Source organism: Rhizobium sp. Root149, from assembly GCF_001427345.1.
GTDB classification, from domain to species: domain Bacteria; phylum Pseudomonadota; class Alphaproteobacteria; order Rhizobiales; family Rhizobiaceae; genus Neorhizobium; species Neorhizobium rhizoryzae.
This window is the reverse complement of sequence record NZ_LMGD01000001.1, coordinates 1-57,671: the sequence shown is the minus strand read 5'-3', so window position 1 is coordinate 57,671 and position 57,671 is coordinate 1. Positions and strand designations below refer to the sequence as shown.

Below are 57,671 nucleotides of genomic sequence, written 5' to 3'. Positions count from 1 at the left end.
TAACACGAAGATTGAACTGCTGGAGCCTCTTGGCGACGATTCACCAATTCGGTCTTTCCTGGAAAAAAATCCATCCGGTGGCATGCACCACATATGCTACGAGGTGCAGGATATCCTCGCATCGCGGGATCAATTGAGCCAAGCGGGCGCTCGGGTGATTGGCTCCGGTGAACCGAAGATCGGCGCCCACGGCAAACCTGTACTGTTCCTGCATCCCAAGGATTTCCAGGGAACCTTGATCGAGCTCGAACAGGTCTAGGCGCAGACAGCCGACCACTAAGCGCGACAGGCTCATCTGCAGATGGACCGATTGACGCAGTGATCACTAAGCGGGGAAATGGTAAGTCTGCGGAGATGAGGCTATAAAGACTCCGCTTCATTACGATCAAGCTCACTGGTTTGCGCCTGTGCAATCAAACAAATATGGATATGGTTGCGCGGAGACTAGCCTGCCTGCCGCAATCCGGGTGGGCAATTGCTTTAGGGATCAGGAGAGGCCCCGTGACTCAGTTTATGTCTGCCTTTGCAGTCTATTTCATTATTTGGTGGACTGTGCTGTTCATGGTGTTGCCAATCGGGCTGAGAACGCAGGCTGATGAAAACGAAGTGGTGCTTGGAACTGTTGAAAGCGCCCCGGCTCGATTTCGTGGCGCGCGCGTTGTTCTGCTGACCAGTGTCATTTCAGCAGCGATTTATGGCGCATGGTATGTCGCGTCGACATATTTTGGCTTCAGTATGAATTCTCTACCGCGCATCGTTCCGGATTTCGGTCGTACCTGACGGGAACGTCCTGCAGGTAGAAGCCCGCATTCAGTCGAGCTCTGACAGGAGAGAGGTGCGGGGCGCATAGTGCTCCGCGCTATAGAAAGGGCTGTAATAGCGCCAGAAACGACGGCAAGATCCGGCGTAGAGCGTATATTACGCATCGAATAAGCAAAAAAAAACAAGGCGAAAACGCCTTGTTCAAAGTTTCGCGTGATCTTCAACCGTTACCGGGGCTGCGTACGAGCGCGCCTAAGATCTGATCCTCCCAAGACTTGACCGCGATTGGCAAAGATTTGAACTCCCTGCCTCTTTTATGAGCCGAACCTAGCTTAACGTTTGAGCTTTGTCACTAGCCTTTTTGACAGTTTTGACACACTCCCATAATTTTTTTCCAATAACGCATATGTCATACTTTTCGTCACAGAACTGGCGCAATTGTGGCGCGGGTAGCTGCAAATCACCACTTTTCCGCTGTGTGTGAACGCGCCTTTGACCAGCGTGGCGGGTTCCAATTGACACGCTAAACCGCTATGTAGCCCTCAACTCTCTAGCTTTTTTCAATTGCTGATTCCTGTCGTTCGGGATCAGCTTACAACGACGGAAAACGCAATGCGTCTCTCCCGCTACTTTTTGCCGATCCTCAAGGAAAATCCCAAGGAGGCTGAAATTGTCTCGCATCGTCTCATGCTTCGTGCGGGGATGATCCGCCAGCAGAGCCAGGGCATTTACTCCTGGTTACCGCTCGGCAAGCGTGTGCTCGACAAGGTCAATGCTATCGTGCGGCAGGAACAGGATCGTGCCGGCGCAGTCGAGTTGCTGATGCCGACATTGCAGTCTGCTGAGTTGTGGCAGGAAAGCGGGCGCTACGATGCCTATGGCAAGGAAATGCTGCGGATCAAGGATCGTCAGGATCGGCCCATGCTCTATGGTCCGACGAATGAGGAAATGATCACCGACATCTTCCGTTCCTATGTCAAATCCTACAAGAACCTGCCGCTGAACCTTTATCATATTCAGCTGAAGTTTCGTGATGAAATCCGGCCACGGTTCGGCACGATGCGCTCCCGCGAATTCCTGATGAAGGACGCATATTCCTTCGATCTGACACGCGAAGGTGCGCTTCACTCCTATAACAAGATGTTCGTAGCTTACCTCCGTACGTTTGCCCGCCTGGGTGTGCGCGCCATTCCTATGCGCGCGGATACGGGCCCCATCGGCGGCAATCACAGCCACGAATTTATCATTCTCGCGGATACCGGCGAATCGGAAGTCTATTCGCACAAGAGCTTTATCGAGTTCGATATCCCTGGTGAGAATACTGATTTCGACGATGTCGCTGGATTGCAGGCCATCTTCGAAAAGTGGACATCCGCCTACGCAGCCACTTCAGAAATGCATGATGAAGCTGCATTCAACGCCATTCCGGAAGGGGACCGCCTGTCTGCCCGTGGTATCGAGGTTGGCCACATTTTCTATTTCGGAACCAAGTATTCCGAACCCATGGGTGCGAAAGTACAGGGGCCGGATGGCAAGGAGCATCTTGTCCACATGGGATCCTATGGCATTGGGCCGACGCGCCTTGTTCCTGCCATCATAGAAGCCTCGCATGACGAGAACGGAATCATCTGGCCTGCTTCGGTTTCGCCGTTTGACGCGATGGTCATTACCATGAAAGCGGGTGACGAAGCCTGTGATCGGGTCTGTGGACAGCTGTACGACGGCCTGACCAATGCCGGTCTCGACGTCTTGTATGACGATACCGACGACCGCGCTGGAACCAAGTTCGCGACAGCGGATCTGATCGGCGTTCCAGTACAACTCATCGTTGGTCCGCGCTCCGCGGCCACGGGTGAGGTCGAGGTGAAGGACCGGAAAACGGGTGCTCGTGAAACGATGACAGTCGAAGCGGCACTGAATCGCCTGACCGCCTGAACCGCAACTTCAGGCAGACGGTCTCAGGGGCAGGAGAAATCATGGCGAAGGCCGAGGCGAACAAAGCAGTGCAACAGCAAGACGTTACTCCATCTGCTGGACCTTTTTCGGCCTTCGAGCGCATGGTTGCGTGGCGATACCTGCGTTCTCGGCGCAAGGAAACTGTCATATCGGTCATTGCGGGTTTTTCCTTTGTCGGCATCATGCTCGGCGTCGCGACGCTCATCATCGTCATGGCCGTGATGAACGGATTCCGCACCGAGCTGATTTCTCGCATCCTGGGCATTAACGGGCACATTATTGTTCAACCGGTAGACAAGCCTCTAACCGACTATGCGCAGCTGGCGCAGAAATTTGCGGGCGTATCCGGCATCACTATGGCCCTTCCACTTGTCGAGGGGCAGACCTTGGCCTCGGGCCGGCAGGGGGCAGGGTCGGGAGCGCTCGTGCGCGGTATTCGAACGGAAGATCTCGAAAAGCTGAAAGAGGTCTCGACCAATATCCGCTCTGGCGATCTGACGGGATTTGCGACAGGAGACGGAGTTCTCGTTGGCTCGAGACTGGCAGCGTCCTTGGGCATCTCTGCCGGTGAACGAATTACGCTCGTCTCCCCCGAGGGTGACGTAACGCCTATGGGGATGACGCCGCGCGTCAAATCCTACCGTGTCTCAGGCGTCTTCGAGATCGGCATGTCCGAGTACGATGCTTCCATCATCTACATGCCTTTGGCCGAAGCGCAGGCCTATTTCAATGCTGACGGTATCGTGCAGTCGATCGAGCTTTTCCTGCAGGACCCGGACAAGGTTGATGAGCTTCGACCAAAGATCGAAGAAGCCGCAGGGCGGCAAGTGTTTCTGACCGACTGGCGCCAACGCAACCAGACATTCTTTTCGGCGCTGCAGGTGGAACGAAATGTCATGTTCATGATCCTGACACTTATCGTGTTGGTCGCTGCGCTCAATATCATTTCGGGCCTGATCATGCTGGTGAAGGACAAGGGACGCGATATTGCCATCCTGCGGACGATGGGCGCGAGTTCAGGTGCCGTGATGCGCATCTTCTTTATGACGGGTGCCGCGATCGGCATCGTTGGCACGATCGCAGGCGTCATTCTGGGCGTCGTGGTTTGTCTGAATATCGAGTCGATTCGGCAGTTCTTTTCCTGGGTTTCGGGCACGGTCCTGTTCGATCCGCAGCTCTATTTCCTTAGCCAGTTGCCAGCAGAAATGAGCTTCAGTGAAACCCTGTCTGTCGTTATCATGGCACTCGTTCTGTCTTTCCTTGCCACCATATTCCCCGCCTGGCGCGCCTCACGGCTCGATCCGGTTCAGGCATTGCGTTACGAATAGGATCGGAACATGGCGCGAAAGACCGTTCTCAAGCTTGCCGCAGTGGACCGTCAATACGGTCAGGGCGAGCAAGTTCTCTCGATCCTCAAAAACGCAGATTTCGAACTGCGTGCTGGAGAGATCGTGGCGCTTGTCGCACCGTCCGGAACCGGTAAGTCGACATTGCTGCATCTGGCAGGCCTTCTCGAACATCCGGATGGTGGCGAGATATACATCAACGGGGAAGCGTGTGGCGGATTGCCGGACGACAGGCGCACGGCTATTCGCCGGGGCGACATAGGATTCGTCTACCAGTTTCATCATCTTCTTCCGGAATTCTCGGCGCTTGAAAACATCATGATGCCGCAGTTGATTTCTGGGCTTTCGCGCAAGGAAGCCAAGGAAAGGGCCGCGCAGCTGCTGGACTATATGCGAATCGGCCACCGCGCCGATCATCGCCCCGCCGAGTTGTCCGGAGGTGAGCAGCAGCGTGTGGCGATTGCGCGTGCCGTCGCCAATGCACCATTGATTCTGCTTGCAGATGAGCCGACCGGAAACCTTGATCCGGAAACGGCTTCCTACGTCTTCGATGCCTTGGAAGCGCTCGTGCGGCAGTCCGGTCTTGCTGCCTTGATCGCAACACATAATCACGAACTCGCAGGCAGGATGGATCGGCGCGTCACCATTGAAGGTGGCAAGATCCGCGAGTTCTAATCGGTTTCCCAGCCGCTCTTTCAAATTTTGCCGTTACGCAACCTGCCTGCAATGCTAGGCGGGTTGATCGGATGCTGTATCCGTATGTGGCTATCCCGATTGATGATCAGGCGGCTCTCCATCACGCTCTCATAATTTATTCACTAAAAGCGTTCTGCGAATGTTCTGCTTATTGACGAAGGAACAAAAAAAGAACAAATTAAAAACATAACGGAAAGGGAGAGCGTGATGACTGACTTGCTCCGGGATGTTGCTGCATTTGCTTCGATGATGACCTTTCTCGCCAGCCTCTGCGTCATTGTCTTGTCCATGTAAGGACAGAACGCCGTTTTCCGGTTGATTGATCACTCCATTGCTGGACTTTGGTGACCGTTCCGTCGACAATTGGGAGGAGACTCTTTGAGGCAGAACGGCAGGTAAATGGCAGATCAGGTTCACGACACGGCGACAGCAGAAACGGCGGTATCGCCAGGTTTTGTTCATCTGCGTGTGCACTCGGCTTACTCTCTGCTGGAGGGAGCTCTGCCGCTCAAGAAAATTCTGGCCAAAGCGACCGCGGACAATCAGCCTGCGATCGCGATCACCGACACGAACAACCTTTTCGTGGCGCTGGAATTTGCCGAAAAGGCTACCGGTGACGGCATCCAACCTATCATCGGCTGCCAGATGTCCATCGATATGGAAGATCAGGGGGACGAAAAGCGGGGTGGTAACGGAGGCTTCGTCAAGCTTCCATCAATCGTACTGCTGGCGGCCAATGCGGTTGGCTATGAGCGGTTGGTCGACCTCGTTAGCCGCGCCTATCTCGGTGGTGAAGGGGGACATGCCGTTCACATCCGGATGTCGTGGCTCGAAGAGGGTGGCGCGGACGGTATCATCGCTCTGACCGGTTTCAGTTCCGGACCCATAGACCCACTGCTGAAAGAAGGGCACGTTTCCCAGGCTGAGCAACGATTGCTCCGGTTGAAGTCAGTGTTCGGCGATAGGCTCTATGTCGAGTTGCAGCGACACACGGGATATAGCAGGCTGCATGAGCGAAAGCTGGTGGACCTTGCTTACGCCCATGATCTTCCGCTGGTCGCGACCAACGAGGCGTTCTTCCCGTCCAAGACCGAGTACGATGCACACGATGCACTAATGGCGGTCGCCCATAACGCTATTGTCTCCGATGACACGCGCTTCCGCCTGACGCCGGACCACTGCCTGAAGAGCCGTGCTGAAATGCAGGCCTTGTTTGCGGATCTCCCCGAAGCGCTTGAAAATACGATCGAGATTGCCCGCCGCTGTTCTTTCGTTCTGAAAACGAGAAAGCCCATTCTTCCTCGCTTTACCGGCGGTGCCAGTGATGCGGAGGAGGCGGAGCGCGCAGAGGCGGCAGAACTGCGTCGCCAGTCCGTGGAGGGACTGGAAGGACGCATTGCGGCGCTCGGAATGGCAGCCGGTTATACGGAGCAGGATTATCGCGAACGCCTCGATTTCGAACTGTCGGTCATCGAGAGGATGAAGTTTCCGGGTTACTTCCTGATCGTTTCTGACTTCATCAAATGGGCAAAGCAACATGACATCCCGGTCGGCCCGGGCCGAGGCTCGGGTGCAGGTTCGCTGGTGGCCTATGCGCTGACCATCACAGACGTGGACCCACTCCGGTTTTCGCTGCTTTTCGAACGCTTCCTCAATCCGGAACGCGTTTCAATGCCCGATTTCGATATCGATTTCTGTCAGGATCGGCGCGAAGAGGTCATTCGCTACGTCCAGCAGAAGTATGGCCGCGAGCAGGTGGCGCAGATCATCACCTTCGGTTCGCTTCAAGCGCGCGCCGCATTGCGCGATGTCGGGCGTGTTCTCGAGATGCCGTACGGTCAGGTCGACAAGATCTGCAAGCTGGTGCCCAACAATCCAGCCAATCCGACACCGCTTTCGAAGGCCATTGAGGAAGAGCCGCGCCTGAGGGAAGAGGCTGAGAAGGAGCCGGTCGTTGGTCGGCTGCTGGATATCGCGCAGAAGATCGAAGGCCTCTATCGTCATGCGTCGACGCATGCCGCGGGTATCGTGATCGGCGACAGACCGCTTTCAAAGCTCGTGCCGATGTATCGCGATCCGCGTTCCGACATGCCGGTCACCCAGTTCAACATGAAATGGGTGGAGCAGGCCGGACTCGTAAAGTTCGACTTCCTTGGCTTGAAGACGCTGACCGTCCTGAAGACTGCCGTGGATTTCGTCGCCAAACGCAACATCCATGTCGATCTGGCCACGATTCCGCTCGATGACAAGAAGACTTACGACATGCTGTCGCGCGGCGAAACCATCGGCGTGTTCCAGGTGGAAAGTGTCGGCATGCGCAAGGCACTGCTGGGCATGCGACCGGACTGTATCGAAGATATCATTGCTCTGGTGGCGCTTTACCGACCGGGACCGATGGAAAACATTCCGGTCTACAATGCGCGTAAACATGGCGAAGAAGAAATCGAATCCATCCACCCCAAGATCGACTTCCTGCTGAAGGAAACGCAAGGCGTTATCGTCTACCAGGAGCAGGTCATGCAGATCGCTCAGGTTCTGTCCGGTTACTCGCTTGGAGAGGCTGATCTGCTACGCCGCGCGATGGGCAAGAAGATCAAGGAGGAAATGGACAAGCAGCGCGAGCGCTTTGTTCAGGGCGCCATCAAGAACGAGGTTTCCAAACCGCAGGCAGATCTTATCTTCGATCTTCTGGCCAAGTTCGCGAACTACGGCTTCAACAAGTCGCACGCTGCCGCCTATGCTATCGTCTCCTATCAAACGGCATATATGAAGGCTCATTATCCGGTCGAGTTTCTCGCCGCATCCATGACCTATGATATGGCCAATACGGAGAAGCTGAATGATTTCCGACAGGATGCTCAGCGCCTCGGCATCAAGGTTGTTCCGCCGTCCATTCAGACCTCGTTCCGAATGTTCGAGACGGGTGACAATTGCATCTTTTACTCGCTGGCTGCGATCAAGGGTGTCGGCGAGGCCGCTGTCGAACACATCGTCGCGGTACGTGGTGAGAAGCCGTTCAGCAGCCTGGAAGATTTCTGCCTGCGCATCGATCCCAAGCAGGTCAATCGGCGCGTTCTCGAAAGCCTGATCTTTGCTGGAGCGTTTGATTGTTTCGGCAAGGATCGTGCAGAGCTTGTCGGCGGTTTGGACCGGATCATTGGTTATGCGCAGCGGGCGGCTGAAGGCAAAACCAGCGGACAGCATGATATGTTCGGCGCTTCCTCTGCCGCCGGACCGGAGAAGCTCATTCTACCCGCGTTCGACCCTTGGACAGCGTCTGAAAAGCTGCTGCGCGAATATCAGGTGCTTGGATTTTATCTATCTGCACATCCGCTGGATACCTACGCGCAGGTGCTGGCAAAAATGCGCGTTCAAAATTTCGCGGAGTTCTCCGCTGCTGTGAAAGCCGGGGCAGGGGCTGGCAGGCTTGCAGGCACGGTCACCGCGCGGCAGGAACGCAAGACACGTACTGGCAACAAGATGGGGATCGTCACCTTTTCCGATGCAACTGGTCAGTTCGAAGCCGTGCTGTTTTCCGAAGCCTTGAACCAGTATCGCGATCTGCTGGAGCCAGGAAAATCGCTGGTGATTACGGTGCAGGCGGATGAGCGACCGGAAGGGATCGGGCTGCGCATCCAGACGGTTCAGTCGCTGGAGGAGATGTCGATCCAGATGCAGAAGGCGCTTCGCGTCTACGTCAAGGACTCAAGTCCCCTGAGATCGATCGTGAAGCACCTGAATGCGAGAGGAGACGGGCTTGTTTCCTTTGTGGTCGTCAAGGACGATGGCAAGCGGGAAATCGAGGTCGAACTGACGGAGAAATATCGCATCTCCCCGGAAATTGCCGCGGCGCTGAAAACTGCACCGGGTGTCCTGGACGTCGAACTCGTCGTTTAAAGCATGTCGCGCAAAAGTGTGCAGCGGTTTTGCGATAACGAGATGCGATAATGCAAAGATCTAAAGCGTCAGGAGCGAATTTGAAAAATCGCGATACGCTTTAGCCCACGTCGAGAAACGCTGACACAGATCCTTCTGTGAAAGCGCCACTGGAGAAGCAGCTACATTATCCAGTGGCTCGGAGATCGCGTCAGCGCGTCAGTGTAATGAAGTCGGTTCCCTGGGGCGCGGTCTCGGGGCTAACACCGTTGTCTGTAATGGTGATTGATGTGCCCTCGGTGAGCATATCATTGATCTTGGTGCGGATCCGTGTTGGTATCTCGATGCGATCCAGAACGCTCTGGCCCGTTGCTTCAAGCACGGAGGCTTCCGGGGCAATGCCCAGCCTTTTGCGCGTGCCGTCGCTAAGCTCGTTTCGGAGTCCGATCGCCTGCCAGACGGCTTGACCGTTCTTCGGATCGATATCGGCTACGGTATAGAGGTATGTTCCAAGCTCGCGCTCCGGGTCCCGGATGGCAACCGGTGTCGAGAGCACTTCCTTGAAGCCTTGGCGGATGTAGAGCTGGCCTTGCGGAGCGGGTTCGCGACCAGCCGCTGCATATAGGGCTGCCAGCATCTCTTTCGATATCAGCGTGCCTTTGGAGGGCAGGTTCTTCCACCGTTTGAAGCCGGCTATGGCACTGCGCGTCATTTCGCCTGCAAAGCCATCCGGTACCCCTGCATCAAAGCCGAGTTCGGTCAGCATCGTCTGAACATCTGCAACGAGTTCGCGGTCGCCTCGACGCGTAATCAATATTCGAAGCGGCTGGGACTCCTCCGGAGTCCGGACCAAGGGTTCTGGTTTGGGTACCAGAAGCGAACGGTCGGGATTGTTCATTGCCAGTTCGACGGGACCAGTAGTCTTTTTTGACGGACGCAGCGGCACATCCGAAAGGATCTGCACATCGGTTGTCGGCTGGAATAAGAACGGGTGCCTTACCACGACTGGTGCCACATCTTCATCAGCGATGATGACATGAGCCCCACGCTCGGTCATGGAGAAGAGGGTTTTGGCGAAGCCGGAAGGCAGCCGCACGCAGCCATGCGATGCCGGGTAGTTCGGCACCTTGCCTTCATGGAGGGCGATACCTGACCATGTCAGGCGCTGCATCCAGGGCATAGGCGCATTGGAGTAGATATTGGACTCGTGGTATTTTCGTTTCTCCAGGATCGAGAAAATACCCGTTGGCGTATCGTGGCCGGGCTTACCTGTAGAAACCTTCGAGGTCGCGATTATCTTGCCATCATCATAGACGGTCAGGCTCTGCTTTGCCCTGGACACAATGATCTGAATCGTTCGTCCATCCTCTGCCGCGAAGCTGAAACCCGCAAGGCTCGGAAGAATGGCAAGCGCCAGCGCCGCGCGTCCAAACATGACATACCTCATACGCGATACCAAAACGATACATTACGCCACGGAGTTTAATGAAGGTTTGAGTATATGCGAGCAGATGCCAGATTCTGACGCCCTCATGTTTTCGAGCGGGCAGGATATCAGAGACCTGGCCTCAACGCTGAGTGAAGTGCGCCAGAAGGAAGCGCTCGACATCCGACCAGTTCTGCGCAGAAAGCACCATGGGGTCTGGCTTCGGCGCGTGGTTATGCATCTCTGATTGCGGCATGAGATGAACCAGCAAACATTCGGGCACCGCTGCGGCAACGGAATGATGATTGTGAGCCATATCATCGATGAACGCGACAGGTAGATCACGGGTGCCGTGTATCTGGCGAAGAACAGGGCCTTTTGGGCTCTCCGTTGCGAGCAGAGGGTAGGTGAGATCGAGGCTATCCAGCAGGCGCCTGCGCATATGCGTATAGCGCGGCGGCATGGCTGTGAGAAAGACGACGTCGGCTTCTGCAGCGAGCCGGCTCAATGCCTGTACCGCATCGCCAAAGGGCCGTTGCCAGGCTTCCTGCGCCGCAAAGAAATCCTGGATCAACTGCGTCACATTATCGTCTGCCAGAGGACGATCGTCCAGCGTGGAAAGAATATTGCCATGCAGCCGATAGGAGCGGGGCACCAAACGGTGGCCCAAGCTGCCAAGGAAGCCTTCGAAAGGAGACAAAAATTCGAGGACAACATCGTCGACATCGCAAACGACAAGCGGACGGTCGCCAAGACGCAGATGGTCGATGTCAACGATTTCGCTCATTCGTGTTGCCCCGAATCACGACCTGGTCCGGAGTAATGTCGCCAAGCGGCAACGACATCCTCTGGCTTCCATTCCGAAACCTTGCAGAATTCGAGGAGCGTGGGTTCATGCGACATGACGAAGTCGAGGAGGCCTGCCAGGAAGCCGGGATCGTTCAGCGCACTGCGCAATTGCATTGGCTGCACCCCGGAAAGCGCCAGAAAGCGACCCAGCATATCCGGCTCATTGGCCAGCCACTGCAAAACGGCGGCCGCTGTTTCATCTGGCTTCGGGCTGTTTACAAATTCTGAACGCATCAACGATCCAGTTACCTTTTCTTCAACCAAATCCGCTTACTGTTCCGAAAGCCGGAGCATGGAATCGAGCGTTTGGAGCCTTATATCTCGATATAGGCGCGATCGCCCGAAATGAAGGATAGAAAGTATGCCCAAGCGGGTGATGATTGTTGAAGACAATGAGCTGAACATGAAGCTCTTCCGCGATCTGATCGAGGCTTCGGGGTATACGACGATCCAGACCCGCAATGGGATGGAGGCGCTGGATCTCGCGAGAAAGCACCGCCCCGATCTGATCCTCATGGATATCCAGCTCCCGGAAGTCTCGGGCCTTGAAGTCACCAAATGGCTTAAGGAGGACGATGAGCTTCACGTCATTCCGGTCGTTGCGGTCACGGCCTTCGCGATGAAGGGAGATGAGGAGCGCATCCGCCAGGGTGGATGCGAAGCCTACGTTTCCAAGCCTATTTCGGTGCCGAAGTTTCTCGAAACGATCAAGACCTATCTTGGGGACGCCTGAGGCGGGGAGGCGGACATGACAGCGCGTATTCTCGTAGTGGATGACATTCCGGCGAATGTGAAGCTGCTGGAAGCACGGCTGCTTGCCGAATACTTCGATGTATTGACGGCCGAGAATGGCTTCAAGGCGCTGGAGATTGTCGCCAACACTCATGTGGACGTTATTCTGCTCGACATCATGATGCCGGGTATGGACGGTTTTGAAGTGTGCGAGCGGCTGAAGGCCAATCCGAAGACCATGCATATTCCGGTGGTCATGGTGACGGCGCTTGACCAGCCAGCAGATCGTGTGCGTGGCCTGAAGGCCGGTGCCGATGATTTTCTCACCAAACCCGTCAACGATCTGCAACTCGTTGCGCGCGTCAAGAGTCTCGTACGTCTCAAGACGCTCAGCGACGAACTTCGCATCCGCGCCGATACCGCACGAACGATTGGTTTCGAGGATCTGACCCGGTTCGATGGTTTCGATATCAGCGGGCAGGTTCTGCTGGTGGACGGCCGTGGAAGCTCCCAGGAGCGCATAATCAGGGCGTTGAAGCCGGTAGCTGAAGTCACAGCCATGTCGGATCCACAGGCCGCGATTTTCGAGGCAGCCGAGTCTCCAGTCGATCTCGTGATCATCAACGACAATATCGAGGATTACGATCCCCTCCGGCTATGCTCGCAACTTCGCCTCCTGGAACGAACGCGCTTCCTGCCACTCCTGCTCATCACCGAAGGCGGACGTGAGGATCTTATTGTCAGGGCTCTGGACCTTGGGGTGAACGACTATCTGACGCGTCCTCTCGATCCGAACGAATTAGTGGCGCGAACCCTGACACAGATCCGACGCAAGCGCTTCAATGACAAACTGCGATCCAGTGTTCGTCAAACGATCGAACTGGCGGTCACCGATGGCCTCACAGGCTTGCATAATCGCCGCTACCTCGACAATCATCTGAAGACGCTGTTCAGTCGTGCCGCCGCCAGATCGCGCCCTCTGTCTGTATGCATCACCGATATCGACCGATTCAAAAGCGTGAACGACACTTACGGACACGATGCAGGGGATGAGATCCTGCGCGAATTTGCCCGGCGCATTCGCTCCACGGTTCGCGGGGCAGATCTTGCCTGCCGTTACGGAGGCGAGGAGTTTGTCGTCGTGATGCCGGATACGGATGCGCATTCAGCTGCCTCCATCGCAGAGCGCCTTCGTGGAATCATCGAGGCCGCTCCGTTTGCCCTTCCTTCGGGCGGTTCGCTGCAGATCACTGCGTCCTTGGGGATCGCGAGCTTTACTGCAGGCGTGGAGACACCCGAACAACTCCTGAAAAATGCTGATCGGGCCTTATACGAGGCAAAGAACAGCGGACGAAATCGGGTTGTTGCGGCGGCGGCATAGTAACTCAAACCCCTAATCAGGCGGTTGCCATGGGCCGATCGTGCGAGAGCAACGATATGATTCGGGCAATGTGAGATTACGGTGAATTGGCTGCAGCAACAGAAGGCGAATTCCGGACAGATTTTGAATTGCACTTGAAAGTAGAAGTCGTTGCTTCCAGTGACCGACGACCAAAATACGAGCATGAGTTATATTGATACCTGCTGCGCTTGAGTACTCTTAGTAAAGTGATCAAATATCAGCATTCAACCTCTTTTAGTTAGGTCTAGCTTTATTAACTTTCTCAACTAAGCTTGGTCATGTCTTAACTTCCAAGGCCGATTCTCGGTTTCGATCTTGCTGTTTTAACCATGTCACGCATCAATTGGCGCGCTAGTTAAGAATGGGTTGATTTCGTCCCGGTTTTACGCGAATTTGTTGTCAGCGGAATAAGTTCCTGATGGAACACAGAGATACCCCATGATGCTCAGGTCCGCCGCATCTCCTGGGTCGTGGGGTCGGTCGATCGGCGTGCAGTTTTGCGGTTCCTCGTGCCGCTTTGCATGCCGATCGGCCCCCTAAGGTCTAAGAACCTTTGGCAGCGGCCCAGGCTGCGTCTGCGCTTCCGCCATTCCCGCATCAAGCATCAACTGAAATCTGGCAAGCAAGCCGCTTGCGTGGCTTTACACGCCTATCGCCGTCTAAAGGAGCGTCAACCACACACCGTGATATTGGGGGACCGGTTGCAGGCGGTTGTCGACACGTGCACACAACAAAAAAGCGCGACACCGAGGTGCCGCGCTTTTTAAACGGAATTCAGATCAAATTACTTGATCTTGGTTTCCTTGAACTCGACATGCTTGCGAGCGATCGGGTCGTACTTCGTCTTCGTCATCTTGTCCGTGAACGTACGGCTGTTCTTCGTCGTCACGTAGAAGAAACCTGTATCGGCCGTCGACAGCAGCTTGATCTTGATGGTCGTAGCTTTCGCCATGGTCTTCCTGCCTCTAATAAAAAATCAAGCCGCGGACGCCTTCACTTGGTCCACGGCAAATTCTGGCGCGAAACTACAAATCGCGCCCGAAAAGTCAAGTCCGTTGACGGCTGAAAACCGTCCGAACGATGAATATCACCACATATAGGGCAAAGAAACCGGCAAGTGCCCACGCAAACCCGTTGTTGCCTGCCAAATCGATCGAAACTCCGACAGCCTGCGGTCCGGCGACTGTGCCGACTGCATAGCTGAAAACGAAGGCAGCATTGGCGGCAGCGAGATCAGATCCTGTGAGTCGAGATCCGAGATGCGCAAGCCCGACTGTATAGAGGCCGGACACGCAGCCACCCCAGACCAGCAGCAGGCCTGCCATCAGCCACCAGTGATGGATAAGGTAAGGAAGTGCCAGAGCGCCTAGCAGGCCCGCCAGAGCCATCAGGAAGAGCATTGGTCTGCGGTCCTTGAGGCGGTCGGAAATCATGCCAAACGGGATCTGGAAGACCATGTTGCCAATTCCCATGATGGTCAGCAACTGTGCGGCGCTTGCTTCTGGCAGGCCTACACGGTTTGCGTAGACCGGGAAGAGTGACAATCCGCCCACTTCAACGGCACCGAAGACAAAGACGGCTGCTGTCGCCATGGGAACGAGAAAGACATAGCGCAGGAAATGTTGCTGCGGTTTCTCGTCAAGAACCGGATTTTCGCCGCGCGCAATATAGATCGGGATGAAGGCCAACATGATCGCCGCAGCGCCGACAGCGAAGGGAAGGATGCCTTCGCTGCCGATCTTCGAGAAGATCAGCGGCCCGATGGCAAAGCCAACGGCAAGTACGGTCGCATAGATACCGAGAACCAGTCCCCGCTTGCGGGGCGGTGCGGCGGCATTGATCCAGAACTCCGAAAGAATGAAGAGCGTTGTCGTGGCGCCGTGAAAGCCCACGCGCAGCGGAAACCACATCCAGAACTCTGTCGCGTAGTAGAACCCCAGCGCACTGACAGCGGCCAGCACCACGGCCCAGAGCATCGTTCTGGCAACGCCAAAATCATGGGCCAGCTTGGTGGTTATCGGAGCAGCGGCCATGGCCGCCACGCCGGCCATGGCAGAATTGAGCCCAATCAGTGTCGATGATATGCCGCGCTTTTCCAGGATTATGCTGAGCAGGGGCAGCCCTAGTCCGATCGCGATGCCAACGGCGCTGATCGCCGAGATCGCAGCAAACAGCGAAGGCCAGTGGATCTCTTCCGGGTGGCAGCTATCGCCGTCTACCTGGCTGGGATTGTGCTTGTCCTTCGAATATGAATCCATCTGCCCGTCGCTTAGGTTTTACGCGCAAATTCGGCGCGGCCGAAGTCGATATAATCTGCAATCGACACGTGGTGAAGCGGTACCGGCAAAATCTTCAATGAAGAAGGCTTCCGTTCTGAGCGATCATGCAGCCTCATATCGTGCTTGCATGACTGCTGGATGTCAGGTGACCGCGAGTTTCGTCGATGTCTTCATTGTTAAAGATTGGGGCATCAGGATGTTCACGCTTTGACGACGTGTTACCAGTCAATCAATTGGGCCGCCTCGGCCGGGGTCGACACTCTCATCTTCTTTTCCGAAACCGTGCATTTTCAGCGCCCACTGCAGGCCGATCACGCCCCCCTTGATTGGCTGCATCATCAGCAGCGCCATAAGGATTGTGATTGGCGTCCAGATCGCCAGATGCGTCCAGACGGACAATTGCCAGACCATATCTGTCATCATGAATCCGCCGACGGTCACGTGACCCACGATGAAGATGACGAGGTAAGGGGGCAGGTCATCGGCCCGCTGGTGGTGCAGATCTTCACCACAAGCAGAGCATTGCTCCACCGGCTTCAGAAACGCCTTGAACAGACGACCAGTGCCACATCTAGGACAGGTACAACGCAGTCCACGCATGATGGATTGACCCAGTTGCCGCTCAGGCTCCTGCGCGCCTCCAAACCGAACTGGCTTTACAGGAGTTGATAATGCTTGCTGCTCGGCCATTGCCTTCTCCTATACACGAATAGACCACGAACCAGATCTGACGCCGCTGGCGGCGCCAACCAATGTCAGTTGCGGCGCGGTGGTCTGGTCCCTGGTCGTTTTGGTGCTGAACGACTGCGCCGTCCAGATTTGTGGAACGAGCGAGTTGCTACGCCCATCTTCTGGCCTTCGCTCAGCATTTCGAAGCGCAGTGCGCCCGCAAGAGGTATCGCCTCCGCCAGACGCACGTCGACAGAATCGCCCAACTGGTAGCCAAGACCATGCCGTTCGCCGATGAGTGCCTGTCTGGCTTCATCATAGACAAAATAGTCCGACCCCAGCGTGGATACCGGCACGAAGCCATCTGCACCATAGGTCGGCAGCGTGACAAATAGTCCCGCTTTCGTCACGCCAGAGACGCGGCCTTCGAACTCTTGGCCGACCCGCTCTGCTAGATGATGGGCAATCAGACGGTTAATCGTGTCGCGCTCGGCCGCCATGGCGCGTCGTTCGAATGTGGAGATCTCTGCGGCAATGTCGTCGAGCTGCGTTTCTTCCTCAGGCGAAAGTCCGCCTTCGCCTAGACCCAAAGCGCGCACGAGGGCACGGTGAACAATAAGGTCCGCATAGCGGCGGATTGGCGAGGTGAAGTGCGCATACTTCATCAGGTTCAGGCCGAAGTGGCCAAGATTGTCAGGGCTGTAGACGGCCTGGCTCTGGCTGCGCAGAACCATTTCGTTGACCATCACCTGATGCGGCGTGTCTTCAGCCTTCGCGAGGATGCCGTTGAAGGAGTTTGCCCGCACCTGTCCGCCTTTCGCCATCGGGATGCCGAGCGTGGCCAGGAATTCCCGCAGGACCTCCTGCTTGGCAAGCGACGGCGCATCGTGCACACGATAGATCAGCGGCTGACGCTGCTTCTCCAGTGTTTCCGCAGCAGCGACGTTGGCCTGGATCATCATCTCTTCGATGAGTTTGTGCGCGTCCAGACGCTCCGGGATGACAACCTTGTCGACGGTGCCATCCGGCTTCAGCAGGATCTTGCGTTCCGGCATATCCAGTTCCAGCGGCTGGCGCCGGTCGCGGCCACGCTTCATGATCGCATAGGCATGCCAGAGCGGCTTCAGGATGGGATCCAGAAGCGGCCCGGATTTGTCGTCCGGTTTGCCGTCGATGGCCGCTTGCGCTTGGTTGTAGGAGAGCTTGGCGGCACTCTTCATCATGATGCGATGAAAGGTGTGGCCCGCCTTCTTGCCATCCTTGGAGAAGACCATACGGACTGCGAGCGCCGGCCGATCTTCGCCCTCGCGCAGCGAGCAGAGGTTATTTGAAATGCGCTCCGGCAACATCGGCACGACACGATCCGGGAAGTAGACCGAATTGCCACGTTTCAACGCTTCGCGGTCGAGTGGCGATCCCGTCCGGACATAATAGGACACATCCGCGATTGCGACCGTGACGATGACGCCATCCGGATTATCCGGCGATGGGTCGGGTTCAGCATAAACGGCGTCGTCATGGTCCTTGGCATCGGCCGGATCGATGGTGACCAGCGGCACATGCCGCCAGTCCTCCCGTTTCGTCATGCTGGCGGGCTTTGCGTCTTCCGCCTCATCCAGAACCTGCTTCGGAAAGACGTGCGGAATGCCATGCGAATAGATGGCAATCATCGAGATTGCCTTCTCGGACGCAACAGAGCCGATCACCGATAGTACCTTCGCACGGGTCAGGCCGAAGCGATTGCCACGCAAAACATCAGCCTCGATCAGATCGCCGTCCTTGGCATCGCCAAGATCACTGGCGGAAATCTGCATTTCCTCGCCACGGCGATCAATCGGCATCAATCGCGCTCCACCCTCCGGCATCATGCGAATGACACCGAGGGAAGCATTACGGTGCTTGTCGATGATCTTGACGACGCGCGCCGTATAGGCGGGACCGGATCGATCCTTGTTCGGGAAGATCTTCGCAAGCACGCGGTCGCCAAGTCCGGCAGCGGGCGTCTTGCTCTTGCTGCGGTTATCGGAGGGCTGCCGGATCAAAACCGCAGGCGCAACGCCACCATCATCTGGCCATTCGGCAGGCCGGGCGATCAGTTCACCGTCCTTGCTGCGGGTCGTGATGTCCAGCACTGTCATGGGCGGCAGGCCACCCGGCCGCATCAGCGCCTTGCGGCTCTTCTGAAGAAGACCTTCGTCTTCCAGATCGCGCAGCACATCCTTGAGCTCGACGCGGGTATCACCCTTGAGACCGAAGGCCTTGGCGATTTCCCGCTTTGAGGCGCGGTCCGGGTTATCGGAAATGAATTGCAGCAGAATATCGCGGGGCGGAACAACGCCGTGGACGATCACATTGGGATCGCCCAGAGCGGCCTTTTCCGCGCGAAGGGCGGCTTTGCGGCCAACCGGAACGGGTTTTCTGTCTTCGCGCGGTTTCTTGCTCACGTGTCCGTCTTCTTTGCTTTCGTAGCTGCCTTCGGCTTGGCGGCAGATTTTGCCTTGGTTGCCGTCTTTTTCGGCTTGGCGTCAGCGGCTTCTGCTTTGGTCGCCTTGGTGGATTTCGTAGCCTTGCCCTTTGCGGCCGGTGCCTTGCCAGCCTTCTCGGTCAGAAGCGCAAGAGCCTCTTCAACGGTCACACTTTGCGGATCCTTGCCCTTTGGCAGTGTGGCATTGACCTTGCCCCAATTGATATAGGGACCGTAGCGTCCCTCGCGAACCGTCATGGGTCCACCGCTCGGATGGTCACCCAGTTCTTTCAGGGCTGCGACGGCAGTCCGCCCGCGCCCTGCGCCCTTGCTCTGCTTCTCAGCGAGGACTGTCACAGCGCGGTTCAAGCCAATGCTGAACACATCCTCGATGCTTTCAAGGTTGGCATAGGTGCCATCATGCAGCAGGAAAGGCCCGTAGCGACCAAGGCCGGCCGAGATCATCTTGCTGGTTTCGGGGTGTTGGCCCACGTCCCGCGGAAGATTGATAAGGGCCAGAGCCTTCTCGTGATCGATGTCTTCGGGCTTCCATCCGCGTGGCAGCGAAGACCGCTTCGCGTCTTTGCCGTCTCCGCGCTGAATGTAAGGTCCAAAACGACCGGATCGCAGGGTCAGTTCCTCGCCGGTCATCGGATCCTGGCCAAGCGCCTTCGGCTCGTTGAGGGCCGCAGCTTCCGCTTCAGCCCCGTCGGAGGACAGCTGACGGGTGTAGTTGCATTCAGGATAGTTGGAGCATCCGACGAAGGCACCGTACTTGCCGAGCTTCAGGGAAAGGTTACCCGTCCCACAGACCTGGCAGATGCGCGGATCGCTGCCATCTTCCCGCTTCGGGAAAACCAGGGGAGCCAGAGCTTCGTTCAGCGCGTCCAGAACATTGGTAACGCGAAGTTCCTTCGTATCTTCGATCTGGGCGAAGAAGGCGTCCCAGAACTCTCTGAGCACCTGCTTCCAGTTCAGTTCGCCAGCTGAAATCTTGTCGAGCTTCTCTTCCAGATCGGCTGTGAAATCGTATTCCACATACTTTGTGAAGAAGTTCTCAAGGAAGGCAGTAACCAGCCGACCCTTGGAATGAGGGATCAGCTTGCGCTTTTCGATAACAATGTATTCGCGGTCGCTTAGCGTCTTCAGCGTCGCGGCGTAGGTTGAAGGACGCCCGATGCCCAACTCTTCCATCTTCTTGATCAGAGAAGCTTCCGAGTAGCGTGGCGGCGGCTCCGTAAAGTGCTGGCTTGAATTGACCTTCGATTTGTCCAGCTTCTCCCGCGCATTGATTTCGGGGAGGCGGCCATCCTCGTCGTCCTCACCCGCGTCACCATCGTCGCGATGATCCATATAGGCAGCAAGAAATCCGTCGAAGCGGACAACAGAGCCGACAGCCCGCAAGCCCGCGCGGTCTGAGCCGTTTACGGCGTTAATCTCGACTGTCGTGCGTTCCATTTCGGCAGACGCCATCTGGCTGGCGATACCGCGCTTCCAGACGAGTTCGTAGAGGCGAAGCTGATCGCCATCCAGGAACTTGCGGACCTTGTCCGGCGAGCGATTGAAGTCGGTGGGACGAATGGCTTCGTGCGCTTCCTGCGCATTCTTGGCCTTCGTGGAATAGAAGCGCGCCTTTTCGGGCAGATAGCGCTCACCGAATTGATCGCCGATCGCGCGGCGGGCCGCATCGATCGCCTCCGGCGCCATCTGCACGCCATCGGTACGCATGTAGGTGATCAGACCGACTGTTTCACCGCCGATGTCCACGCCTTCGTAGAGCTTCTGTGCGACCTGCATGGTGCGCGAAGCAGAGAAACCGAGGTTCGAGGAGGCAGCCTGCTGCAGGGTAGAGGTCGTGAAGGGAGGGCCGGGATTGCGCTTGACGGGCTTTGCCTCGACCGATTCGACCGAATAGGCAGCGCCTTCCAAGAGCGCCTTCAGACGGCCAGCATCCTCACCGTTCTTGACGCCCTTGCTTTGTATCCGCTTCCCATCGGCAGAAACCAGCTTGGCTTCGAATTCATCGCCCCGCGGCGTCTTCAGAAGCGCGGAGATGTTCCAGTATTCTTCCGGAACGAAACGCTCGATTTCATTTTCCCGATCACAAACGAGACGCAAAGCAACGGATTGCACGCGGCCAGCAGAGCGAGCACCCGGAAGCTTGCGCCACAAAACCGGCGAAAGGTTGAAACCGACAAGATAATCCAGCGCACGACGGGCGAGGTAGGCATCCACCAGCGATATGTCGATATCGCGCGGGTTTGCCATTGCATCGAGCACGGCCTTCTTCGTGATGGCGTTGAACACCACGCGCTTGACTGGCTTATCGCCAATGACCTTCTTTTTCTTGAGAAGATCGAGAACGTGCCAGGAAATGGCCTCACCTTCGCGATCCGGGTCGGTCGCGAGAAAAAGTCCATCGGAGCCTTTCACGGCATCCGCAATATCTTTCATGCGCTTGGCGGATGCGCTGTCGACTTCCCAGGACATCTCGAAATCCTGATCGGGCAGGACGGAGCCGTCTTTCGCGGGCAAGTCACGGACGTGGCCAAAGGAAGCGAGAACCTTGAAGCCTGATCCAAGATACTTGTTGATTGTCTTGGCCTTGGCAGGGGATTCTACAACTACGACATTCATAACTTTTTTCTCTGAGAGGTGCGACAAAGCGAGAAAATAGCGCTTCGGCTTGAAACTGACCTCCCGACATGGAGGGCGTTTTGTCTGCGGTCAAGAGGGAGGCTGCATTTTTGCCTCTCGCGTCGATACAACCATAAGAGGATTAATGCGATATTGCAATCTTAGATGAGAAATGTCACATTGCGAGCGCGCTCAGGAATGCACACCCTGGACGTGCATTATTTTAAGTTATTTTAGCGAGGCCAAGATGGTTGAACCATCTTTAAAGCAAACCAATAATGAGGAGTGGCGATCCAACATCGCCTATGTTCGGCACATGCTGGGTCAATTGCGGCAGGTGGCCCACAAGGAGAATGCAGATATGCTCTGCTATCTCCTTGAAATGGCCTATGTCGAATCCGGCGATATGTTGTCCGGGCGACGCCCGCGGTCAGTTCTGCATCAGGAGAGAAACTAAACCGCCCGGATGCCGGTGAAGCCGTCCGGCTAGATCAAGTTCCAGCAGCACGAGGTAAACCGTCGCTGCTGGAATTTCCGTATGACGAATAATGTCGTCGATTTCGACAGGTGTGGGACCAAGAGCATTGGTGATCCGCATGCGATCACTGTCATCAAGGGGATGCATCAACGGCGACGCCCCATCTTCGCCTGGTTCTGCAATGGTAGAACCGTTGAAAAGATCCAGTTGTGAAATGGGAGCCAGCGCCTCCAGGACGTCCTGCGATGAGGTGGTGACAATGCCGCCATTTTTCAGAAGATCGTTGGTACCATGGCATCTTGGATCGAGCGGTGAGCCGGGCACCGCAAAGACCAGACGTCCAAAGTCGCCCGCCAGCCGAGCCGTGATCAGAGATCCGGAACGCTGGGCTGCTTCAACGACGACCACCCCGAGAGATATCCCTGCGATGACCCGGTTACGGCGCGGAAAATCGCGGGCGCGGGGCTCCCATCCAAACGGCATCTCGCTCACGCACAATCCAACGCCGCCGGTAATATCTCCAAGCAGCGGAATATTCTCGGGCGGGTAGGGCTGATCAAGGCCGCCCGCCAGCACAGCAATGGTTCCCGTGTCCAGGCTCGCCCGGTGGGCGGCCGTATCGATGCCGCGCGCGAGACCCGAGGTAATCGTGTAACCGGCGCGACCGCAGTCTCGTGCGATCATCGCCGCGATTTTCGCTCCGCTGATCGAGGCGTTGCGTGAGCCGACGATGCCCACCGAAGGGCGGTTGGCTGCGGCAAAGTCTCCCTTCATCGCCAATAGGGGCGGGGCGGCGTCAATCTGGCGAAGTGCGAATGGGTAGTCCGGCTCTCCAATGCCCACAAGCCTGGCATTGAAACGAGCAGCTATCTCCAGTTCCTGCTCCGCCTGCTGGACGGTCGCCACGCGTATGGCACGTGCCGCGCCACCCCGGCGCGACATTTCAGGGATCGCAGCCAGAGCCGCGTCGGCGGAGCCGAAATGATTGATGAGGTCACGGAAGGTCGCAGGTCCCACATTGTCGCTACGAATCAGCCTGAGCCAGGCGGTCCGTTGAGCGTCCGTGAGTGCAACCCCCCTCCGATTTTCTTTGCCGGAGGACACAGAGGAACTTATCCCTTCTGGCCGATCTTGCTTTCTGTTCCGTTGATCAGACGCTCGATGTTGGCCTTATGCTTCCAATAGGTAATCAGGGTCATGATGGCCATGACCAGTGCAATTTTTGGTTCCCCGATGAGCCAGAGCACGACGGGGATAAGAAGTGTGGCGACGAGCGCCGATAGAGATGAATATTTGCTGAGCTTTGCGACTGTCAGCCATACAAATGCAAATACCAGAACCATTGCCGGTGCAATACCCAGCAGTGTGCCAATATAGGTTGCAACACCTTTTCCACCCTTGAAACCGAGCCAGACCGGAAAAAGATGGCCGAGGAAAGCCGCAAAGCCACCCAGCAACCCGGCTTCCTGACCCCAAAGGGCTGCGGCAAGAAGGGCAGCGACCGTAGCCTTCAATGCATCGAGCAGAAGCGTGGCGGCAGCCAGCTTCTTGTTGCCGGTGCGCAAGACGTTTGTGGCGCCGATATTGCCTGAACCGATGGAGCGGATGTCGCCGAGACCGGCCGCCTTCGTCAGGAGGAGCCCAAAGGGGATCGAGCCCAGCAGATAGCCAAAGGCAAGTGCGGCCAGCGCGATGGGAAGCGTGATTTGCCAGTTAAACAGCTCTGCCATGCTTAATTTCCTTACAGCGAGTGTACCAGACGGCCAGCGACATAAGTCGAGACAACCCGTCCGCTAAAACGCGCATCCTCGAAGGGCGTGTTCTTGGAGCGGGACTGGATGGTGTCCTTCGTCACGATCCATGGTTCGTCAATGTCGATCAAGGCAATATCTGCCTTCGCGCCCGGTTTCAGCGTTCCAGCGTCTAGCCCGAAGATCTGGGCAGGCCTTGTGGACATGGCGTCGATGAGGCGCATCAGCGAAACCTGACCGGAGTGGTGGAGCCGCAAGGCGGCCGCCAGCATGGTTTCAAGCCCGATGGCACCATCCGCCGCATCTCCGAAAGGAAGACGCTTCGTGTCGACATCCTGAGGATCATGCGACGAGACGATGATATCGATCGTCCCATTCGCCAGAGCATCGACCATGGCCTGACGGTCGTCTTCCGTGCGCAGCGGCGGTGAAAGCTTGAAGAAAGTCCGATACTCGCCGATATCGTTTTCATTCAGCGACAGGTGATTGATCGACACGGCGCAGGTTGCGTTCGCGCCTCGATTGCGGGCGACACGGACTGCTTCGACAGATTCCGGCACCGAAATCTTCGCGGCATGATAGGCGGCCTTTGTGAGGGCAGCAATCCGCAGGTCACGCTCGAGCGGAATGAGTTCTGCTTCGCGCGGGGCGCCTGCAAGGCCGAGCCAGCTGGCAAACAGCCCTTCATTCATGACCCCGTTGACGGCGAGGTAGGGATCGCGGGCTTCGAGTGAAATGACAGCGCCGAACTCGCGCGCATAGGTCATGGCGCGGCGCAGAACCTGCGTATCGGCCAAGCCATGCCGGCCCTGGGTGAAGCTGACGGCGCCCGCCTGCTTCAACAGGCCGATCTCAGTCATCTCCTCGCCCTTCAACCCGCGTGTCAAAGCGGCAGCGGGGTGAATGTTGACGAGAGCCTTGTCGCGGGCCGTCTTGAGGACGAATTCGATGAGGGCGATATCGTCAAGAACCGGGTCCGTATCCGGCATCATGATGAAGCTCGTTACACCGCCCGCAGCGGCGGCACGGCTGGCGGAAAAGATGGTCTCCCGATGTTCCGCACCCGGTTCGCCAACAAAGACGCGCGCATCGACAAGACCCGGTGCCGCAACGAGCCCTTGGGCATCGCGGATCTCGGCACCGTCAGGATGTCCCTGATTGAGGGCATCTGCGCCAGACGCAAGAATACGACCGTCATCACCGATGATGATCGTGCCGACCTCGTCCAGATGCCGGGAAGGATCGATGATACGCGCGTTTTTCAGAACAAGCGGCTTCATGCGACCACTCCTTCGCTTCTCGGCCCCTGGTTCTGGGAAATCAGCAAGGCCTCCATCACAGCCATGCGGACGGCGACGCCCATCTCCACCTGGCTTTCAATCACGCTCTGCGGTCCATCGGCGACTTCCGAGGCAATTTCGACGCCGCGGTTCATCGGCCCCGGATGCATGACGAGCGCATCCTCCTTGGCGGCTTTCAGTTTCTCGGCGTCCAGACCGTAGAAATGGAAGTATTCGCGAACCGACGGCACGAACGAACCGGACATGCGCTCGCGTTGAAGGCGCAGCATCATGACGACATCAGCATCCTTCAGGCCTTCTTCCATGGAATGAAAGACTTCCACACCCATTTGCGAGATGCCCGATGGCAGCAGAGTGGACGGCGCGACGACGCGTACGCGTGCGCCCATGGCATTCAGCAACAGAATATTGGAGCGGGCAACGCGCGAGTGCAGAACATCGCCGCAGATCGCAACGATGATGCGGGACAGCTTGCCCTTGGCCCGACGGATTGTCAGCGCGTCCAGAAGCGCCTGGGTCGGGTGCTCGTGTTGACCGTCACCGGCGTTGACGACCGAGCACGCCACTTTCTGCGCCAGAAGGGCAGCGGCACCCGCGGACGAATGGCGAACCACAAGCACGTCCGGCCGCATGGCATTCAGAGTCATCGCCGTATCGATCAGCGTCTCACCCTTCTTGACCGAAGAGTTGCCGACCGACATGTTCATGACATCTGCGCCCAGACGCTTGCCAGCGAGCTCAAAAGAGCTTTGCGTGCGTGTCGAAGCCTCGAAGAAAAGATTGATCTGGGTGAGCCCGCGAAGAGTCGAAGTTTTCTTCTCTCTTTGCCGACTGATCTTGACCGCCTCGTCGGCTTTGTCGAGAAGGAATGTAATGTCCTGCTCGGTCAGGCCCTTGATCCCGAGGAGATGGCGGTGGGGAAAGAAGACCACGATAACGTCCTCCGCTTGTTTACGCGGTCTATAGAGACAGCGAGGCGAGCGGGCAAGCGTGTGCTGCATCGAGTTTTTCTGATCCCCATGCAATTTGCCCAGCTTTCGTTTAAGAGCAGCTCATGAATCAGATGAACCGGACCGACGACAATCTCACCGACCTGAACCAGCCAAGCCTCTGGTCCGGTATCAATGCCTATCGCACAGACCCGTTGATTGTGGATCTGACGGCGGGATTGCACCGCGCGATCCGCGAGGAATTCGATGCGCTGGGCCGCTATGTGACCTCCCCCGAAGCGCAGGAACTTGCGCGGATGGCGAATGAAAATCCGCCAAAGCTGAAGACCCACGGTCCGAGAGGCGAACGGCAGGATACGGTGGAGTTTCATCCCGCCTGGCATGCCATGATGCGGCGTTCGATGAGCAGCGGTCTGCATTCCTCGCTGTGGGAGAACATTCCGGAATCGCGCAACAACCAGCACCGCGCTCGTGCTGCCCGGTTCTATCTGACCTCTCAGCTCGAATGTGGCCACTTGTGTCCGCTGACGATGACCAGCGCTTCTGTTGCTGCGATGATGGCGTCGCCTCGCGTTCAGAAGGAATGGGCGCCGCGTATCCTGTCGCGGAAATATGATTCGTCGAATCGTCCCGCGCAGCAGAAGACCGCGATCACCGTTGGCATGGGAATGACGGAGAAGCAGGGCGGTACGGATGTGCGCGCCAACCGGTCGATCGCCGAACGGGTGGGCGAGGGCGTCTATCGTCTTTCCGGTCACAAGTGGTTCATGTCAGCGCCGATGAGCGATGCCTTCGTCATGCTCGCGAAAACCAATGAGGGTATCGGTTGCTTCCTCGTTCCGCGTCTCCTGGAAGATGGTACGGCGAATGGGCTTCAATTCCAGAGGCTGAAGGATAAGCTGGGCAATCGTTCCAATGCCTCTTCCGAGGTCGAGTTCCACGATGCGTTCGGCTACCTGCTGGGTGAACCGGGCGGTGGGGTACGAACCATTCTCGACATGGTGACGCTCACGCGGCTGGATTGTGCTCTTGCGTCAGCTGGCATCATGCGGGCCTCGCTGGCAGAGGCTGTGCATCACTGCCGTGGTCGCAGCGTCTTTGGCAAGAACCTGATTGACCAGCCACTGATGACGCGTGTTCTCGCGGACATGGCGCTGGACGTCGCAGCCGCGACGGCGCTGGCCTATCGTCTGGCAGAAGCCTTCGATAAGGCTGGCAGCAACCCCGCCGATGCAGCCTTTGCCCGCGTCATGACGCCCGTCATCAAATACTGGTGCTGCAAGATCGCGCCTCCACTGATCTATGAAGCGATGGAATGCCTTGGTGGCAATGGCTACGTGGAGGAGCGTCCGCTTGCCCGCCACTATCGCGAGGCTCCGGTCAATGCGATCTGGGAAGGCTCCGGCAATGTCATGGCGCTGGATGTGCTGCGCGTGTTGAGCAGAGGCCGTGATCTGTTCGATTCGGTTCTGTCGGGCATCGAGCGGGATCTGGGTCCGAGCGGACGAAAGACGACGGACGTTCTGCGCGCCGCCATGGCGCTCGCGGAACGGGACGAGGGTGCGGCAAGGCTTCTGGTGGAGCAACTTGCGCTGGCGGCTGCTGCTGCGGAGCTTTTCAGGCTTGGTGCCGGCAAGATCGCAGACGCCTTCGTGGAAACCCGACTGGCCGGTGGATGGCGGGCTACCTATGGAATGCTCGATTCCCGCTTCGATGCCTCCTACATCGTCGATCTTCTGTATCCCGCCGCCAGCTGAGTTTCCAAAACTTTCGTCCACAGGACCACGCTCCGCGTTAACCATATCAAGTGGTTCTCGTTGCGCTTTGGGCCGCGCGCACTAGGTTGAGGTTAACGATTTGTTAACCATCGCTGCGTGGTAAGGCTGTGTCTGGCAACCAATGCTATCAATACGGATTACTGTGTCTGGCTCTTTGCTTCTTTGCGAGTTGGGCGGTTGATCTGACGTTTCCTGCCATCGTGCTGAGCGTCATGGCGTTTCTGCGCTGGGCGGTTCTGTCGGCACCTTGGCTGAATTCAACGCGCTGGCAAACTGTGGAAGGAAACGCCGCATGAAGTGGTTTCTCATCCTCTGGGCTGGCCCGGTTGCATTCTTGGGTGCTTGGTACTGGCTATCCTACTACAACATCAGTTTCGGGTTCTTCATGCTGACCCGCGACACCCACGATCTGGTTTTCCAGATCTATGGGCAGATCTTGGGAATTGATCCGGCGCTTCTTCCCATGCTGGTTGTCCGTGCCGTTGCGGTGGACAGCCTGATCGTCCTTGCAATTCTGGCATTTCGTCGCCGCAAGCAGATTCACGCCTGGTGGATCAGGCGTTACGCCTCATCTCCCGATGCAGCTCTTTCCAAGGATACGAGTCTGTCCAAGGCGCCTTGAAGGATAAAGCTCGCGGCTGCCGAATCAATCCGTTCGGCCCGCTTCGCCCTGGAGACATCCATTTCCAGAAGCGCCCGCTCTGCGGCCACTGTGGATAGACGCTCATCCCAGAAGACGAACGGTATCTCTGTCTTGTCGCTCATGCTGCGGACGAAAGCTCTGGTCGCCTGAACACGCGGGCCCGACGAGCCATCCATATTGATAGGCAGGCCGATGATAAAGGCTGCCACCTTTTCCTTGTCTGCCCACGCCAGCAAGAGTTCCGCATCTTTTGTGAACTTCAAGCGCTTCAACACGGGCCGAGGGGACGAAAACCGCCTCCCGAGATCTGATACAGCAAGGCCGATGGTCTTCGTGCCAAGATCAAGACCGGCTACTGGTTGCCCCGGCAACAGACTGGCAGCCAATTCTTCGATCGTCATTGTTGCCACGGCTCATTCCTTCTCTCGGTCTATGCTCTTGAATTAATTGCGGCTGCTCTAGGTCAGCACGGGAAATAAAATCCGTCTGTTCCGTTGATGCGTATATTGTGTTGAATAACCTGCGCTTAACTGACGGTCCACACCCGGACCCTTTGATCTCAACTGCAAAATGGAGATTTATCATGAAGATCACCTGGCTTGGCCATTCGGCCTTCAGGCTCGAAACCGCCCATGCGAAGATTTTGATCGATCCATTCTTCAGCGGTAACCCATCCTTCGCAGACCAGGATCGCAAGGAAGCGGCTGCGGGCATCACGCACATTTTGCTGACGCACGGTCATGGAGATCACGTAGGGGATACCGTCGCCCTGGCACAGGAAACCGGTGCCGTCGTGCTGGCAAATGCCGACCTCGCGGCATGGCTCGGTTCCAAAGGTGTCCAACGTCTCGAAATGGGAAACACCGGCGGTACAGTCAGCTTCGGCAGCTTCAGCGCGACGTTTACGCAGGCCCTGCATTCCTCCGCCCAGATCACGGAAGACGGGGTCTCCCATGCGCTTGGCAATGCCAACGGACTGATGCTGCATTTCGAAGAAGAGGCCTCGCTGCTGCACATGGGCGACACGGACATCTTCACCGATATGGGTCTGATCAACGAATTGCATCAGCCTGATATTGGTCTGGTGCCGATAGGCGACCGTTTCACGATGGGCGGTGCCGTGGCAGCGCTCGCCTGCCAGCGCTTTTTCGATTTCAAGCATGCCATCCCGTGCCACTACGGGTCTTTCCCGATCATTGACCAGACGCCGGAAAAGTTCGTGAAAGGCATGGAAGGCCTGAAGACGAGGGTAGAGACGCCCAGGGTTGGCGTTACGCTAAGCATCTGACCTTACGTAATCGGCGCGGGATCCTGGGCCAACCGCGCCGATTTCCGTCAGAACTCCGTCCGCCTTGCGGCTAAAACCGTTGCGAATGCCGGATATGGCCATTATAGCGGGAGGAAATTTCATCCGGAGAAGTTCCATGTCCGTCGATATCGCTACCGTCAAGCGCGTTGCGCGCCTATCCCGCATTGCCGTTTCCGAAGATGATCTGGAGCGGATGACGGGCGAATTGAATGGTATCCTTGGATTTGTTGAGCTGCTTTCCGAGGTGGATGTCAGCGGTGTGGAGCCCATGACTTCCGTCACGCCAATCACCATGCGCAAGCGCGCCGATGCGGTGACGGATGGTGATAAGGCCGCCGATATCGTGGCCAATGCCCCCAATTCAGATCAGAACTTTTTCCTCGTGCCAAAGGTCGTCGAGTAAGCGCGGACCATTACGCAGCACCGACCTTCAACGCAGCCTTAAGCCAAATTCGAGATCACGATGACCGAACTTACCAACCTTACCATTTCCGAAGCGCGCGCTAAACTGAAGGGCCGTGATATTACGGCGGTCGAATTGACGGACGCTTACCTGTCGGCCATCGACGCTGCCAACGGCGCCCTGAACGCCTACGTGACCGTAACGCCCGATAAGGCGCGCGAGATGGCGAAAGCTTCGGATGCGCGTCTGGCAGACGGAAAGGGCGGCCCTCTTGAGGGTATTCCGCTTGGCGTAAAGGATCTATTCGCAACGCGTGATATCCACACGCAGGCCTGCAGCCACATTCTCGATGGGTTCAAGCCGAAGTACGAATCGACCGTCACCCAGAACCTGTGGAATGATGGTGCCGTGATGCTCGGCAAGCTGAACATGGATGAATTCGCGATGGGTTCATCCAACGAAAGCTCCTATTACGGACCGGCGGTAAACCCGTGGAAGGCCCAGGGTTCGGATGAAAAGCTGGTGCCGGGCGGCTCTTCAGGCGGCTCCGCCGCTGCTGTTGCGGCGCATCTGTGTGCCGGTGCGACCGCAACCGACACCGGCGGCTCCATCCGCCAGCCTGCGGCCTTTACTGGCACGGTCGGCATCAAGCCTACCTATGGCCGTTGCTCCCGCTGGGGTATCGTTGCCTATGCCTCGTCGCTGGATCAGGCTGGTCCGATCGCGCGCGATGTGCGCGACGCAGCAATCCTGCTGAAGAGCATGGCGAGCGTCGACACCAAAGACACGACCTCTGTCGATTTGCCGGTGCCGGACTACGAAGCTTCACTTGGTCAGTCTGTCAAGGGCATGAAGATCGGCATTCCGAAGGAATATCGTATCGAGGGCATGCCAGAGGAAATCGAAAAGCTCTGGCAGCAGGGTGTGGAATGGCTGAAGGATGCCGGCGCTGAAGTCGTCGAAATTTCGCTGCCACACACCAAATACGCGCTTCCGGCCTATTACATCGTGGCGCCTGCCGAAGCGTCGTCCAACCTCGCGCGCTATGACGGTGTTCGCTACGGCCTTCGCGTCGACGGCAAGGACATTGCCGACATGTACGAGAAGAGCCGCGCTGCGGGCTTCGGCAAGGAAGTTCAGCGCCGCATCATGATCGGAACCTACGTTCTCTCGGCCGGTTATTACGACGCCTATTATCTGAAGGCGCAGAAGGTTCGCACTCTCATCAAGCGCGACTTCGAAGATGCGTTTCATGCGGGCGTCGATGCGATCCTGGCGCCTATCACGCCGTCTTCCGCCTTTGCCATCGGTGACAAGGAACTCGCTGCGGATCCGGTCAAAATGTATCTGCAGGACGTGTTCACGGTCACTCTCAACATGGCCGGTTTGCCTGGCATTTCTGTCCCAGCTGGCCTTGATCAGAAGGGGTTGCCGCTGGGCCTTCAGATCATCGGCAAGCCGTTCGAAGAAGAAACCCTGTTCAAGACGGCGCATGTGATCGAACAGGCAGCCGGGAAATTCACCCCTGCCAAGTGGTGGTAAAACCTTTGAGTGCCAATAGGTGACTGCAGAAGGACCGGCTCATCCATTGGGCCGGTCCTTTTTTGTTGACCAGTTTCCAACAAAGATCGCGGTATCGCAGGCTAATCCCTTAGGCGGGCTTGGAAACACCGTCCGGCAATGATCTAATCGTGGCGACGTTCCGGGGATTTTCATGCATCATGTTCGCAATGCCCGTGAAGACGAGATTGATGCGCTGACAGGCATAGGTCTGCGAGCCTGGGCCCAGGCCATGGGCCCCATTGGCGGCACAGAGGCGATGCTGCAAAATGCATTACGTGCATTTGGAGACTTCGTTCGATCCTCCTGGGTTAAGATTACGGTGATCGAGGAGGGCGGCGTCCCTGCCGGATGGGCATCCCGCGAGGCGCTGGACGAACAGATAACCGATTTCTGGATCGACCCGGATCATCAGCGGCGAGGTTTGGGTTCCGAACTCCTCCAAGCCGTCGAGGAAGAAGTCCGCCAGCATGGTTTCGATGAAATCAAGCTGGAAACGCATGCGCACAATACGGATGCGGTCAGTTTCTTTGAAAAGAACGGTTATCGGGTAAACTGGCTGTCGATTGCCTATGCGCCGAAGCTTGATCAGGATGTGCAATCCGTTGGCATGTCCAAGCAACTGGTTGCTCCAGCACCAGAGGGTTACGGCGTCGAGTTTTAACCTCTAACGACCAGGTGCGAGGCCTCAAAGCTTGCACCGCTTCACCAATTGTTCTACCTGACATTCAACCCATTTGACCGCATGAAGAGCCTTTAAGATGACCCTTGTCGATACGCGCACGCCTGATCCGAAACGTCTGATTCCCGGTGCCACGGGTGATTGGGAAATCATCATCGGCATGGAAGTTCACGCGCAGGTTCTTTCACAGTCCAAACTGTTCTCCGGCGCTTCCACCGAGTTCGGCAAGGCGCCGAATTCCAATGTGTCGCTGGTGGATGCAGCCATGCCCGGCATGCTGCCCGTCATCAACGAAGAATGCGTGAAGCAGGCCGTGCGGACAGGTCTCGGCCTCAAGGCGCAGATCAACAACCGGTCGATTTTCGATCGCAAGAACTATTTTTATCCGGACCTGCCGCAGGGCTACCAGATTTCCCAGTTCAAGGATCCGATCGTCGGTGAAGGCAAGATCATCATTTCGCTGGGGCCAGATCGTCAGGGCAATTTCGAAGACATCGAGATCGGTATCGAGCGCCTGCACCTCGAGCAGGACGCGGGCAAATCCATGCACGACCAGCATCCGACCATGTCCTACGTGGATCTGAACCGTTCAGGCGTTGCCCTGATGGAAATCGTATCCAAGCCGGACATGCGCTCCTCGGATGAGGCGAAGGCCTACATGACGAAGCTTCGCTCTATCGTTCGCTATCTCGGCACCTGTGATGGCAACATGGACGAGGGCTCCATGCGTGCCGACGTGAACGTTTCCGTGCGCCGTCCCGGCGAAGCTTTTGGCACACGTTGCGAAATCAAGAACGTCAACTCCATCCGTTTCATCGGCCAGGCGATCGAATACGAAGCACGCCGCCAGATCGCAATTCTGGAAGACGGCGGCTCGATCGACCAGGAAACTCGCCTGTTCGATCCAGGCAAGGGTGAAACGCGCTCCATGCGCTCCAAGGAAGATGCGCATGATTACCGCTATTTCCCGGATCCGGATCTGCTGCCGTTGGAATTTGACGATGCTTTCGTTGAGGCACTGAAGAGCGATCTGCCGGAATTGCCGGATGACAAGAAGGCCCGATTTGTACGCGAACTGGGGCTTTCGGTTTATGACGCGTCCGTGCTCGTGTCCGAGAAGGCAATTGCCGATTATTTCGAGTCGGTTGCTGAAGGGCGTGATGGCAAGACGGCGGCGAACTGGGTTATTAACGACCTGCTGGGCGCCTTGAACAAAGCTGGCAAAGGCATTGAAGAGACTCCGGTTTCTCCTGCCCAGCTTGGTGGAATCATCGATCTCATCAAGGATGAGACCATTTCCGGCAAGATCGCCAAGGACCTGTTCGAAATCGTCTTCAACGAAGGCGGCGATCCTGCGGAAATCGTGGAAAGCCGCGGCATGAAGCAGGTGACGGATACCGGCGCCATCGAAAAGGCCGTCGACGATATCATCGCCGCAAACCCCGATCAGGTCGCCAAGGTCAAGGCCAAGCCAACGCTGGCCGGCTGGTTCGTGGGTCAGGTCATGAAGTCGACCGGTGGCAAGGCCAACCCGCAGGCCGTGCAGGCGCTGGTAAAGGCAAAGCTGGGCATCGAGGAGTAAGGCTTCGGCCTTTCTTCTCCGAGAGAGGGCTGTTCCCATGTTTTTCATTCGCACAGCGGGCCCAAAGGACGTAGAGCCGGTGCGCAAGCTATTGGCGGAGACGTGGCACGCGACCTATGATGCCATCCACGGTCCGCTGAAGGTGGGCTCACTCGTCACTAGCTTGCATAGCGCAGAGGCGATCCTGAAGAGAATCAACCTGAAGGACGGTGAGTTTCTGGTTGCCGATGACGGAAAGCGGATTGGTGGCATGGGATTTGCCGCCATGTCGCCTACGATGACAAAGACCGCAGTCCTGCATCAGCTCTACGTGCATCCGACTTGCCAGAACGAAGGAATCGGACGGGATCTCTTTGCGGAGCTGGAAACTTGTTTCCCGGATGCGGAAATTCTTCGCCTGGAAGTTGACGTTGCGAACGAACGCGCAATTTCCTTCTATACGCGACTAGGCTTCACGGAAGTTGACCGCACGAAGAACTGCGGTCAGGACAACAGTGGTATTGAAGCAATCATCATGGAGAAGCCGCTCGCGCATTAGGGAGGACTGCCATGACTGAGTTAAGCTTGCATATTCGAAGGGCCAGGGAAGAAGATCTCGCAAATCTGATAAAGCTCTTTGAAGAAGATGAGCATGGTGGCCATGGTGATACCAGCGACGAGCATGCATATGATGATTACGTCAAAGCATTTCACATAATTGACCAGTCGCTGAACGAGCAGCTTTACGTCGCCGAACAGGGCGGCGAGGTGGTCGCAAGCTTCCAAATGGCTTTCTTGCGAACGCTACGCGGTCGCGGAGGATTGAATGGTATCATCGAGGCTGTGCACACGCGCTCAGACAGACGCGGACAGGGGATCGGCTCCAAGCTTTTGGAGTTTGCCGTGAGCGAGGCGAAACGACGCGGTTGCCGGCTGGTGCAAATCACGCACCGAAGCGACCGTGACGGAACCCGGGCCTTCTACGAGAAGGCGGGTTTTTCGCCGGACTACACAGGCTTCAGAATGCACTTCAAATAGCGCGTATCCACCCCCTAAAGGCTGGACATTCGCGGATCGAGATTGCATAAGCGAGGCAAGGAAACATTCCTTGTCTCTCGCGAGGACGCTGGAAAACTATGAAGAATCTTCTCCTTCAAATCTTCACCTGGTGGAATGGCCAGACGCTCGGCACACGCTTCTTTACGTGGCGCAACGGCAAGCGCGTGGGCGAGGATGAACTAGGTAATGTCTATTACGAAGGCGGTATGACGTCCTTCGGACTGCCTCGTCGTTGGGTCATCTACAAGGGTTACGCCGAAGCTTCGGCTATACCGCCGGGTTGGCACGGCTGGATGCATTACCGGACCGATACGCCTCCTTCAAAGGAGAATTATGCAGCCCGTGAGTGGCAGAAGCCTCATCACGAGAACCTGACAGGGACGCCGTTTGCGTACAAGCCTACAGGCTCTATGGATGCGACAGGTCAGCGTCCGCGTGTCACCGGTGACTATGATGCATGGACACCGGGCTCCTGAGCGTCTTGCTCTATCTCACGCCACATTTTTGAACTATCGCCATTAGGTCTCGGCATTGATCGGGACCTAAAGCATGTTGCGCAAAAGTGCTCAGTGGTTTTGCGATAACGACGTGCGATAAAATAAAGAGATAAAGCGTCAGCAGCGAATCCTAAAGATCGCGACACGCTTTGGCAGTTTCTGAAGGTGGTTTCGCTCCCATGTCCCATAGATTCGTTCGTTCGCTGCTTCTGGGAATGACGCTCTGTCTGGTGATGGTTGCACCTGCTTCCGCGGCCCGTATCGAAAATCCGGTTGCCGAATTCTCGGGTATCGACAAAATTACTGGTCGTATTACCCGCTTTGATGTCTATGTGAACGAGACTGTCCAGTACGGTGCCTTGCAGGTAACGCCCAAAGCCTGTTTCTCACGCGATGATACGGAAGCACAAAAGGTAGACGGCTTTATTGAGGTCGATGAAATCACGCTTGATCGCAAGATAAGGCGGATCTTTACAGGATGGATGTTTGCCGACAGCCCTGGTCTTAATGCTGTTGAACATCCTATCTACGACGTCTGGCTGACAGGCTGTAAGCAGAAGTCAGATGTTCCGCCGCCCGCAAGCCCGACAAAGCCACCTGCGGCTGCCAAGCCATAAATACGCATCAAATTTGGCCGCAACCTGTATTGGGTTTCGAGGCGCCAATGCCTGGGGCTATCTTCCGTCACTGATCAGAAGGGGCGGTCAGGCAGTTCGACAGCTGCTTTCAGCAGTTCGAGATAATCCTGTTTCGGGATGTCGATCGCGCCAAACGTTTTCAAATGATCAGTCGTGAATTGCGTGTCCAGCAGTTGAAAATCGTTGGCACGCAGATGATTGACGAGATGAACAAGGCAGATCTTCGACGCATTCGTGCGCCGTGAGAACATGCTTTCTCCAAAGAATGCAGCACCCAGGGACACCCCATATAACCCGCCGACCAGTTGATCGCCGTCCCAGGCCTCAACACTGTGCGCATGCCCCATGGCATGAAGCTGTTTATAGAGTGAGCGGATTGTGGAGTTGATCCAGGTCGTCGCCCTGTCAGGTGCTGATTCGGCGCAGCCAGCCATCACGGCTTCGAATGCCGTGTTACGGCGAATTGAGAAAGCCTGCTGCCGAACGGCCTTGTGAAGGCTCTTCGATACATGGAAGGCATCCAGTGGAATGATGCCCCGCAGTTCCGGCTCGACCCAGAAGACTTCCGGGTCGTCCGCTGATTCGGCCATCGGAAAAAGACCGATGGAATAGGCACGCAGCAGAATTTCCGGCGTGATGGCTGGATAATATCTGCCGCGCCGACCTGCCATGACTACGCGCTTGGCTTGTCGCCAGCCAGATACTTTTCCAGCCAGTGGATATCGTAGTCACCGTTGGCGATATCCTGGTTGGAAACGAGATCCTGGAAAAGCGGCAATGTCGTCTTGATACCGTCAACGACGAATTCGTCGAGCACGCGGCGCAGACGCATCATGCATTCGACGCGAGTCCGACCGTGGACGATGAGCTTGCCGATCAGGCTGTCATAGTAGGGAGGGATCTTGTAACCAGCATAGGCGCCCGAATCGACACGAACACCCAAGCCACCCGGCGCGTGGAAGTGTGTGATCGTTCCCGGAGACGGAACGAACGTACGCGGGTCTTCGGCGTTGATGCGGCACTCGATCGCGTGACCGGAAAAACTGATCTCGTCCTGGGTTACGGAAAGCCCGGCGCCAGAGGCAACGCGGATCTGCTCATGAACGAGATCGATGCCGGTGATGGCTTCCGTGATCGGATGCTCGACCTGAAGTCGCGTATTCATCTCGATGAAGTAGAATTCGCCATTCTCGTACAGGAACTCAATCGTACCGGCACCGCGGTACTTCATCTTCTTCATGGCATCAGCGCAGATCTGACCGATCTTCATGCGTTGATCAACATTCAGGGCAGGGGAATTTGCCTCTTCCCAAACCTTCTGGTGACGGCGCTGCAGCGAGCAATCGCGTTCTCCGAGGTGGATAGCATTGCCGGCCCCGTCACCCACGACCTGAATCTCGATATGGCGAGGCTTGCCGAGATACTTCTCCATATAGACCGCATCATTGCCGAATGCGGCAGCCGCTTCCGAACGGGCCGTATTGAAGGCTTCCTCAAGATCGGCTTCGGTTTTGGCGACCTTCATGCCACGACCGCCGCCGCCAGCAGTAGCCTTGATCAGGACCGGGAAACCGATCTGCCGTGCGATTTCCAGAGCGTTGTCGGGCGTCACTTCGCCGTCAGAGCCTGGAACGACTGGAATGCCAAGCTCGACAGCCGTCTTCTTGGCCGTGATCTTGTCACCCATCAGGCGAATATGCTCAGCAGTGGGTCCAATGAAGGTAATGCCATGCGCTTCCAGTATATCCGCGAACTTGGCATTTTCCGACAGGAAGCCGTAACCGGGATGCACTGCATCCGCACCGGTGATCTCGCAAGCCGCAACGATCTGGTGGATGTTGAGATAGCTGTCACGTGATGGCGGTGGGCCGATACATACGCTTTCGTCTGCCAGACGCACATGCATTGCGTCAGCGTCAGCCGTGGAATGAACAGCGACGGTCGAAATGCCGAGTTCCTTGCATGCCCGCAGGACACGAAGGGCAATCTCGCCACGGTTGGCAATGAGGATCTTCGAAATCATGAGACCGCCTTATTCGATCACAACGAGCGGCTCGCCGTATTCGACAGGCTGCGCGTCATTGACGATGATTTCCGTCACCTTGCCCGAACGCGGTGCAGGGATCTGGTTCATGGTCTTCATGGCTTCGATGATGAGAAGCGTCTGGCCTTCCTTGACTGTTGCACCAACTTCAATGAAGGATCGTGCACCAGGGGCAGGTGAAAGATAAACCGTGCCGACCATTGGTGCAGTGACAGCCTTTGAACGATCTTTCGCAGGTTCAACGGCAGCGCCGGTTACGGGCGCAGCAGGTGCCGCGGCAGGCGCTGCGTAAAGTTGCGGGGCCGGTGCAGCAGCCTGGATGTACTGGGGCGCCTGAATGGTGCGAGATACGCGAATGCGCAGATCGTCCTGCTCGATTTCGATCTCTGTCAAATCGGTATCGTTGAGGATGTTCGCCAGATCGCGGATCAACCCCTTGTCGAAACCGTTCTTCTTCTCAGACATGGTCAACCTATGTGCTCTGTTGTTCTTAATTGGTGATGTCGCGCAGCGCGCGCAATGCCAGAAGATAACCGCCCGGACCGAGGCCGCAGATCATGCCTTTGGCCGCTGGTGCGATCATCGATTTATGTCGGAATTCCTCGCGAGCATGGATGTTCGAAATATGCACTTCGATCACGGGGACCGATATGGCCCGGATGGCATCGTGAAGCGCGATTGACGTGTGGCCGTAAGCGCCAGGATTGATGACAACGCCCACTGCCCGATCGTCGGCTTCGTGAAGCCGGTCGACGAGGACGCCCTCATGATTGCTCTGAAAGCACTCGATCTCGAAGCCAAGCTCTCGACCGGCGGTGACGCACTCGCTCTCGATATCTTTGAGAGTCTTGCCGCCATAAATGCCAGGTTCTCGCTTGCCCAGCATATTCAGGTTCGGCCCGTTGAGGACAAAGATTGTCTTGCTCATGGAATTCCCACCATAAAACCAGCGAAACCTATAGACCGGCAGGCTGGCAAGGGAAAGCCCCCGGCCACGAAAGCCGTGAATAACCGGGGCCTAATGACTGAATATACTGATCTCACTGCGCGTTAAGCGACCGGTGAAGCGGCTGCAAGCAATCGATCAGCAGGTGGCTTTGCCGCAGGAGCGGATGTTGCTGATCTTGCTGGACAGTTCTTCATGTCCGACAGCACCAAACACAGCCTCGTTTCCGACGACATAGAATGGTGTGCCGGTAACGCCGAGATTATTTGCGAGTTCATAGGTCGCGCGGATCTGTTGGTCGTTTGGATTGTCCTTCATCGACTTCCGGATTGCGGATTCGCTGACACCCAGAGCTGCTGCGACAGCGATCGCGGTCTGTTCCGTTGCCCGCTGCTGCCCGCCGAGAAGCTGCTTGTGGAACTGCGGATACTTCTCTGGAGCTATGGCCTTGAAGGCGCTGGCAACGCGGTGGGCGGCCATGGAATCAGGACCGAGAATCGGGAATTCCTTCAGGATGAAACGCACCTTCTTGTCCGATGAGAGAATTGTTTCCATGTCGGTCAAAGCGCGCTTGCAGTAGGTGCAGTTGTAATCGAAAAACTCAACGATCGTCACATCACCGTTCGGATTGCCCAGGGTGATGTCGCTGGCTGTTGAAAAGATTGCCTTGCTGTTTGCCGCGATGCCTTCCGAGGCTTGAGAGGTGCGGGTATCCTGTTGCTTCTTTTCCAGCGCATCCTGCACTTCGAGCATGATCTCTGGGTTGGCGATCAGATATTCCCGGATAAAAGCCCCGAATTCCTTTTTCTGCTGGTCATCCAGAGCGTTTGCAGCAGTTCCAGTCGCGACAACGGTAGCGGAGGCCAGAAGCCCGGCGGTAAGCAACTTCAGAAAAGATTTCATGGCTATCCTCTATATCGCGCATCGCAAAAACTGATCGCGACTCAACCCTATCGATTGACGTCTGGGTGAATCATTTACGATCCTGTAGCGCTTCGGTGGTCTCGGGGTCTACCGGATCAAACGATCACAATTTTGGCAGACACTGATCAATTCATGATTGCCATCGCAACAGGTTGAGATCAATCACCTTTGACCAAAAATGCGCCGCAGCACTGCGCGCACATATTTCACTATTTTACCCCCGAAAAACAAAACGGCCGCAACATGTGCGACCGCTTTACAAACCTTAATCCGAGATCAAAGGAAGCCGCGCTTCTGCCACCAGCCAGCACGCTTCGGTTTCGTGGGCTCGCCATCTGGCTCACTGTCGGATGGAGCGCTGGATGTCACCACCGGTTCCGATGAAGCGATGTTGGACGCACGGTTTGCCCGAATTGCTTTTTCGGCCGCACTTTCTTCCGATGACGAAGCCGCGTCTACAGCGGTTTCGACTGCTGGTTCCGGCTTTACGGCTTCTGGTTCTGCCACTTCAGCCTCGGCCGAGTTCGCTGCAGGCTGTTCCGTCACGGCGACAGTATCGGCAACGGCTTCGGTCTCCGATTTGCTGGAGGCCTTGGAACGACGCGTGCGACGCGGCTTGACCGGAGTTTCTTCCGTTTTCCCGGCTTCGTTTGAGTCTGCTGCTACAGCCTCTTCAGCATCGACCTGGAGTTCCTGCGTCGAACCGCCGTCGGAGAAGCCGGATACAGGGCTCAGATCATTGTCGTCTGTGCTCTCATCGGCAGGAGTACTGGCTTCAGTATCGTCTTCGCCGGAGTTTGCCTGCACGCCGTCCTCTTCGCCCTGACGATTGCGGCGACCGCCGCGCTTGCCACGACGACGACGCTTGCGCTTATTGCCTTCTTCGGTTTCCGACTGGGCCTGATCCGTCTGGCCTTCCGCAGAATCATCGTCTTCATCATCATCGCCGTCTTCGTCGGCGCCGGATGCATCACCCGAAGCTTGCTGCGAAGGATCGTTACGCTCGCCATTGCGATTGCGACGGCGGCGGCGACGCTTGCGCTTGCGATTGCCCTGCTCATCTTCCGAACGTACAGCCTGTGCGGAGTTTGCCGCAGCAGCCGGCGCCTCATCTTCGTCCTCGTCATCAGCTTCGATGATGACATCGTCTTCGTCTTCCTCAACGGGGAGGGCCGCAAACTGAACGAGGCTTTCGATTTTCACCGGGTTGGCAACAGGCTCACCTCGGTCGATTGCGAAGTGGCTTGCGCCGACCGCGCCATCCGCTTCAATGAAGATAGAGACGCCGAAGCGGTTTTCATAATCAACGACATTACCGCGTTTGTGGTTGAGCAGATAAAGCGCAATCTCAGGCGTCGTACGCACCGTGATATCGTGCGTGGTATTCTTGAGCAGGTATTCTTCGACACCGCGCAGAACATGCAGGGCAATCGAAGACTGCGACCGAACGTGACCTGTTCCGCCGCAGTGCGAGCAGACCTGAGTGGTCGACTCGAGCACACTGGCGCGAATACGCTGGCGCGACATTTCGAGCAGACCGAAATGCGAGATGCGGCCTACCTGAATGCGTGCGCGATCGTTCTTCAGGCAATCCTTCAGCTTCTTCTCGACAGAGCGGTTGTTCCGCTTCTCTTCCATGTCGATAAAGTCGATGACGATCAGACCCGCAAGGTCCCGGAGCCTCAACTGGCGAGCAACTTCCTCTGCTGCCTCCAGATTGGTCTGAAGTGCGGTCTCTTCGATCGAATGCTCGCGAGTCGAACGCCCGGAGTTGACGTCGATAGCGACCAGCGCTTCCGTCTGGTTGATGATGAGGTAGCCGCCCGACTTCAACGTAACCTGCGGCTGCAGCATCCGGTCGAGCTGTGCCTCGATGCCAGAGCGCGAGAAAATCGGATGCAGATCCCGATAGGGCTGAACCACTTTGGCATGGCTCGGCATCAGCATCTTCATGAAGTCTTTCGCTTCGCGATAGCCTTCCTCACCGGCAACGATGACCTCGGATATGTCCTTATTGTAGAGATCGCGAATGGAGCGCTTGATCAGCGATCCTTCTTCGTAAACCAGACAGGGAGCGATCGAGTTCAGCGTCAGCGTCCTGACATTCTCCCACAGACGCATCAGGTATTCGAAGTCACGCTTGATCTCGACGCGGGTGCGGTTTGCTCCAGCCGTACGAAGAATCACGCCCATGCCCAGCGGCACGTCCAACTCGCGCGCAATTTCCTTGAGGCGCTTGCGGTCCGTCGGATTGGTGATCTTGCGCGAAATGCCGCCACCACGTGCAGTGTTCGGCATCAATACCGAATAACGACCGGCAAGCGAAAGATAGGTCGTCAGAGCGGCGCCCTTGTTGCCACGCTCTTCCTTCGCAACCTGAACCAGCAGGATCTGGCGGCGTTTGATGACTTCCTGGATTCGGTATTGCTTGCGCGGCTTGCGGAATACGCGATCCGGCACCTCTTCCATGGCGTCTTCTGCACCAACGGACTCGATGACTTCTTTTTCATGGTCGTCGTCATCGTCATCATCGTCGTCGTTGGAACGGCGATCGACGACATCTTCAGACACGGAATCAGTATCGACCATCGCCGCCATCTCGTCCGGCGTGCTGTCGTCGTTTCCGTCCGTCGTGTCTGACGCGACGGCCGCCTCATCTACGGCAGCCTCAACCGGCTTCTTGCGGGCCCGGCTACGGCGCGGCTTGGCTTTTGGCTTTTCTTCCGCAACTGCCTCAGCAGCTACCTCTTCAGCGGAATTGTCGGCATTGGCAGGAGCCTCCGTCGCGTTGACAGGCTCGCTTGAGCTGTCATCAGCGCGAAGAGCGGCTTCTACCTGTTTGACAATTCCCACATCAGGTTGATCTGCCTTCGCGAGATCAATAACGGGCTCGACGTCGTGATCGTGATGGCGGGGATTATCTTCCATTTCCGCCTGAAGCAGTGCCTGACGGTCAGCAAGCGGGATTTGATAATAGTCTGGATGGATTTCCGCGAAAGCGAGAAAACCATGACGGTTGCCGCCATAGTCAACGAATGCGGCCTGAAGGGAAGGCTCAACGCGGGTCACCTTCGCCAGGTAAATGTTGCCGCGTATCTGCTTCTTGTGCTGCGACTCGAAATCGAACTCTTCAATCCGGTTTCCCCGGACGACTACGACGCGTGTTTCCTCCGCATGGGAGGCGTCGATAAGCATTTTGTCTGCCATTGAACATGTGCTCCTCGGCGCAGCCGCGCGTGCTTGAAGAGGCCTGTCCTCATGTCAGCACCTCCCTGCATCGCGAGTTTTGCGCCGGATAAAGATTTCCCGCTGATACGCTTTCGAGCGGCATCGCCACGACAAGCATCAGAACCTTCGTTCTTTTCAGCCTGCCTGGAGTATGCAAATCGTGCCGCAACATTAAAGACCAGTCGAGAATGACGTTATACAAGGTCCCTTGCGGAACCCGATGAATTTGCTCCCGATGAGCAGGATGGCGAGCCATCCGGTATTCGTCCGGCCATGCCGGAGTTGATGGTGTTTCAGGCCAAGTGTAGAGACGGCGGATGTCTTTGCTCCACGGCGCCAGAACATGACAGCTGGCTGCCTGCAACAGACTATCCCGTCGACACTTAAACCCTCACAAGCCTTGTATGTTTTATCCGTCACAATAGCAAGGGCAAAGCCGATCCTGCCTTATTATGGATCAAATTGACGGACTAAAGCGCAGTGGCGCCGTATCGCTTTGGCATTGGGCGCCTTTGCCAGGGAAATTGAACAGCGGTGATTGCGTGTTGTACATTGAGAATCAGGTGCGGGGAGGGAAAGCGCGTTGAGACCGGTTTGGAGAAACTCCACAATATCTATGTGCCGACCGGCTGTCGGTGCTGGGAGCGTCTTCGGTCTTGTCTCGGGTTTGCTCATCGCGCTGTGTCTGCTTTGCCCCGTTTCAGTTCGAGCGACCGAAAAACCCGATGAACCACTGCTGGCATTCTCGGCGCGTATTGTTGGCGATGATGCGCGATCTCGTGTCGTCGTCGATTTCGACGACAAGCCGGAATTCTCCGTTCATTATGTTGCCTCGCCCGAACGCATCGTGATTGACTTGCCTGCGACGGCATTCGGTTTTCCTGCTGAAGACTTGGCCGCGCGCGGGCTGTTCAAGGACATCCGTTACGGAACCATGGGCGAGGGCAGCGCGCGCATCGTCCTGACCGCACAGCGTCCGGTGAAACTGGTTTCCGCCGAGGTTCAAAAGAACGAGGATCGAGGTTTCAGGCTGGTTCTTGATGCCGAGATCACGACAAAGGAGAAATTCGCAGAACTGGTCAGGACCCAGAGCTGGAAGAGTTCTGAGCTCAAACAGTCTGCCGATATTGAAGGTTTGCCCGATGGTGCAATGTCGAAGGATGGCGTCTTTACAATTGCCATCGACGCCGGGCATGGTGGCATCGATGCAGGAGCCTCCGGTGCAGTTACGAAGACGCCAGAGAAGGACATAACGCTCGCTTTTGCCAAGATCCTCGTGGAGAAGCTGAACAAACAGACCGGCATCCGAGCGTTTCTGACCCGTAGCAATGATAGTTTTCTGTCACTTTCAGAGCGGGTTGTTCTGGCGCGGCAGGGCAAGGCGGATCTCTTCATCTCCCTTCACGCCGATACGCTGGGACAAAAGAACATTCGCGGCTCGACCGTTTACACGCTGTCCGATACGGCGTCGGACAAGATGGCTGCGGCGCTCGCCGCGCGTGAAAACCTTTCGGATCAGCTTGCCGGGTACTCGATTGAGGTACCGCAGCCCGAAATCGCCGATATCTTGCTGGATTTGACCCGCCGGGAAACCCAGGCATTTTCCATCTCCCTGGCAAACAGGGTGGTGAAATCCTTCGAGGGCCAGATCGGTCTCATCAATAATCCTCACCGCTTCGCAGGTTTTCAGGTACTGCGAGCGCCAGACATTCCATCGATCCTGCTCGAGCTCGGCTTTTTGTCCAACGAAGGAGATGAAAAGCTGCTGTTGAGTGAAGAGTGGCGGGACAAGCTGACCAGCCTTCTTGTTGATGCAGTCCTGAAATACCGGGGCGAGACTGTTGCGGGCGGCGGCTGATTGCGTCGGAGCAGATTACATTGTGGCCTGACTGCAACAGGCTCTCACTGGGTTGGCATTTCGGTCAAAGGATCGGGGTGAAGACGGGCAAGTCTTCGCAAGAGCCCTATTTTACTCACATTCCCGGCGTTACACAGTGACGCTTGGAATGGGTGACCAAACATGGTTTTTGACTGCTGACGCTTGCAGTCGGTGCAGGCCATGTGCGAAACGCGTGGAAACATGAGAGTCGGCCGGGACTGTGCCGAACGACCGAAGCGGTAGCTAGCGAATGATCAGATTACTTGGATATTTTTTCGGCCTGGCGTGCATCGCGTTCTTTGCGTTTGCTGCCGTCGCCGCCGTCTACCTGATGGGCGTATCCAAGGATCTTCCGAATTACGAGGTATTAGCCTCCTACGAGCCACCGGTCGCAACGCGCGTCCACGCAGGTAATGGAGCGCTGATGGCAGAGTATGCGCGAGAGAAGCGCCTCTTTCTGCCGATTCAGGCCATTCCGGACCGCGTCAAGGCGGCATTCATCGCTGCGGAAGACCAGAATTTCTACAAGCATCCCGGCGTTGACCCCTGGGGTCTCGCACGTGCGGTCGTCAACAATATCCAGAACATCGGATCCGGTCGGCGGCCTGAAGGCGCATCGACGATCACCCAGCAGGTTGCCAAAAACTTTCTGCTCTCAGCGGACCAAACGATCGATCGAAAGGTCAAGGAAGCGATCCTCTCCTTCCGCATCGAGCAGACCTACTCGAAGGACAAGATTCTCGAACTCTATCTCAATGAGATCTTCTTCGGCTTCAATTCCTATGGCATCGCAGGCGCGGCGCTGACCTATTTCAATAAATCCGTGACGGAGTTGACGATTGCGGAGGCGGCCTACCTTGGAGGGCTTCCCAAGGGACCTGCCAACTATAATCCATTCCGTCATGAAGAAGCTGCCATCACCCGCCGCAACTACGTGATCAGCCGCATGGCGGAAGACGGCTACATCACCGCCAGTGACGCCGAGCAGGCCAAGAAGCAGCCGCTCGGAGTGAACATGAACCGTGGTGGCGCGACGCTCGCTGCGTCAGAATACTTCTCGGAAGAAGTACGCCGCCAGATCATAGAAAAATACGGCGACAAGGCTCTTTATGAAGGCGGCTTGTCCGTTCGTACGTCGCTTGATCCGCAGTTGCAGATCATGGCCAGGGCTTCCTTGCAGAAGGGATTGGTCGATTACGACGAGCGCCGGGGTTATCGCGGTGCGATTGCAAAGATTGGCGTGTCCGGTGACTGGGGCCCGGAACTTGCCAAGGTTCCGGCTCTCCGCGATGTTCCGGAGTGGAAGCTGGCCGTCGTTACTGCAGTATCCGACAAGCAGGTCGATATCGGCCTTCAACCTGATCTGGTCGCCGGTAAAGTTGTCGAGGAACGCAAAAAGGGAACCATCCCTGCCGATCAGATGAAATGGGCCTTCCGCGATGCAAAGGGCGTCAAGAAGACGGCCAAGTCTCCGGTCGGTGTGGTCGAGGCGGGCGATGTCGTCTACGTCGAGCCGATCGAGAACAAGCCTGGTATCTTCGCGTTGAGGCAACCCCCGAAGGTCCAGGGCGGTATGGTGGTGATGGATCCGCATACGGGCCGCGTCCTGGCCATGGTGGGCGGCTTCTCCTACGGTCAGTCGGAGTTCAATCGCGCGACACAGGCGATGCGTCAGCCCGGTTCGTCATTCAAGCCCTTTGTCTATGCTGCCGCGCTGGACAATGGTTACACTCCATCCTCTGTCATTCTGGACGCCCCAATCGAAGTCACATCTGGTGGGCAGGTCTGGAGCCCGGATAACTACGGTGGCGAATCGGGTGGCCCGTCGACGCTGCGGGTCGGCATCGAGAAATCGCGTAACCAGATGACTGTGCGCCTCGCGCAGGACATGGGCATGGATCTGGTTGCGGAATATGCGCAGCGTTTCGGCATCTACGACAAGATGGCGCCGCTTCTGTCCATGTCGCTTGGTTCCGGTGAAACCACCGTTCTGCGTATGGTCTCGGCCTATTCGGTCATCGCGAATGGTGGCAAGCAGATCAAGCCCACCCTGGTTGACCGTATTCAGGATCGCTATGGCAAAACGATTTTCCGCCATGAGGAGCGGACCTGCGAAGGATGTAATTTCAATAGTTGGGCAAACCAGCCTGAGCCAACGCTGATCGATAACCGCGAGCAGGTTCTCGACCCGATGACGGCTTATCAGATCACATCGATGATGGAAGGTGTTGTCCAGCGTGGCACCGCCGCCGGTAAGATCCCGGTGAAGGATCGTCCGGTTGCGGGCAAGACCGGTACGACGAACGACGAAAAGGATGCCTGGTTTGTCGGCTTTACGCCGAACCTTGTTGCTGGCCTCTACATCGGCTTCGATACACCGACGCCGCTCGGTCGTGGCGGCACTGGCGGCAGCCTCTCGGCACCGATTTTCGGTGAATTCCTCGCTCAGGCTGCCAAGGTAACCCCGGCGACGAAATTCCAGGTTCCTGCTGGAATGCAGTTCATTGCTGTCAACAGAAAGACCGGCATGTTTGCGCTTGAGGGTGAGCCGGATACGATCGTCGAAGCTTTCAAGCCGGGAACAGGGCCTGCAGATACGCTGACGATCATTGGCGCCAATGCGCAGTTGCCTCCTGAGGAAATCCTCAAGACATCGCCGCAGGCACAGCAGGCTGTAACCTCCGGTTCCGGTGGCCTGTTCTGATCCAGCACAACGGCCGGGTCCCGCGCCGACCTGATGGCAAGCTCATTGTGATGCTTTACAGATCTCGTCGGTGGAACTATTCAACCGTCAAATCCCGAAAGGACGAGAAGGCAGAGAATGCGCAACGAGACTTTGAATGTTATCGACGAAATCAAGCAGGCCATAAGCCTGCTGAGGAGGCATCTTTGACTGGGATCAGGCGGTAAGACGACTGGACTGGTTGAACAACAAGGCAGAAGATCCAACACTCTGGAACGACGCCAGCGAAGCGCAGAAGCTCATGCGCGAACGCCAGCAGTTGGACGACAGCATCAGCGGCGTAAAGTCTCTGGAGCAGCAACTGCGGGACAATATCGAGTTTATCGAGCTTGGCGAGGAAGAAGGCGACGAAACCGTCGTTCGCGACGCGGAAGATGCGTTGAAGGTTCTTCGGGCTGAAGCAACCCGCCGGCAGGTCGAAGCCATGCTCTCGGGCGAGGCGGACGGCAACGACACCTATGTTGAAGTTCACTCCGGCGCTGGTGGTACCGAATCGCAGGATTGGGCAAACATGCTCCTGCGCATGTATACCCGTTGGGCGGAGCGCTCGGGCTTCAAGGTGGAACTGCTGGAAGTCCATGACGGTGAAGAGGCGGGCATCAAATCTGCCACGATCCTGGTCAAGGGCCATAATGCCTATGGCTGGCTCAAAACCGAGTCCGGCGTTCACCGGCTTGTCCGCATTTCTCCTTATGACAGCAACGCACGTCGTCACACGTCATTCTCGTCGATCTGGGTTTATCCTGTGGTTGACGACTCGATCCAGATCGAAGTGAACGAAAGCGATTGCCGTATCGATACCTATCGCTCATCCGGTGCAGGCGGACAGCACGTCAATACGACGGATTCGGCCGTACGAATTACGCATATTCCAAGCGGTATCGTGGTTGCTTGCCAGCAGGAACGTTCGCAGCACAAGAACCGCGCCAAGGCGTGGGATATGTTGCGCGCACGTCTGTATGAGGTCGAATTGAAGAAGCGGGAAGAGGCGGCAAACGCCGAAGCCGCATCGAAGACCGATATCGGATGGGGTCATCAGATCCGCTCGTATGTTCTTCAGCCTTATCAGTTGGTGAAGGATCTTCGGACCGGCGTGGAAAGCACGGCACCGGGCGATGTTCTGGATGGTGAACTGAACGAGTTCATGGAGGCGGCCCTTGCGCACCGGATCAACGGTGGTGCCGGAGCAGACGTGGCCGACATCGATTGAGATGCTGGATCGTTGATCCGTGATTAAAATGGGGCTGCGTGCAAGTTGCGCAGCCTTTTTTGTATCCTGCGGGAATATTCAGTCTGAGAACTGCTCGGCCAGGATCCGCTCGGACCAGGAATGATCGGGATCGGACAGGATCCTCGCGGTCCGATCGCTGGATTGCGAAATGATAACTTTCAGGACGCTCTTGACCTCGGTATTATCTGCGACAGCGTTCACGGGTCGTTTGTCTGCTTCCAGAATATCGAGCTCAACGCAAACCTTGTTTGGCAAAAGCGCGCCGCGCCAGCGACGAGGGCGAAACGCACTCACCGGTGTCATGGCCAGCAAAGGGGCTTCCAGTGGGAGAATGGGTCCGTGAGCAGACAGATTATAGGCAGTGGAACCTGCTGGCGTCGCGATCATCAGCCCGTCACAAATCAGCTCCTCGAGGCGTGTATGCCCGTCGATCGTTACGCGCACCTTTGTCGCCTGGTAAGATTGCCGGAAGATGTAGACCTCATTGATGGCGAGTGCGACGGATTTGGATCCATCTGCATTGATGGTTTTCATCTGCAAAGGATGAAGGTCGTTTTCAACGGAAGCGTTGATTCGCGCGTTGAGGCCATCGACACGGTAATCGTTCATCAGGAAGCCAACGGAACCACAATTCATGCCATAGATTCGTTTGCCGCTATTGATGGTCTGGTGAAGGGTCTGAAGCATGAACCCGTCGCCTCCCAGGGCAACGACGACATCGGCGTCGGACACGTCATGATTCCCGTAGAGCGATGTCAACTCGGCAAAGGCCGCCTGCGCCTCTGGTGCTGGAGAAGCCAGAAAGCAAATTTTGTAGCTGCTAGAAGACATTGGCTCTCCTCGTTCCTGGCACTTTGGTAGCCGATATCGGTCTCCAGGTACAAGGCCATGCTGAGGGTTGATGGTTCTCCCTCTCTTTTATCTCTTCTTCGTCTCGAAAATTGGATTTGGGGGTTTACACAGCGGCCAGATATGCTAGTTGGACACCCGCAAGTGCCCTTGTAGCTCAGTTGGTAGAGCACCTGATTTGTAATCAGGGGGTCGCGGGTTCGAACCCTGCCGGGGGCACCATTTTTCTTCTCATAGTCGCCGTTCACTATGGTAGCTCACAAGCTGCCTCTGCGTGAAAAAGCGAGAATTCAATCAAATTGAAGCAATTATTTCAGCGTCGATTAGACTCTTTCGACTAGGTTGAAAGCGTCGGGCGATGCGGTCGCATCACCACCGAAATGAATGCGGACCCGACCGAATCGATGCTGAGACGCAGTTAAGTCATCTTCAGCGCGGACATCCTCACGATTTTCAGCTGTCAGGCATGCAGGCCATTGTTCTTGCGTGAACGGCATCCCTCGTCGGTTCGGAACCATTGCCCGAAACTGCCAGATGAGGATCGACCCATGACGGCCGCAACCAAGAACGACGCTCTGGAAATCATCGCCTTCCGTTTGGGCGAACAAAACTTTTGCATCCGCACTACTGGCGTGCGTGAGATCCGCGGTTGGGGGCCATCGATGCCTATCCCGAACGCGCCCGAATTTGTGCTCGGTGTCATCAATTTGCGCGGCAACGTGATTCCCACCATTGATCTGGCGCGCCGACTTGGCATGACGCCAGCGGAACGCACGGAACGCAGCGCTATCGTCGTGGCTGAGGCTGGTCCAACGATTGTAGGCCTGGTCGTCGATCACGTGACAGACATGCTGACTGTGTCAGCTGACCAGTTGCAGCCGGTTCCCACCGTCCTGACCAGTTTCGACAGCCGCTACTGCGACGGGATCATCACCCACGACTCCGGAATGATCTGCTACCTCAATATCGAACGTCTGTTCGAGAACGACCAGATCCCTCAGGCAGCCTGAGTTGCTGCCTCTTCACACTCCGAGAAAACAAAACGGGCCTTCAAAAATGCGATTTCTCACTCTGATCGCTTCTTCCCTGCTGTTTGCCTCCTCGGCCCTGGCGTTGGACGCGCCGAAAGGGCCCGTGATCTTGACGGTAAAGGGTACGCTCACTCATGCCAATGTCGGCGCAACAGCGCAGTTCGACCTTGAGATGCTGGAAAAACTGGACGGCCGTACAGGCAAAATGAAGACACCGTGGACGGAAGGAGAAACAAGTTTCTCGGGTCCGCTTCTTCGAGCGATCCTGAATGCTGCGGGAGCGACTGGCAGCAAACTTCAGGTGAAGGCCTTGAACGACTATTTCGCGGAGGTGCCCGTTGAAGATGCCGAGAAGCTGGATACGATTCTGGCGACGCGACAGAATGGCAAGGTGATGTCGATCCGAGAAAAGGGGCCTCTTTTCCTGATCTATCCGTTCGATAAGGATCCAGCACTTTACAACGAAAAGTATTTTTCCCGGTCTGTCTGGCAGATCAAGGAGATTGAGGTAAAGCCGTGACACCAGCAATGCCGTTCGGTGGCGAGGTCATTCGCCGCGCCAGCCGGACGACGGCGGCGCTTCAGATCTTCGCAGTGATCCTGCTGGGGATCCTCGTTTCCATCTACATCGATATCTCGAACCGGCAGGGTAATCTTAAAGACGCTGTCCGTGAAAACGCGATGTGGTCTGTCTACCAACTGGACCGTGAAGCGGACGAACTGTTCCATTCCCTGAAGGAAGTGCCTTTCGAAGGGTTGGAAGCCGCCGCGACGCGCGAACGGCTCGCCCTGCGTTTCGATATCGTCTACTCGCGCATGGACGTGTTGCGGAAGTCGAAGTTCGAGCAAGGCTTTTCAGCAGACAACGAGGTCAAGGCGAGGCTGGAACAGGTTCAGGGCATGATCATGCATCTGGACCCGGTCTTTAGCAAGTTGACGCAGGTTGACCCCGCGTCCGTGAATGCCGTCGAGCTCCTGGCGCAGGCGAGTGCATTGTCGGAAGCGACGGGTGCTCTGCTCGTTTACACGAATACGCTCACGAGCGAAGAGCGCGCCCAGAACCGGTTAGAAGTGGAGGCGCTGCAGCAGAAGGCCTTCCTGATCGTCGGTCTTTTGTCGATTTCTGTTCTGCTCCTCATCGTCGGGCTCAGACGTCAGTTGCGCGGTGTGCAGGCGGCAGGTGCGAGCCTTGAGGCTATGGCGCACGAATTGACAGTGTCATATCAGGCAGCTGAGGCGGGCAACCGCGCCAAATCACAGTTCATGGCGACCATGGGCCATGAGATTCGTACACCTCTCAATGCCATATTGGGCATGGTGGAACTGCTGGAACTGAACAAGCTCCCCGAGGATGCGCTGAGCCGTGTCAGAACAATTCGCCGTTCCGGGGAGGCTCTGCTCGATATCATCAACGAGATCCTGGACTACGCTAAAATCGAGCACGGCAAGCTTGAGCTAGAGGAGCGTCCGGTCGATCTCGTCACGCTGGCGGAAAATTCGGCGGAAATGATGCGCGGACGCGCGACGGAAGCGGGAACGCGCATTTCTGTAGACCTTCCCCATCGTTGGCATGCGCGGCACGTCCTTGCGGATCCCACACGCCTGCGTCAGGTGATGTTGAACCTGATGAGCAATGCCGTGAAATTCACCAGCGAAGGTACCGTAACCTTGCGGATGCGGCAGCAGGTTCGCCAGAGTGGGGTTTGGTTGCGCGTTGAAGTTCAGGATACTGGCATCGGTATAGGCGAAGAAGGGCGTAAAAAGCTGTTTCGACCCTTCTCTCAGGTCGATGCCAGCATCAGCCGTCGCTACGGCGGCACCGGGCTGGGGCTGACCATCTGCAAGGAGATCATTGACCGCTTCGGTGGTCGGATCGGTGTGGATAGCGCACCTGGTTTCGGCAGCACCTTCTGGTTCGAGGTCCCGGTGCAGGCAACAGAGGCTCCGGCAACGGAACAGGATGTCGAAACGCCCAACGTATTCGCCAGGATTGCGCCCCTGAGGATCCTTCTGGCTGAAGACAACAAGATCAACCAGCAGGTTATCCTCGGCTACCTTGGTCATCTGGGACAGGCAGCGGCTGTCGCTGAAAATGGTCAGGTCGCACTGGAATTGGCATCCAGGCAGGATTTCGATCTTGTTCTGATGGATATGCAGATGCCGATCATGGACGGGATTGAAGCAACGCGTCGTCTTCGTGAGCCCGAGAGCCGGAACAGGAATGTGCCCATTATAGCGCTGACAGCAAATGCTTCGGAAGAAGATCGACGCCTGTGCAGGGACGCTGGCATGACTGGCTTCCAGGCAAAGCCAATTAGTCTCGCTGCCCTGCATGCCCTGTTGCAAGATGTAATTCCCATGTCCTCTACCGAGCCGGAACGCCCTGTTGTCGATACGATTTCAGACAACCATTCGCAGGAACCGAGAAGCGGTATCGCGGCTGTGGCCGACCGAAGGAAGGAAATTGAGGATATCCTGGGCGCAGATGCTTTTGAGGAGCTCATGGCAGCATTTTTTGATGATGCAGTCGATCTTCTGAATTCACTGAATGTCTCAATGCAGGACGGACGTAAGGAAAATTTTGACACGCTTCTGCATAATCTAAAGGGAGCTGCAGCCAATATCGGTCTGGAGGAGATTGCCATGCAGGCGCAAACTCTTCGCAAGAGGGAACTCACACTGTCCGACATTGATGAGCTTTCGCAACAAATTCGTGCCGCGCAGACTGCGCTGGCCGCCTGAGGAGAAAGACATGAACATTCTGGTGGTCGACGACAACAAGACCAATCTGGTTCTGCTAAAGAAACTTGTTGCGACCGTGGATGGATGCAAGGCAATTGGCTTCTCCAGTCCCGAAGAAGCGCTGCATGCAATGCCGGACCTGGACTTCGATATCGGAGTGATCGATTTTCAGATGCCTGTCTATAATGGCGTTGATCTCCTCGTCGAGATTCGCCGCTTCGATAAATATCGCGATAAGCCGTTCGTAGTAGTGACAGCCGATGGCGATACCGCCACCCGAATGACGGCGTTGAATGCTGGCGCGATTGATTTTCTGACGAAGCCGATCAACCCCCTCGAGTTTCAGGCGCGCATCCGTAATCTCGCGGCTCTGACCACAGCTCGAAATCAATTGGCAGATCGGGCGGAATGGCTGCGCACCGAAGTTGAAAAAGTCGTCAACGAACTGCGCGAGCGTGAGCAGGAAATAATTTATCGACTGACCTTGGCTGCTAGCTATAAAGATCCGGAGACGGCAATGCATACCCTGCGGGTGGGCGCGTATTCGGAAGCAATCGCCAAGGCCTATGGCCTGCCAGAGGAAATCTGCGCCGACATTCGCATGGCTGCTCCGATGCATGACATCGGCAAGGTGGGTATTCCGGATGCCGTACTTCTGAAACGAGGCATCTATACCGACATCGAGCGCGCGCAGATGCAGTGTCATACATCGATCGGTTCGAAGATATTGGGACATTCTCGCTCGAGCTTGCTTCAACTGGCCGCTGAGATCGCCGGGGCCCATCACGAACGTTGGGATGGGCAGGGGTATCCGCATCGGCTTTCCGGAGCCGAGATCCCTTTGGCAGGCCGAATCGTTGCAATTGCCGATAGCTTTGATGCGCTTACGACGGCTCGACCATATAAAGAGGCATGGACCATAGATAAGACGATCCGGCATATTCAGGATAGAGCTGGCAGTCAGTTTGATCCTCAATGTGTTCAGGCTTTCATTGATGCATTGCCGGATATCAGAAGAATCATGAACGCGCCGCACGAGCAAACCGAAGAACCGGGAGCTGCCGCCTGAACATCTGGTTATCTTAGCCAGGAATTAGAATTTGAAGTCGGTGTTTGGGTTGCAAGGCGCGTGGCTGATCCTGGAAATGGCTGCGCGCCAAATGATTTTGCAGAAACACCTTGATCGCGTTCATCGGCCTTGACCCCCAGATTCGTGCGAAAATTATGGGAACCTTTCCCGTGCTTGTGAGTTCTCACGGATCGGATGGCGGGCCGAATTCAATGACTTATAAAATTTTGATTGTCGAAGATCAGTTGCTGATCGCACTTCATATCGAAGATGCGGTAATGGCGCTCGGCCACGATGTGGTGGGAATAGCAGCGAATTCACAGGACGCGATGAAATACGCTCAGGATTGTGAAATCGCGCTCGTCGATGTGCAGTTGCAGGACGGAATAACCGGCCCGACCATTGGTGCTGCATTGGCGCAATCTGGCGCGACCGTCCTCTTCATGACCGCCAACCCGGATCTGCTGGGGGAGGGCGTGCCAGGAACACTCGGTGTCATTTCCAAGCCGATCTTCGATCTGGAGCTGGTAGGTGCCATCCAGTTTGCAGCGGATCTCCGGTCAGGGGGAGACGCGCTGGCGCCAGAACGCTTCAAGCGTTTCGAAAACTGATATTGCTGAGGGCTACCTTCGCTTGAGGAACTGTCCTGTTGCATAAAGTGCGATAGCGGCGGCGTTCGAAACATTGAGCGACTTGATGGCGCCAGGCATGTCAAGTCGGGCCAGCGAGGTCACCGTTTCACGGGTTTTCTGGCGCAATCCTTTTCCTTCAGAACCAAGCACAAGGGCAATCTTGTCTCCCGTGAAGGTCCCCTCGATTGGAGCTGGTCCCTCCGAGTCGAGTCCTATCGACTGGAAGCCGAGTTTATGAAGCTCACCAAGTGCATCCGCCAGATTGGTGACTTGGATGTAGGGAATAAGCTCCAGGGCCCCTGACGCAGACTTTGCAAGCACGCCCGATTCGGTCGGGCTGTGACGCTGGGTCGTGATCACCGCACCCGCATCGAATGCGACGGCTGAACGCATGATCGCCCCCACATTATGCGGATCAGTTACCTGATCGAGAACCAGAAGGAGAGGGCTGTCTTTCAGCGCTTCGAGCCGTCGAATGGGAAGCGCTCTGGTCTCAAGCATGACGCCCTGATGGATCGCTTCAGGCCCTAGGATGCGCTCGATGTCCGACGGAACGACGAATTCCACCGAAAACGACAGCGCTTCCGCTGGGCCGATATCGAGCCGGATGAATGCATTTTGCGTCACAAAGAGGCGCACCAGTTTGCGCGCCGGATTTTCAATGGCTGCGCGAACGGTATGAAGCCCATAAAGGTAGACCTGTTCCGCCTCGAGCTGCGGCGGAGACCAATCTGCGCCTGCCTTGCGGCGCTTGACGGGCGCTGGCGTCGGAATTTCGCCACGCTCTCTCTTGGAATCGCGAACTTGCCGACGCAGAGTGGCGTAGTGGCTGTCCCGGGCGGATTTGTCTTTGTTGTCGTTCTTGGTCATGCCCGCCTTATAACGACTGTGCATCCAAGGCGAAAGTCCGCCGTCATCCACAGGTCGAAGAGAAGTTTTGAAATTTCTCGAAATTTTCATTTGATGTCGTGTTGACAGCAGGCGAACTGGCAGTCATATACGCCGCCGTGACTGCAGCAAACGACGCGGTTCACAAGCTTGGTCTTCGGTCCAGACAGAATACTGGAGGGATGCCCGAGTGGTTAAAGGGGACGGACTGTAAATCCGTTGGCTCAGCCTACGTTGGTTCAAATCCAACTCCCTCCACCATTCTGATCTTCGACCGAACAAGCCCGCGGGTATAGCTCAATGGTAGAGCAGCAGCCTTCCAAGCTGAATACGCGGGTTCGATTCCCGCTACCCGCTCCAAATTCTACCAAGAAACATTCAGTTGATAGCGTCTGGCTGTTGCGCGTGGATACCTCCGGGACCTTTGCAATAATTATCTTGCGCATTGAACTGGAAAGCCTTAAACGGCGTCACCAAATCCGCACGCGCGGATGAACCATTCTTTTTGATCACAGGAAGCATCAATGGCAAAGAGCAAGTTTGAGCGTACCAAGCCGCATGTGAACATCGGCACGATTGGCCACGTTGACCATGGCAAGACGTCTCTGACGGCAGCGATCANAATGGCAAAGAGCAAGTTTGAGCGTACCAAGCCGCATGTGAACATCGGCACGATTGGCCACGTTGACCATGGCAAGACGTCTCTGACGGCAGCGATCACGAAGTACTTCGGCGAGTTCAAGGCGTACGACCAGATCGACGCTGCTCCGGAAGAGAAGGCGCGTGGTATCACGATTTCGACGGCTCACGTTGAGTATGAGACGGCGAACCGTCACTAYGCSCACGTTGACTGCCCCGGCCACGCCGACTACGTCAAGAACATGATCACGGGTGCAGCGCAGATGGACGGCGCGATCCTGGTTTGCTCCGCCGCTGACGGCCCGATGCCGCAGACGCGCGAGCACATCCTTCTGGCTCGCCAGGTTGGCGTTCCTGCGATCGTTGTGTTCCTGAACAAGGTCGACCAGGTTGACGACGCTGAACTTCTGGAACTCGTAGAGCTTGAAGTTCGYGAACTTCTGTCGTCCTACGACTTCCCKGGCGATGACATTCCGATCGTCAAGGGCTCTGCTCTTGCTGCTCTGGAAGAYTCGAACAAGACGATCGGTGAAGACGCGATCCGCGAGCTGATGGCTCAGGTTGACGCCTACATCCCGACGCCAGAGCGTCCGATCGACCAGCCGTTCCTGATGCCGATCGAAGACGTGTTCTCGATCTCTGGCCGTGGTACGGTTGTGACRGGCCGCGTTGAGCGTGGTATCGTGAAGGTCGGTGAAGAAATCGAAATCGTTGGCATTCGTGCAACGACGAAGACGACCTGCACGGGCGTTGAAATGTTCCGCAAGCTGCTCGACCAGGGTCAGGCCGGCGACAACATCGGTGCTCTTCTGCGTGGCGTGAACCGTGACGGCGTTGAGCGCGGTCAGATCCTGTGCAAGCCTGGCTCTGTCAAGCCGCACAAGAAGTTCAAGGCAGAAGCCTACATCCTGACGAAGGAAGAAGGCGGCCGTCATACGCCGTTCTTCACGAACTACCGTCCGCAGTTCTACTTCCGCACGACGGACGTGACGGGCATCGTCACGCTTCCGGAAGGCACGGAAATGGTTATGCCTGGCGACAACGTAACCGTTGACGTTGAGCTGATCGTTCCGATCGCGATGGAAGAAAAGCTGCGCTTCGCGATCCGCGAAGGTGGCCGTA

At 56.5% G+C, this 57,671-nt stretch carries 50 protein-coding genes and 3 tRNA genes (1 of these 53 running past the window's edge); 31 read left to right on the top strand and 22 right to left on the bottom strand.

From position 1 onward, the window contains the following. From mce to dnaE, 6 genes are all read left to right on the top strand, one after another. Positions 1 to 259, top strand: partial view of a methylmalonyl-CoA epimerase gene (gene mce, locus ASD54_RS00260; protein WP_062552617.1) — the 3' portion only. The gene continues 146 nt to the left of window position 1, outside the view; only the last 259 of its 405 coding nucleotides appear in the window; its start codon lies off the left edge, out of view; its stop codon occupies positions 257 to 259. A 254-nt stretch (positions 260 to 513) separates the two neighbouring features. Further along, on the top strand, positions 514 to 780 hold the full coding sequence (locus tag ASD54_RS00255; protein ID WP_062552616.1) for a DUF1467 family protein: 267 nt from the start codon (positions 514 to 516) through the stop codon (positions 778 to 780). A 594-nt stretch (positions 781 to 1,374) separates the two neighbouring features. Beyond that, positions 1,375 to 2,697 carry a proline--tRNA ligase gene (gene proS, locus ASD54_RS00250; protein ID WP_062552615.1) on the top strand — a complete coding sequence of 441 codons (1,323 nt, stop codon included), beginning with the start codon at positions 1,375 to 1,377 and terminating at the stop codon, positions 2,695 to 2,697. Positions 2,698 to 2,738: 41 nt separating this feature from the next. Beyond that, positions 2,739 to 4,046, top strand: a complete 1,308-nt coding sequence (locus ASD54_RS00245) for a lipoprotein-releasing ABC transporter permease subunit (RefSeq protein ID WP_062552614.1) — start codon at positions 2,739 to 2,741, stop codon at positions 4,044 to 4,046. Between the two features lie 9 nt (positions 4,047 to 4,055). Next, positions 4,056 to 4,739 carry an ABC transporter ATP-binding protein gene (locus ASD54_RS00240; protein WP_062552613.1) on the top strand — a complete coding sequence of 228 codons (684 nt, stop codon included), beginning with the start codon at positions 4,056 to 4,058 and terminating at the stop codon, positions 4,737 to 4,739. Between the two features lie 420 nt (positions 4,740 to 5,159). Continuing rightward, complete coding sequence (gene dnaE / locus ASD54_RS00235) at positions 5,160 to 8,657, top strand: DNA polymerase III subunit alpha (RefSeq protein ID WP_062552612.1); 3,498 nt, start codon at positions 5,160 to 5,162, stop codon at positions 8,655 to 8,657. A gap of 190 nt (positions 8,658 to 8,847) precedes the next feature. Here dnaE and ASD54_RS00230 read toward each other — a convergent pair whose 3' ends face one another. From ASD54_RS00230 to ASD54_RS00220, 3 genes are all read right to left on the bottom strand, one after another. Then, a complete protein-coding gene (locus tag ASD54_RS00230) occupies positions 8,848 to 10,071 on the bottom strand; it encodes a L,D-transpeptidase family protein (protein ID WP_062552611.1) in 1,224 nt (407 codons plus the stop codon). 133 nt (positions 10,072 to 10,204) lie between these two features. Beyond that, positions 10,205 to 10,849 (bottom strand): hypothetical protein, encoded by a 645-nt coding sequence (locus tag ASD54_RS00225; RefSeq protein ID WP_062552610.1) that lies wholly within the window; start codon positions 10,847 to 10,849, stop codon positions 10,205 to 10,207. Continuing rightward, on the bottom strand, positions 10,846 to 11,145 hold the full coding sequence (locus ASD54_RS00220; protein WP_062552609.1) for a DUF3572 domain-containing protein: 300 nt from the start codon (positions 11,143 to 11,145) through the stop codon (positions 10,846 to 10,848). Before ASD54_RS00220 ends, ASD54_RS00225 begins: the two co-directional genes overlap by 4 nt. A gap of 127 nt (positions 11,146 to 11,272) precedes the next feature. Here ASD54_RS00220 and ASD54_RS00215 point away from each other — a divergent pair, with 127 nt between their 5' ends. Together ASD54_RS00215 and ASD54_RS00210 are read left to right on the top strand one after the other, a co-directional pair. Continuing rightward, positions 11,273 to 11,644, top strand: coding sequence for a response regulator (locus ASD54_RS00215; RefSeq protein ID WP_062552608.1), 372 nt, complete (start codon positions 11,273 to 11,275; stop codon positions 11,642 to 11,644). Positions 11,645 to 11,659: 15 nt separating this feature from the next. Next, positions 11,660 to 13,024, top strand: coding sequence for a PleD family two-component system response regulator (locus ASD54_RS00210; RefSeq protein WP_062552607.1), 1,365 nt, complete (start codon positions 11,660 to 11,662; stop codon positions 13,022 to 13,024). A gap of 805 nt (positions 13,025 to 13,829) precedes the next feature. Here the strand turns inward: ASD54_RS00210 and rpmG are convergent. From rpmG to ASD54_RS00165, 9 genes are all read right to left on the bottom strand, one after another. Continuing rightward, complete coding sequence (gene rpmG, locus ASD54_RS00205) at positions 13,830 to 13,997, bottom strand: 50S ribosomal protein L33 (protein WP_062552606.1); 168 nt, start codon at positions 13,995 to 13,997, stop codon at positions 13,830 to 13,832. Between the two features lie 94 nt (positions 13,998 to 14,091). Continuing rightward, on the bottom strand, positions 14,092 to 15,303 hold the full coding sequence (locus ASD54_RS00200; protein ID WP_082546998.1) for an MFS transporter: 1,212 nt from the start codon (positions 15,301 to 15,303) through the stop codon (positions 14,092 to 14,094). Between the two features lie 246 nt (positions 15,304 to 15,549). Further along, the gene (locus ASD54_RS00195; RefSeq protein ID WP_062552605.1) at positions 15,550 to 16,014 is read right to left on the bottom strand and encodes a DUF983 domain-containing protein; all 465 of its coding nucleotides are present in this window, start codon (positions 16,012 to 16,014) and stop codon (positions 15,550 to 15,552) included. Positions 16,015 to 16,079: 65 nt separating this feature from the next. Then, positions 16,080 to 18,359 (bottom strand): ribonuclease R, encoded by a 2,280-nt coding sequence (gene rnr, locus ASD54_RS00190; protein ID WP_244484643.1) that lies wholly within the window; start codon positions 18,357 to 18,359, stop codon positions 16,080 to 16,082. Between the two features lie 74 nt (positions 18,360 to 18,433). Then, on the bottom strand, positions 18,434 to 21,094 hold the full coding sequence (gene topA, locus ASD54_RS00185; RefSeq protein WP_062552603.1) for a type I DNA topoisomerase: 2,661 nt from the start codon (positions 21,092 to 21,094) through the stop codon (positions 18,434 to 18,436). A gap of 430 nt (positions 21,095 to 21,524) precedes the next feature. Beyond that, positions 21,525 to 22,688, bottom strand: coding sequence for a DNA-processing protein DprA (dprA, locus tag ASD54_RS00180; protein WP_244484642.1), 1,164 nt, complete (start codon positions 22,686 to 22,688; stop codon positions 21,525 to 21,527). After that, positions 22,685 to 23,302 carry a glycerol-3-phosphate 1-O-acyltransferase PlsY gene (gene plsY / locus ASD54_RS00175; RefSeq protein WP_062552601.1) on the bottom strand — a complete coding sequence of 206 codons (618 nt, stop codon included), beginning with the start codon at positions 23,300 to 23,302 and terminating at the stop codon, positions 22,685 to 22,687. The genes dprA and plsY overlap by 4 nt, the downstream gene beginning before the upstream one ends. Positions 23,303 to 23,313: 11 nt before the next feature. Further along, complete coding sequence (locus ASD54_RS00170) at positions 23,314 to 24,603, bottom strand: dihydroorotase (protein ID WP_062552600.1); 1,290 nt, start codon at positions 24,601 to 24,603, stop codon at positions 23,314 to 23,316. Continuing rightward, positions 24,600 to 25,556, bottom strand: coding sequence for an aspartate carbamoyltransferase catalytic subunit (locus ASD54_RS00165; protein WP_062552599.1), 957 nt, complete (start codon positions 25,554 to 25,556; stop codon positions 24,600 to 24,602). Before ASD54_RS00165 ends, ASD54_RS00170 begins: the two co-directional genes overlap by 4 nt. A 122-nt stretch (positions 25,557 to 25,678) precedes the next feature. Here ASD54_RS00165 and ASD54_RS00160 point away from each other — a divergent pair, with 122 nt between their 5' ends. Both ASD54_RS00160 and ASD54_RS00155 read left to right on the top strand, forming a co-directional pair. Next, entirely contained in the window at positions 25,679 to 27,331 is a 1,653-nt protein-coding gene (locus tag ASD54_RS00160) for an acyl-CoA dehydrogenase family protein (protein WP_062552598.1), read from the top strand. 313 nt (positions 27,332 to 27,644) lie between these two features. Next, positions 27,645 to 27,974, top strand: a complete 330-nt coding sequence (locus ASD54_RS00155; RefSeq protein WP_062552597.1) for a DUF6105 family protein — start codon at positions 27,645 to 27,647, stop codon at positions 27,972 to 27,974. On the opposite strand, the gene ruvX is transcribed toward ASD54_RS00155, so the two are convergent. Next, positions 27,914 to 28,405, bottom strand: a complete 492-nt coding sequence (gene ruvX / locus ASD54_RS00150; RefSeq protein ID WP_062552596.1) for a Holliday junction resolvase RuvX — start codon at positions 28,403 to 28,405, stop codon at positions 27,914 to 27,916. The genes ASD54_RS00155 and ruvX overlap by 61 nt on opposite strands. A gap of 173 nt (positions 28,406 to 28,578) precedes the next feature. Between ruvX and ASD54_RS00145 the strand changes: the two genes are divergently transcribed. The 9 genes from ASD54_RS00145 (at position 28,579) to ASD54_RS00105 (ending at position 35,683) form a co-directional block, all read left to right on the top strand. Next, positions 28,579 to 29,283: a metal-dependent hydrolase gene (locus ASD54_RS00145; protein WP_062552595.1), complete on the top strand. Its 705-nt coding sequence runs from the start codon at positions 28,579 to 28,581 to the stop codon at positions 29,281 to 29,283. Positions 29,284 to 29,419: 136 nt separating this feature from the next. Then, entirely contained in the window at positions 29,420 to 29,707 is a 288-nt protein-coding gene (gene gatC, locus ASD54_RS00140) for an Asp-tRNA(Asn)/Glu-tRNA(Gln) amidotransferase subunit GatC (RefSeq protein WP_062552594.1), read from the top strand. A 60-nt stretch (positions 29,708 to 29,767) separates the two neighbouring features. Beyond that, on the top strand, positions 29,768 to 31,249 hold the full coding sequence (gene gatA, locus ASD54_RS00135; RefSeq protein WP_062552593.1) for an Asp-tRNA(Asn)/Glu-tRNA(Gln) amidotransferase subunit GatA: 1,482 nt from the start codon (positions 29,768 to 29,770) through the stop codon (positions 31,247 to 31,249). A 172-nt stretch (positions 31,250 to 31,421) separates the two neighbouring features. After that, entirely contained in the window at positions 31,422 to 31,931 is a 510-nt protein-coding gene (locus ASD54_RS00130; RefSeq protein WP_062552592.1) for a GNAT family N-acetyltransferase, read from the top strand. 97 nt (positions 31,932 to 32,028) lie between these two features. Then, complete coding sequence (gene gatB / locus ASD54_RS00125) at positions 32,029 to 33,531, top strand: Asp-tRNA(Asn)/Glu-tRNA(Gln) amidotransferase subunit GatB (RefSeq protein WP_062552591.1); 1,503 nt, start codon at positions 32,029 to 32,031, stop codon at positions 33,529 to 33,531. A gap of 37 nt (positions 33,532 to 33,568) precedes the next feature. Beyond that, a complete protein-coding gene (locus tag ASD54_RS00120; RefSeq protein ID WP_062552590.1) occupies positions 33,569 to 34,069 on the top strand; it encodes a GNAT family N-acetyltransferase in 501 nt (166 codons plus the stop codon). An 11-nt stretch (positions 34,070 to 34,080) separates the two neighbouring features. Then, positions 34,081 to 34,548: a GNAT family N-acetyltransferase gene (locus tag ASD54_RS00115; RefSeq protein WP_062552589.1), complete on the top strand. Its 468-nt coding sequence runs from the start codon at positions 34,081 to 34,083 to the stop codon at positions 34,546 to 34,548. A gap of 98 nt (positions 34,549 to 34,646) precedes the next feature. After that, on the top strand, positions 34,647 to 35,045 hold the full coding sequence (locus ASD54_RS00110; RefSeq protein ID WP_062552588.1) for an NADH:ubiquinone oxidoreductase subunit NDUFA12: 399 nt from the start codon (positions 34,647 to 34,649) through the stop codon (positions 35,043 to 35,045). 236 nt (positions 35,046 to 35,281) lie between these two features. Next, on the top strand, positions 35,282 to 35,683 hold the full coding sequence (locus ASD54_RS00105) for a DUF2155 domain-containing protein (RefSeq protein WP_244484641.1): 402 nt from the start codon (positions 35,282 to 35,284) through the stop codon (positions 35,681 to 35,683). A gap of 74 nt (positions 35,684 to 35,757) precedes the next feature. On the opposite strand, the gene aat is transcribed toward ASD54_RS00105, so the two are convergent. The 7 genes from aat to ASD54_RS26360 all read right to left on the bottom strand — a co-directional run bounded on the left by aat (position 35,758) and on the right by ASD54_RS26360 (position 43,210). Further along, the gene (gene aat, locus ASD54_RS00100) at positions 35,758 to 36,375 is read right to left on the bottom strand and encodes a leucyl/phenylalanyl-tRNA--protein transferase (RefSeq protein ID WP_062552586.1); all 618 of its coding nucleotides are present in this window, start codon (positions 36,373 to 36,375) and stop codon (positions 35,758 to 35,760) included. Positions 36,376 to 36,377: 2 nt separating this feature from the next. Beyond that, positions 36,378 to 37,727, bottom strand: a complete 1,350-nt coding sequence (accC, locus tag ASD54_RS00095; protein WP_062552585.1) for an acetyl-CoA carboxylase biotin carboxylase subunit — start codon at positions 37,725 to 37,727, stop codon at positions 36,378 to 36,380. Between the two features lie 9 nt (positions 37,728 to 37,736). Continuing rightward, positions 37,737 to 38,213 carry an acetyl-CoA carboxylase biotin carboxyl carrier protein gene (accB, locus tag ASD54_RS00090; RefSeq protein WP_062552584.1) on the bottom strand — a complete coding sequence of 159 codons (477 nt, stop codon included), beginning with the start codon at positions 38,211 to 38,213 and terminating at the stop codon, positions 37,737 to 37,739. A 25-nt stretch (positions 38,214 to 38,238) separates the two neighbouring features. Then, positions 38,239 to 38,676: a type II 3-dehydroquinate dehydratase gene (aroQ, locus tag ASD54_RS00085; protein ID WP_062552583.1), complete on the bottom strand. Its 438-nt coding sequence runs from the start codon at positions 38,674 to 38,676 to the stop codon at positions 38,239 to 38,241. Between the two features lie 156 nt (positions 38,677 to 38,832). Further along, positions 38,833 to 39,597 (bottom strand): DsbA family protein, encoded by a 765-nt coding sequence (locus ASD54_RS00080; RefSeq protein ID WP_062552582.1) that lies wholly within the window; start codon positions 39,595 to 39,597, stop codon positions 38,833 to 38,835. A 297-nt stretch (positions 39,598 to 39,894) separates the two neighbouring features. Beyond that, the gene (locus ASD54_RS00075) at positions 39,895 to 42,825 is read right to left on the bottom strand and encodes a ribonuclease E/G (protein ID WP_062552581.1); all 2,931 of its coding nucleotides are present in this window, start codon (positions 42,823 to 42,825) and stop codon (positions 39,895 to 39,897) included. 49 nt (positions 42,826 to 42,874) lie between these two features. Next, a complete protein-coding gene (locus ASD54_RS26360; protein ID WP_156378993.1) occupies positions 42,875 to 43,210 on the bottom strand; it encodes a hypothetical protein in 336 nt (111 codons plus the stop codon). Between the two features lie 252 nt (positions 43,211 to 43,462). Between ASD54_RS26360 and ASD54_RS00070 the strand changes: the two genes are divergently transcribed. The 3 genes from ASD54_RS00070 to prfB all read left to right on the top strand — a co-directional run bounded on the left by ASD54_RS00070 (position 43,463) and on the right by prfB (position 48,678). Further along, a complete protein-coding gene (locus ASD54_RS00070) occupies positions 43,463 to 44,704 on the top strand; it encodes an N-acetylmuramoyl-L-alanine amidase (protein ID WP_082546996.1) in 1,242 nt (413 codons plus the stop codon). A 271-nt stretch (positions 44,705 to 44,975) separates the two neighbouring features. Then, a complete protein-coding gene (locus ASD54_RS00065; RefSeq protein WP_062552580.1) occupies positions 44,976 to 47,429 on the top strand; it encodes a penicillin-binding protein 1A in 2,454 nt (817 codons plus the stop codon). Between the two features lie 117 nt (positions 47,430 to 47,546). After that, positions 47,547 to 48,678, top strand: a protein-coding gene (prfB, locus tag ASD54_RS00060; protein ID WP_156378992.1) for a peptide chain release factor 2 whose coding sequence is annotated in 2 segments (ribosomal slippage) — positions 47,547 to 47,615 and positions 47,617 to 48,678 — 1,131 coding nt in all. Because the reading frame shifts where the segments join, the coding sequence is not laid out codon by codon here. Positions 48,679 to 48,756: 78 nt separating this feature from the next. Here the strand turns inward: prfB and ASD54_RS00055 are convergent. Beyond that, a complete protein-coding gene (locus tag ASD54_RS00055; RefSeq protein ID WP_062552578.1) occupies positions 48,757 to 49,530 on the bottom strand; it encodes an NAD kinase in 774 nt (257 codons plus the stop codon). 164 nt (positions 49,531 to 49,694) lie between these two features. On the opposite strand from ASD54_RS00055, the gene ASD54_RS00050 reads away from it, so the two are divergent. From ASD54_RS00050 to ASD54_RS00025, 6 genes are all read left to right on the top strand, one after another. After that, a tRNA-Thr gene (locus ASD54_RS00050) sits at positions 49,695 to 49,770 on the top strand. Positions 49,771 to 50,096: 326 nt separating this feature from the next. Then, the gene (locus tag ASD54_RS00045; protein ID WP_062552577.1) at positions 50,097 to 50,558 is read left to right on the top strand and encodes a chemotaxis protein CheW; all 462 of its coding nucleotides are present in this window, start codon (positions 50,097 to 50,099) and stop codon (positions 50,556 to 50,558) included. 46 nt (positions 50,559 to 50,604) lie between these two features. Continuing rightward, the gene (locus ASD54_RS00040) at positions 50,605 to 51,099 is read left to right on the top strand and encodes a molybdopterin-dependent oxidoreductase (protein ID WP_062552576.1); all 495 of its coding nucleotides are present in this window, start codon (positions 50,605 to 50,607) and stop codon (positions 51,097 to 51,099) included. After that, the gene (locus tag ASD54_RS00035) at positions 51,096 to 53,321 is read left to right on the top strand and encodes an ATP-binding protein (protein WP_156378991.1); all 2,226 of its coding nucleotides are present in this window, start codon (positions 51,096 to 51,098) and stop codon (positions 53,319 to 53,321) included. The genes ASD54_RS00040 and ASD54_RS00035 overlap by 4 nt, the downstream gene beginning before the upstream one ends. Positions 53,322 to 53,331: 10 nt before the next feature. Beyond that, a complete protein-coding gene (locus ASD54_RS00030) occupies positions 53,332 to 54,390 on the top strand; it encodes an HD domain-containing phosphohydrolase (protein ID WP_062553188.1) in 1,059 nt (352 codons plus the stop codon). Positions 54,391 to 54,500: 110 nt separating this feature from the next. Continuing rightward, on the top strand, positions 54,501 to 55,001 hold the full coding sequence (locus tag ASD54_RS00025; protein WP_156378990.1) for a response regulator: 501 nt from the start codon (positions 54,501 to 54,503) through the stop codon (positions 54,999 to 55,001). A gap of 12 nt (positions 55,002 to 55,013) precedes the next feature. On the opposite strand, the gene ASD54_RS00020 is transcribed toward ASD54_RS00025, so the two are convergent. Further along, complete coding sequence (locus tag ASD54_RS00020; RefSeq protein WP_062553186.1) at positions 55,014 to 55,892, bottom strand: RNA methyltransferase; 879 nt, start codon at positions 55,890 to 55,892, stop codon at positions 55,014 to 55,016. A 194-nt stretch (positions 55,893 to 56,086) separates the two neighbouring features. On the opposite strand from ASD54_RS00020, the gene ASD54_RS00015 reads away from it, so the two are divergent. The 3 genes from ASD54_RS00015 to tuf form a co-directional block, all read left to right on the top strand. Then, positions 56,087 to 56,171, top strand: a tRNA-Tyr gene (locus tag ASD54_RS00015). A gap of 25 nt (positions 56,172 to 56,196) precedes the next feature. Continuing rightward, positions 56,197 to 56,270 (top strand) — tRNA-Gly (locus ASD54_RS00010). A 263-nt stretch (positions 56,271 to 56,533) separates the two neighbouring features. After that, positions 56,534 to 57,671 (top strand): elongation factor Tu (gene tuf, locus ASD54_RS00005; protein ID WP_062553185.1); only part of this gene is annotated, 1,138 nt, incomplete at its 3' end.

Excerpts from the sequence above, each read along its gene's own strand:
- ASD54_RS00255 (WP_062552616.1), top strand. The coding sequence starts at position 514 with ATGTCTGCCTTTGCAGTCTATTTCATTATTTGGTGGACTGTGCTGTTC.
- proS (WP_062552615.1), top strand. The coding sequence starts at position 1,375 with ATGCGTCTCTCCCGCTACTTTTTGCCGATCCTCAAGGAAAATCCCAAG.
- ASD54_RS00245 (WP_062552614.1), top strand. The coding sequence starts at position 2,739 with ATGGCGAAGGCCGAGGCGAACAAAGCAGTGCAACAGCAAGACGTTACT.
- ASD54_RS00240 (WP_062552613.1), top strand. The coding sequence starts at position 4,056 with ATGGCGCGAAAGACCGTTCTCAAGCTTGCCGCAGTGGACCGTCAATAC.
- dnaE (WP_062552612.1), top strand. The coding sequence starts at position 5,160 with ATGGCAGATCAGGTTCACGACACGGCGACAGCAGAAACGGCGGTATCG.
- ASD54_RS00230 (WP_062552611.1), bottom strand. The coding sequence starts at position 10,071 with ATGTTTGGACGCGCGGCGCTGGCGCTTGCCATTCTTCCGAGCCTTGCG.
- ASD54_RS00225 (WP_062552610.1), bottom strand. The coding sequence starts at position 10,849 with ATGAGCGAAATCGTTGACATCGACCATCTGCGTCTTGGCGACCGTCCG.
- ASD54_RS00220 (WP_062552609.1), bottom strand. The coding sequence starts at position 11,145 with ATGCGTTCAGAATTTGTAAACAGCCCGAAGCCAGATGAAACAGCGGCC.
- ASD54_RS00215 (WP_062552608.1), top strand. The coding sequence starts at position 11,273 with ATGCCCAAGCGGGTGATGATTGTTGAAGACAATGAGCTGAACATGAAG.
- ASD54_RS00210 (WP_062552607.1), top strand. The coding sequence starts at position 11,660 with ATGACAGCGCGTATTCTCGTAGTGGATGACATTCCGGCGAATGTGAAG.
- rpmG (WP_062552606.1), bottom strand. The coding sequence starts at position 13,997 with ATGGCGAAAGCTACGACCATCAAGATCAAGCTGCTGTCGACGGCCGAT.
- ASD54_RS00200 (WP_082546998.1), bottom strand. The coding sequence starts at position 15,303 with ATGGATTCATATTCGAAGGACAAGCACAATCCCAGCCAGGTAGACGGC.
- ASD54_RS00195 (WP_062552605.1), bottom strand. The coding sequence starts at position 16,014 with ATGGCCGAGCAGCAAGCATTATCAACTCCTGTAAAGCCAGTTCGGTTT.
- topA (WP_062552603.1), bottom strand. The coding sequence starts at position 21,094 with ATGAATGTCGTAGTTGTAGAATCCCCTGCCAAGGCCAAGACAATCAAC.
- plsY (WP_062552601.1), bottom strand. The coding sequence starts at position 23,302 with ATGGCAGAGCTGTTTAACTGGCAAATCACGCTTCCCATCGCGCTGGCC.
- ASD54_RS00170 (WP_062552600.1), bottom strand. The coding sequence starts at position 24,603 with ATGAAGCCGCTTGTTCTGAAAAACGCGCGTATCATCGATCCTTCCCGG.
- ASD54_RS00160 (WP_062552598.1), top strand. The coding sequence starts at position 25,679 with ATGAATCAGATGAACCGGACCGACGACAATCTCACCGACCTGAACCAG.
- ASD54_RS00155 (WP_062552597.1), top strand. The coding sequence starts at position 27,645 with ATGAAGTGGTTTCTCATCCTCTGGGCTGGCCCGGTTGCATTCTTGGGT.
- ASD54_RS00145 (WP_062552595.1), top strand. The coding sequence starts at position 28,579 with ATGAAGATCACCTGGCTTGGCCATTCGGCCTTCAGGCTCGAAACCGCC.
- gatC (WP_062552594.1), top strand. The coding sequence starts at position 29,420 with ATGTCCGTCGATATCGCTACCGTCAAGCGCGTTGCGCGCCTATCCCGC.
- gatA (WP_062552593.1), top strand. The coding sequence starts at position 29,768 with ATGACCGAACTTACCAACCTTACCATTTCCGAAGCGCGCGCTAAACTG.
- ASD54_RS00130 (WP_062552592.1), top strand. The coding sequence starts at position 31,422 with ATGCATCATGTTCGCAATGCCCGTGAAGACGAGATTGATGCGCTGACA.
- gatB (WP_062552591.1), top strand. The coding sequence starts at position 32,029 with ATGACCCTTGTCGATACGCGCACGCCTGATCCGAAACGTCTGATTCCC.
- ASD54_RS00120 (WP_062552590.1), top strand. The coding sequence starts at position 33,569 with ATGTTTTTCATTCGCACAGCGGGCCCAAAGGACGTAGAGCCGGTGCGC.
- ASD54_RS00115 (WP_062552589.1), top strand. The coding sequence starts at position 34,081 with ATGACTGAGTTAAGCTTGCATATTCGAAGGGCCAGGGAAGAAGATCTC.
- ASD54_RS00110 (WP_062552588.1), top strand. The coding sequence starts at position 34,647 with ATGAAGAATCTTCTCCTTCAAATCTTCACCTGGTGGAATGGCCAGACG.
- ASD54_RS00105 (WP_244484641.1), top strand. The coding sequence starts at position 35,282 with ATGACGCTCTGTCTGGTGATGGTTGCACCTGCTTCCGCGGCCCGTATC.
- aat (WP_062552586.1), bottom strand. The coding sequence starts at position 36,375 with ATGGCAGGTCGGCGCGGCAGATATTATCCAGCCATCACGCCGGAAATT.
- accC (WP_062552585.1), bottom strand. The coding sequence starts at position 37,727 with ATGATTTCGAAGATCCTCATTGCCAACCGTGGCGAGATTGCCCTTCGT.
- accB (WP_062552584.1), bottom strand. The coding sequence starts at position 38,213 with ATGTCTGAGAAGAAGAACGGTTTCGACAAGGGGTTGATCCGCGATCTG.
- aroQ (WP_062552583.1), bottom strand. The coding sequence starts at position 38,676 with ATGAGCAAGACAATCTTTGTCCTCAACGGGCCGAACCTGAATATGCTG.
- ASD54_RS00080 (WP_062552582.1), bottom strand. The coding sequence starts at position 39,597 with ATGAAATCTTTTCTGAAGTTGCTTACCGCCGGGCTTCTGGCCTCCGCT.
- ASD54_RS00075 (WP_062552581.1), bottom strand. The coding sequence starts at position 42,825 with ATGGCAGACAAAATGCTTATCGACGCCTCCCATGCGGAGGAAACACGC.
- ASD54_RS00070 (WP_082546996.1), top strand. The coding sequence starts at position 43,463 with ATGTGCCGACCGGCTGTCGGTGCTGGGAGCGTCTTCGGTCTTGTCTCG.
- ASD54_RS00065 (WP_062552580.1), top strand. The coding sequence starts at position 44,976 with ATGATCAGATTACTTGGATATTTTTTCGGCCTGGCGTGCATCGCGTTC.
- ASD54_RS00055 (WP_062552578.1), bottom strand. The coding sequence starts at position 49,530 with ATGTCTTCTAGCAGCTACAAAATTTGCTTTCTGGCTTCTCCAGCACCA.
- ASD54_RS00045 (WP_062552577.1), top strand. The coding sequence starts at position 50,097 with ATGACGGCCGCAACCAAGAACGACGCTCTGGAAATCATCGCCTTCCGT.
- ASD54_RS00040 (WP_062552576.1), top strand. The coding sequence starts at position 50,605 with ATGCGATTTCTCACTCTGATCGCTTCTTCCCTGCTGTTTGCCTCCTCG.
- ASD54_RS00030 (WP_062553188.1), top strand. The coding sequence starts at position 53,332 with ATGAACATTCTGGTGGTCGACGACAACAAGACCAATCTGGTTCTGCTA.
- ASD54_RS00020 (WP_062553186.1), bottom strand. The coding sequence starts at position 55,892 with ATGACCAAGAACGACAACAAAGACAAATCCGCCCGGGACAGCCACTAC.